Consider the following 57,671-nt stretch of genomic DNA (forward strand, 5'->3'; position numbering starts at 1 on the left):
GTGGGCGATCAGCGGCACGTGGGCGATCAGCTGCTGGCCGAACAGCTCCTGGCGCAGCGCGTGGGCGCCATCGACGTAGCGGCGGCCCAGCGCGGTGATCTGCAGGTCGCCCTCGGCGAGACCGTCGTCTTCTTCCTGGCTCTTCAGCTCGACGTTGAGGCCCAGCGAGCGCATTTCCTTGACGAGAACGTTGAAGCTCTCGGGAATGCCGGACTCGAACGCGTCATCGCCACGCACGATCGACTCGTAGACCTTGGTGCGACCCGCCACGTCGTCCGACTTCACGGTCAGCATTTCCTGCAGCGTGTAGGCGGCACCATAGGCTTCGAGCGCCCAGACCTCCATTTCGCCGAAGCGCTGGCCGCCGAACTGCGCCTTGCCGCCCAGCGGCTGCTGGGTGACCAGGCTGTACGGCCCGATCGAACGCGCGTGGATCTTGTCGTCCACCAGGTGGTGCAGCTTCAGCATGTAGATGATGCCCACCGTCACGCGCCGGTCGAACGCATCGCCGGTACGCCCGTCGTACAGGACCGACTGGCCCGACGTATCGAGACCGGCCAGCTCCAGCATCTCCGACACGTCACTTTCGCGCGCGCCGTCGAACACGGGCGTGCCCATCGGCACGCCGGTGCGCACGTTATGGACCAGCTCGGCGATCTCCTCGCCGTCGCGCGCCTCGATCTCGTCGACATAATGGTCGCCGTAGATCTCCTTGAGCCGCGTCTTGACCGCGTCGGGCATCTCGCCCGCCTTGGCGTCGGGATTGGCCTCGCGCCAGTCCTCCAGCTGCCGCGCGACCTGCATGCCCAGGTTGCGCGCCGCCCAGCCCAGGTGCGTCTCGAAGATCTGCCCGACGTTCATGCGGCTCGGCACGCCCAGCGGGTTGAGGACCAGGTCCACTGGCGTCCCGTCGGCGAGGAACGGCATGTCCTCGACCGGCAGGATGCGGCTGATGACGCCCTTGTTGCCGTGGCGGCCGGCCATCTTGTCGCCCGGCTGCAGCTTGCGCTTCACCGCGACGAACACCTTGACCATCTTGAGTACGCCCGGCGGCAGTTCGTCGCCGCGCTCCAGCTTCTCGCGACGATCCTCGAACTTGTCGCGGATGCGCTTGGCGGCCTCGTCATACTGGCCCTTCACGGCCTCCAGGTTCGCCTGCACGGCATCGTCCTGGACCGCGAACTTCCACCATTCGTGACGGTCGACGCTGTCGAGCACGTCCATGTCGATGGTGACGCCCTTCTTGACGCCCTTGGGGGCCGCGGTGGCGACCTGATCCAGCAGCATCTCGCGCAGGCGCGACCAAGTGGCACGGTTGAGGATCGTGCGCTCGTCGTCGGCGTCCTTCTTCAGGCGCTCGATCTCCTCGCGCTCGATCGCCATCGCGCGCTCGTCCTTGTCGATGCCGTGGCGGTTGAAGACGCGCACGTCGACGATCGTGCCCGCCACGCCCGGCGGCAGGCGCAGCGACGTGTCGCGAACATCCGACGCCTTCTCACCGAAGATGGCGCGCAGCAGCTTCTCTTCCGGCGTCATCGGGCTTTCGCCCTTCGGCGTGATCTTGCCGACCAGGATGTCGCCCGGCTCCACTTCGGCGCCGACGTACACGATGCCCGCCTCGTCGAGGTTGCGCAGCGCTTCCTCGCCGACGTTCGGGATGTCGCGGGTGATATCCTCCGGCCCCAGCTTCGTGTCGCGGGCCATCACTTCGAACTCGTCGATATGGATCGACGTGAACACGTCGTCCTTCACGATCCGCTCGGAGATGAGGATCGAGTCCTCGTAGTTATATCCGTTCCACGGCATGAACGCGACCAGCGCGTTGCGGCCCAGCGCCAGCTCGCCGAACTCGGTCGACGGGCCGTCGGCGATCGTGTCGCCGGCGCGCACCACGTCTCCCACCTTCACCAGCGGGCGCTGGTTGATGCAGGTCGACTGGTTCGAACGCTGGAACTTCATCAGCGTGTAGATGTCCACGCCCGATTCGGTCGCGCTGACCTCACCGGTGGCGCGGATCACGATGCGGCTGGCGTCGACCTGGTCGACGATGCCGGCGCGCCGCGCCGAGATCGCCGCGCCCGAATCGCGCGCCACCGTCTCTTCCATGCCGGTGCCGACGAACGGCGCCTCGGCGCGGACCAGCGGCACCGCCTGGCGCTGCATGTTCGAACCCATCAGCGCGCGGTTCGCGTCGTCGTTCTCCAGGAACGGGATCAGCGAGGCGGCTACCGAGACCAGCTGCTTCGGGCTGACGTCCATCAGCGTCACCGTTTCCGGCAGCGCCATCAGGAATTCGCCGGCCTGCCGCGCCGACACCAGCTCCTCGGTGAAGCGGCCCTCGGCGTCGGTTTCGGCCGATGCCTGTGCGACGGTGTGCTTCTGCTCCTCCATCGCCGACAGGTACACGACCTCGTCGGTGACGCGGCCGTCGATCACCTTGCGGTACGGCGTCTCGATGAAGCCATACTTGTTGACGCGGGCGAAGGTCGACAGCGAGTTGATCAGACCGATGTTCGGGCCTTCCGGCGTTTCGATCGGGCAGATACGGCCATAGTGCGTCGGATGCACGTCGCGGACTTCGAAGCCTGCGCGCTCACGGGTGAGACCACCCGGCCCGAGCGCCGAGACGCGACGCTTGTGCGTCACTTCGGAAAGCGGGTTGGTCTGGTCCATGAACTGCGACAGCTGCGACGAACCGAAGAACTCGCGCACCGCGGCGACCGCGGGCTTGGCGTTGATCAGGTCGTTCGGCATCACCGTCGACACGTCGACCGACGACATGCGCTCCTTCACGGCGCGCTCCATGCGGAGCAGGCCGACGCGGTACTGGTTCTCGAGCAGCTCGCCCACCGAGCGCACGCGGCGGTTGCCGAGATTGTCGATGTCGTCGACTTCGCCCTTACCGTCCTTGAGGTTCACGAGCGTCTTGACGACCTCGAGAATGTCCTCGGTGCGCAGCGTGGTCACGGTGTCGGGCGTGTCTAGGCCCAGGCGCATGTTGAGCTTCACGCGGCCCACGGCCGAAAGGTCGTAGCGCTCCGGATCGAAGAACAGGCCGGCGAACAGCGACTCTGCCGTCTCAAGCGTCGGCGGTTCGCCGGGGCGCATGACGCGATAGATGTCGGACAGCGCCTGCTGGCGCTCTTCGGCCTTGTCGACCTTGAGCGTGTTGCGGATCCACGGACCGGTGGCGATGTGATCGATGTCGAGCAGTTCGATCCGGTCGATGCCGGCCTTGTCGAGCTTCTCCAGGTTCTCGGCCGAGACTTCGTCGCCGGCTTCGATGTAGATCTCGCCGGTCGCCTCGTTGATCAGGTCATAGGCGCTGTAGCGGCCGAAGATTTCCTCGGTCGGGATCAGCAGCGTCTCGAGACCGTCCTTGGCCGCCTTGTTGGCTGCGCGAGGGGAAATCTTCTGGCCAGCCGGGAACACGACCTCGCCCGACTTGGCGTCGACGATGTCGAACATCGGCTTCGAACCGCGCCAGTTCTCCACCTGGAAGGGGATCTGCCAGCCGTTCGGACCGCGCAGGAAGGTGACGCGGTTGTAGAAATAGTTGAGGATCTCTTCCGAGGTCAGCCCCAGCGCATACAGCAGGCTGGTGACCGGCAGCTTGCGCTTGCGGTCGATACGGACGTTGACGATGTCCTTGGCGTCGAACTCGAAGTCCAGCCACGAACCGCGATACGGGATCACGCGCGCGGCGAAGAGATACTTGCCGCTGGCGTGGGTCTTGCCGCGGTCGTGATCGAACAGCACGCCCGGCGACCGGTGCATCTGGCTGACGATGACGCGCTCGGTGCCGTTGATGAAGAACGTGCCGTTCTCGGTCATGAGCGGCATGTCGCCCATGTACACGTCCTGCTCCTTGATATCGAGCACCGACCGGGCTTCCGTATCGGGATCGACCTCGAACACGATGAGGCGAAGCGTTACGCGCATCGGCGCCGCATAGGTGATGCCGCGCTGGCGGCACTCGTCCACGTCGAACTTCGGATCCTCGAGCTCGTAGGTCACGAAGTCGAGTTCGGCGGTGCCGGCAAAGTCGCGGATCGGGAACACGCTGCGGAGCGTCTTCTCGAGGCCGGACACATAGCCGATCGAGGGGTCCGACCGCAGGAACTGTTCGTAGGATTCGCGCTGAACCTCGATCAGGTTCGGCATCTGCACCACTTCGTGGATGTCGCCGAACACCTTGCGGATGCGGCGCTTCAGCGTGCCGCCCTCGATTGCCTTGGTAGCCATAGGTGTGTGTTGCCTCGTCAGCCGTAAACTCGGTGCCCCTGTCCGGGAGCCAGGACGTGCAAATCGACGCCGAAAGGCCGCGCGACCCCCGATGCTCGGGATTCGGCAGCTCTGCGGGCGTCTGACAAGCCGTTCCGATCCATTCCTACGACACGCTGCGCGACGGCGCGTCATTTCCCGATCGGAGGGCCAGAGCGGGGATATAGGGCGCAGGGGAGGGGATGTCAAAGCCGGTCGAGCGGAGTGGCGCTCGCCGAGTGAGAATGATCCGTTTCCGATGTGCTGGCGTGGTTAACGCTCGCGAAATAATTCGCGTTAATCGAGATCGGTGCTAGAAAAGCGCGGGCCCGACTCCGAAGGGGGGAGTCGGTTGGGGGCTAATATTCATGGTGCTGAATGTAACCGACGAGCTGCTGCGGGCGGATCGCAACAATCTCACAATGGTGCGGCTGCTTCTGGCGAGCGCCGTGATCTACACGCACGCGATGGAGTTGTTGGGGCACGTGGACGAGACCGCTGCGATTTTCGGTATTCCGGTCGCATGGGTAGCGGTAAACGGATTTTTCTCGTTGTCCGGATTTCTGATGGTGCGCAGCCTGGAGCGAAATTCGTCCATCGGGCAGTTTGCGCTTTCCAGATTCTTCCGGATCTGGCCCGGAATGTTCGCGATGTGCGGGATCGTGGCAGTTTGCTTCGCTGCGTTCACGACGGTTCCGATCGCAGACTATGTGTTCGGGCGCGAAACGTTGTCATATGTGTTCCGGACGCAGATTCTTTCTCCCAGCTACTTCCTGACCGGAGTCTATTGCGGTGAGCCATGGGGTGGTCTCTGCGTCATCAACGGGTCGTTATGGACGATCCGCTGGGAGGTGAGCTGCTACGTGCTCATCGCGCTGCTTTCCGCCACCGGCATGCTGTCCCGGCGGCGCTTCACCCTGTTCGTTCTTCCGGCAATCCTGCTCTATGCACTGATCTTTGCCTATCCGCCGGCCCAGTCTTGGCTGGCGGCGAAGTTCGGTAGCCACCTCTATTTCCTGGATCGCGCTGCGCGATTGTGGACCGCCTTTGCACTTGGGGCAGGCGCCTATCTCTATCGGGACCGCATTCCGCTGTCCTGGGCGGGCGCTGCCCTTGCCTTCACGGTCGCCTATGTCACGCGGGGCTTGTTCTTCGAGGATTTCGTTCGGGCGGTAGCCGTCTGCTACTGGGTGCTGTGCCTTGGCTTCCTGACCGCCAAGACCTTTCCGAATCTGCACAGAATTCCGGACTATTCCTACGGCATCTACATCTACAGCATGCCGGTCACGGATGTCTTCCGCATCCTCACGCCGCAGATCGAGCCGCACCTGCTCGCGATCGTCGCGCTGGTTGCAGTCCTGCCGTTCGCGGCATTCTCCTGGCACTGCATCGAGAAGCCGGCGCAGGCGCTGCGAAAATCGCTGCACGGGCTGCGGCTGCCGCAACGGCAGTTCGGCTGAGCCGCGCGCGATAAAAGTCAGCCATGGTCTCGACGCTGCAACAAATTTGTTCCCGCTGTGCAGTGAAGGTTTAACAATCTCCGCCCAACCGCCCTCCCGAACCAGGGAGGGAAACCATGAAGAAGAAATCGGGTCTCATTGTCGCGTTCCTCGCAACCGTATCGGCGACGGCGGTGCATGCGCAGGACACGGCGCAGGACGCCGCGCAGGAAGGCGCGCTGGGCGGCGACATCATCGTCACCTCGCAGAAGTTCGAGCAGAAGCTGCGCGACGTGCCGATCACCATCACCGCGGTGACGCAGGAGCAGATGAAGCGCATCGGGGTCGACGATCTCGACGAGCTGTCAAACTATGTGCCGGGGCTCAACATCCAGGAGCAGAGCGCCAACAACCCGGGCATCGTGATCCGCGGCATCACCTCGGACAGCGGCTCGGCGCAGCAGGCGGCGCGCGTCACGCTCTACTATAACGGCGTCGACATCTCACGATCCCGCGGCGCGTACCAGGCGATCTACGACGTCGACCGGATCGAAGTCGTGAAGGGACCGCAGGCGACCCTGTTCGGCACCGCCTCGACGATCGGTGCGGTCAGCATCCTTTCCGCGCGGCCGAAGCCGGGCGTGTCGGGTGAACTCACCGCCGGCTACGGCAACTACAACGCCTATCTGGTGGGCGGACACCTCAACGTCGGCAACGACGTGATCGCCGCGCGCGTAGCGGGCGAGTGGAAGAAGCGCGACGGCTATGTCGAGAACCTGTCGCCAACGCAGGACGACCTCTATGCGCAGAACCAACTCGGCCTGCGCGCCTCGCTGCGCTACACGCCGACCCCGGCGCTAACCGTCGACCTGATCGGCACCTATGATCGCCAGCGCAACAGCGGCACGCCGTTCATCTCGAAGCGCTTCGCCACCGTGCAGGGGCCCGGCAATCCGTTCGGCGCGGCCAATCTTTCCGGCTCGCCTTTTTCCAAGCAGGTGCTGGGCAAGGACAAGCTGGGCCTGACCCGCGACGTCTATGACGTCAACCTCACCGCGCGCTACGATCTGGGTGACGGCTGGAGCTTCACCACGGTCAACGGCTATCGTTCGTTCGACTCGCTGGAAGTGTTCGACGCGGACGGGTCGGCCGCGTGGTGGCTGGAGTTCGCCGAAGGCGCCTATGGCTCGCAGATCAGCCATGAATCGCGCTTCGCCTATGTCGGCGACCATGTCCGCACCAGCTTCGGCTGGAACGTGTTCCACGAGAACAACCGCCAGGAAGTGCCCTTCTCGACCGAAGAGGGCATCTATCTCCAGTGCGCCGCCGCCGTGGTGCCGGGCCTCGCCTGCATCTCGCCCACCGGGGTGGTGACGGCCGCGCAGGCGACCTCGATCCTCACCAAGGGCGCGGCGACGCAAATTCCGTACAGCTCGATCTTCACCAACAAGGGCATCAACGACCAATATTCGATGTTCGGCGAAGTGACCTGGATGCCCGTCGATGCGCTGGAAGTGACCGCCGGCATCCGCGCGCTGATCGAGCAGCGCAAGTCCGGCTATGTCTCGGTCGCGCCGAACTCGGTGCTCTCCAAGGCGCCGCTGATCCCGGGCCAGGTCACCACCAAGGGCACGCTGTGGAGCCAGGACAGCTTCCAAGCCTTCCTGCCGCGCTTCAACGTGCTGTATCGCCTGAACGACGCAGTCAATCTCTACGCCACCATCTCGAAGGGCCGCCGTTCGCCGGTCGTCAACCAGACCGCCACTTCGACGGGCATCATTCCCGAGGAGACGGTGTGGAACTATGAAGGCGGCGTGAAGCTGTCGAGCGGCATGTTCGCCGGTTCGCTGGGTGTCTATTACCAGAAGTACCGCAACTTCCAGATCAGCCGCACGGTGACCGACGCCAACGATCCCTCGGGCCGCCCCGTGGGCAGCAGCGTCACCGAAAGCGCCGGCACCGCGGGCAATCTCGGCTTCGAGGCCGAGGGTCAGCTGCGCCCGACCAACTGGCTGACCGTGTTCGCCAATGGCGGCTATATCGACGGCGGCATCGACAAGACCAAGGCGAACGGCATCTATGCCGGCAACCGCTTCCGCCTCCAGCCGCGCCTCCAGTGGGCGGCGGGCTTCACGGTCGACGCGCCGCTGGGCAACGGCATGCGCGTTTTCGCGACCCCGAGCGTGACCTATCGCAGCAAGATCTACTTCGAGATCCCGAACAAGGAAGCGATCTCGCAGGAGAAGGTGACGCTGATCAACGTGAAGGCGGGCATGAGCTTCGCCGAGGGCCGCTACGAGATCGCGGGCTTCGTCCGCAACGCCGCGAACGAGAAGTATCTGCTCGACGCCGGCAATACCGGCGGCGGGTTCAACGATCCGACCTATATCCCGGGCGAGCCGCGCTTCTACGGGCTGCAGCTGACCGGTCGCTTCTGATCGTTCCGCTTTGGTAGCGACAGGGAAGGGGGCTTGCTGCCAGTGGGAAGCAAGCCCTTTCTTTTCAATGCGTTGCTGCGGTGTTTCAGGCCCGCGCGAGGGCAAGAACCGTGCCTGAACGACCAGTGAATGGCTCGCCTCGTCCGGTACGCGTCACGCTTGGTCGCACACATGGGGGCCGAATCCTCGGTTCCGTCCGTTGAACCCGCGTCATGAAACAGTGTCCCACCCCGCTCCGCCCCCGCGCCGCACTGTTGATCAGTGCCGCGTTCCTTGCCACCCCCGCCTTCGCCCAGGAGGCCGCCCCCCAGCAGACGGTGACGCCGCCGCCTGCGGTCGAAGCGCCTGCCCCGCAGGCTGCCGCCTCGGCACCGGAAGTCCGCATGGCGCCGGCAGCGCCTGTCGTGCAGGCGGTGCCGTCGGTCGAGCAGCAGATGGCGGGCAGCGCCAACCAGGCGCCGTCGACCACCGATGCCGCGCCCGCCCGGACCGCCCGCACCGAGCGGCGCGCCCCGCGCCCTGAAGCGCGTGCCGCCGCCGAGCCGCGCCAGGCAGCGCCCGCCGCGCAGCCCGCTGCGACGCCGGCCGAGCAAGCTGCAGCGCCGGCCCCCGCACCGGTAACCCAGCCGCAGCCTGCCGAATCGACTGCGCAGCCCGCAGCGCCCGCTGCCGAGGTGACGCAGACCACCGAAACCACCACCGAGACGACGCGATCGACCTCGCTGGTTCCCTGGATCCTTGGTGGCCTCGCCGTGATCCTGGCTGCTGCCGCGGCGATCTTCCTGCTCCGCCGTCGCCGCACGGACGAGGACCTGCTGGTACGCGAGACGGCGACGACCGCCGATCCGGTCGCACACCGGCCGATTCCGCAGCCGATGGCGCCGCGCAGTGACATCGGTCTTGCCGCCGCCGCTGCCGCGCCGGTGATGGCCCCGGTCGCCGATCGCCGCCCGATCGCCGAGCCGGTTGCCGAAGCGCATGTCGAGGCCAAGCTGGCCGAGGCGGATGAGGCGGTGCTCGAACATGTCGTCGATGCGCCCGCGCCGGTTGCCAATCGCCCGTGGCTCGAGCTGGGCCTCCGCCCGGTGCGTGCCGGCACCAGCGAAGACGAGGCGCTGGTCGATATCGAGCTGACGGTCGGTAATGCTGGGGACACGCCGGCCCGCGACGTGCGTATCTCCACCTTCCTGCTGGCCGACGCCGAGACCAGCGAGATGGAGCAGCTGCTCACCAGCCACGGCCCGGCCGCGGACGTGCCGCCGGTGACGATCGATGCCGGTGATGGTACCCGCGTCGATGCCCATCTGGCGGTGCCGAAGGGCGAACTGGGTCGCACCTTCAACCCGGTCGTCGTTGCCGAGGCGCGCTATCGTCTGCCCGACGGTCGCGAAGGCCGCACCAGCGCCGCGTTCCGTATCGGTCGTGCCGCGCCGGCCGCGGAGGGTGTGGGCCCGATCGGCGCCACCCGCCCGCATCTGGTCGAGGACCTCGAGGCCGAACTGCTCGGCACGCCCGCCCACGCCTGAACGGCCGAACTTCCACCGGCCCGCGCTCTCCGAAAAGGGAGCGCGGGCCTTTTCCATGCGCCTGCTTCCCATGCTGCAAATGTAACACTATCACCCCTGGCATCGGTTCTCTGGGGAGACATTATGCAGCTTCGTACCTTCCTCCTGGCCGCGCTCGCGACGAGCGCGCTGATCCCGGCAGCGCACGCGCAACAGGCGCAGCCGTTCAACGACATCCCCGCCAAGTTCGTGCTGCCGGAGGGCGCCAAGGACTATGTTCGCCGCGAAGTGATGGTGCCGATGCGCGACGGCACCAAGCTGTTCACCACCATCGTGATCCCCAAGGGGGCCAGGAACGCGCCGATCCTGCTCACCCGCACTCCCTATGACGCGTATAACCGTGTCCGCCGCACCGACAGCAACAAGATGCTCTCCGTGCTTGCGCAGGGCGACGAGGTGTTCACCCAGGCGGGCTATATTCGCGTGTTCCAGGACATTCGCGGCAAGAACCGGTCCGAAGGCGATTTCGTCGTGACCCGGCCGCCGGTTGGGCCGCTCAACCCGACCAAGGTCGACGACACCACCGACGCCTGGGACACGATCGACTGGTTGGTGAAGAACCTGCCGGAATCGAACGGCAAGGTCGGCATGCTCGGCTCTTCCTACGAAGGCTGGACGGTGGTGATGGCGCTGCTCCATCCGCACCCGGCGCTGAAGGTCGCGGCGCCCGAGAGCCCGATGATCGACGGCTGGATGGGCGACGACTGGTTCCACCACGGCGCCTTCCGCCTGCCCAATATCGGCTGGATCTCGGGCATCACCGGCTACAAGGCAGGCGGCCCGACCCCGCCCAATGGCGGCTGGGACGATTACGACACCTTCCGCAAGGTAGGCTCGGCGGGCGACTGGGCGAAACAGTACGGCTATGACCAGCTGCCCTTCTGGCAGAAGCTGAGCCAGCACGTTTCCTACGACGCCTTCTGGCAGGGCCAGGCGCTCGACAAGATCCTCGCCGCCAATCCGTCCAACGTACCGACCTTGTGGGAGCAGGGGCTGTGGGATCACGAAGACATGTACGGCGCGATCCACGCCTGGGAGGAACTGCAGAAGACTCCCCAGGCGACCAACAACTTCCTGCTGATGGGCCCGTGGCGGCATTCGGGCTTCAACTACAACGGCTCGAAGCTAGGCGAGCTGAACTTCGAGGGCGACACCGCGCTGCAGGCGCGGCGCGACATCCTGCTGCCCTTCTTCAACGCGCATCTGAAGGACGGCGCCCCGGCTTATACCCCGCCGGTTGCCAGCATCTACAATACCGGCGAGAACCATTGGGACTTCCTGAACAAGTGGCCGCTCGGGGCGCAGCTCACGCCGCTCTATCTCGGCGCGGGCGAGGCTGCCGGCTTCGACAAGCCGGGGGCAGGGGAGGACAGCTATGTCTCCGATCCCGCCAAGCCGGTGCCGTACCTGCCGCGGCCGATCAATTTCAATGACGGGCGCTGGAGCACCTACCTCGTCACCGACCAGCGCTTCGTCGACGGCCGTCAGGACGTGCTGACCTATGCAACGCCGGTGCTGAAGGAGCCGGTGCGCCTGTCGGGCACGCCGCTGGCGGACATCTTCGCCAAGACGACGGGCACGGACGGGGACTTCGTCGTCAAGGTGATCGACGTCTATCCGGACGAGATCGCCACTACCAAGGAAATGGGCGGCTTCCAGCTGCCGATCGCGATGGACATCTTCCGCGGCCGCTACCGGACCTCGTTCGAACATCCTTCGGCAATCCCGGCGGGCAAGGTGCAGGAATACAAGTTCCGGCTGCCGGTGGTGAACCACACCTTCCTGCCCGGCCACCGCATCATGGTGCAGATCCAGTCGACCCTGTTCCCGGTCTATGATCGCAACCCGCAGAAATATGTCGAGAACATCTTCTTCGCCAAGCCGGGGGATTACCAGAAGGCTACGGTGACGATCCTGTATGGCGGCAAGCAGTCGAGTTCGGTACTGCTCCCGGTGGTGCCGGTCGGCCAGAGCGCCGCCAAGGCGCGGTAAGCCACGGGCCCGTTTTCGCATTTGCGAAGACGGGCCTTTGCCTTGGTCAAGGCCGATCTACGGGCAACTACTTATGCTTACGTAGAAATCCGGAAGCGTCCTCTTCGTATCTGCATCATTTTATTAAGTTTATTGAGGTTGATTTGGCCCCGAAACAACAGCCACGCCATCGCTGCGTTTCAGGAGCAGGGCCATGAACGTCGCGGCTATCCGGGGCTATCTTCGCGAGACGATCGAATTCTTCGTCTACTTCGTGTTCATGACAGGGATCGGCGCGGCGATGTACGTGCTCGTCACCTATGCGCCGCAGGCCAACTCCGGCTGGTACATCAACACCTGCATCGGCATGGCGCTGTTCAGCGGCATCTATGCCGTGCGGATGTACCGCCGTTACCGCCGCGCGATGCGGCGCCTGGCGATGCTGCCCGATGACCTGATCGTCGAGCTGGCCCAGATGACCGAGGAGGAGCGAAGAGCGCTGCGCTGGTCCGAACGGATCGCCGCGGAGCGGCTCGAAGCGCGGGGCGGCGATGCGGAGCGGGTCCGGTTGCTCGAGCGGCTCGAAGTGCTGGAACGCGCCTATCGTGAGCGCTGTGCCGCGCTGGGGATCGATCCCGACGAAGAGGGCGGGGCGTTCACGATCGACCCCAACATGACAGTCGATGCGATCCGCAGTCGGATTGCGGACCGCATGCTCAAGAAGGAAATGGCCGAAGAGGAGAGCGCGCGTCCGCCGATCTTCCGGAACTAAGGGGCGGTCGTTTCACCTTCGGTTAGGATTCGTTAACGCGCTTGCTTCATGATGCAGTGCCAAAGAACGGCGACGACGCGTGGGGCGCGTGCGGGGGGCCGTCGATGGGGATTGCGTTCATGAAGTCCGATTCCGTGCGTCAATATCTGATGATGTCGTTGGAGTTCGGTGCCTATTGCGTGCTGATGACGCTGCTCAGCTATCTGATGGTATTGCTGGTCTTGCGCGCGCCGCAGCCGAACAGCGGCATCTATATCGGTGTGGCCCTGCTCGCGGCGCTGCTGACCGGCCTCCACGCCGGCAAGATGTTCCGCATGTATCGCGTCGCCATGCTGCGGTTTCAGAACCGCACGCCCAAGGGCAAGAAGAAGCCGTTGCCCGTCCGCCACTGGTCCGATCGCATCGCCGCCGAAGAGGCGGTGGGGCGGCACGATGCCCGGCGCAAGCAGGCGACCGGCGAGGAAGCCTCGCCCGAACTGGAAGCCATCCGCCTGCGAATTGCCGAGCGGATGGCGCGCGAAGATCGCGAGCGCGACGAGCTGGCGCGGGAGGACCGTGAGCGTCTCGAACGTGAGCGGATCGAGCGGATGGAGCGCGCGCGTTCCGAGCGGATCCGCAACGAGACGCGCGCCTCCCGGAACAAGAACTGATCCGCCGCGAACACCGCGCGGCCCGGCGCCGGCGGCGAACGGGTCGTCGCACGGCGCCGGCGCGGCTTGTTCGGGTGCAGCCGGCGTTCAGCTTTTGCGGGCCAATCCCGATGCGTGACCGGGGCTAGGCATCGCGCAGCATTTGGAATGATAATTGTCGGGGCGTTCGGGGCTCCCGCGTGGTCGCAGGACGTGCCGGCCGCCGATCCTGGCCCGCAGGCGATTCCCGGCGTGCTGCCGGAGCGGTTTCGCCTTCCCGGCACGCCGGTGCCCAGCCCTACGCCCACGCCCACGCCCACGCCCACGCCCACGCCCACGCCGACGCCTGCGCCCGCGCCGACGCAGGCGCCGACATCGGGCGGGCTGGTGAAGCCGGTGATCGTCCCGCTCCCCGGCGTCCGGCCCCGTCCGACGCCCGCCGCGGCGCCGAGCCCGGTGCGAACGCCTGTGCCCGTGCCGCAGCCCACCGCGCCTGCGCCCGTGCCGACGCCGCTGGCACGGACGTCGGCGTCGCCGGCGGCTACGCCGCCGCGGCAGGTGCCGACGGCGCCGCGCGATGCTCCTCCCGGCTGGCCGTGGTTCGTTCTGGCGGCGACCGGCGTTGCAGCGCTGGCGGGCGCGGGGTGGGGGTGGCGCCGACGGCGTGCCGCGGCAGCGCCCGAACCGGCGATGCCGGTGCCGGAGCGCGCGATTGCGGCGTCTGCGCGGCCGGTTGCGCGCCCGGCGCCGCAGACTCCCGTCGTCGCCGAGCCTTTCGCGGTCGAGATCGTCTCCGCCAACATGGTCTTCCTGGCGGACGCGGTGGCGTTCGACCTCGAAATCGATGTGGTCAACGCACAGGCCCGGGCGGTCGAGGGGCTGCGGCCCGCGCTCGCGCTGATTAGCGCCAGCCCCGATCAGGATCGCTGGCGCGCAGCGTTCCATGCCGCTGCGCCCGCGCAGAACCAGGTAGCCCCGGTGGACCTCGCGCCGGGCGGCCGATTGCGGTTGCCCGCACGGCTTACGCTCCGGCGGGAGCAGCTGCACGTGGTGGGGCACGGTGGCAGGAACATGTTCGTCAGTATGCTGCTCTGCGACCTCCGCTGGCGGGCCGGACTGAGTCTACATCACTTTGGTGCCGATTTTCTGCTGGGGACTGCCGGGCGGGGTGCCCGGCCAGGGCCAATATGGCTCGATCGGCCAGCGCCAGCTGCTATTGCGGCAATCCGCTATCTGCCGGCGTGATTCTGAAATCGAAAGGTTCAAAGAAAAGAGGCGGCCCGTTGCCGGACCGCCTCCTTCCAATATCCAAGCCTTGAAACAGGCTGGGAAGCGCTTACTTGACCTCGACGGTCGCGCCAGCTTCTTCCAGCTGCTTCTTGATCTTCTCGGCTTCGTCCTTCGACACGCCTTCCTTGACCGGCTTCGGAGCGCCTTCGACCAGCGCCTTTGCTTCGGTGAGGCCGAGGTTGGTGATGGCGCGGACTTCCTTGATGACGTTGATCTTCTTGCCACCGTCGCCGGTGAGGATCACGTCGAACTCGGTCTGCTCTTCGGCAGCCGGGGCAGCGGCGCCACCAGCGGCCGGGCCGGCAACGGCGACGGCAGCGGCGGCCGAAACGCCCCACTTCTCTTCGAGCAGCTTCGAGAGCTCAGCGGCCTCGAGCACGGTCAGGGCGGAAAGCTGGTCGACGATCGCGTTAAGGTCAGCCATGATAAACTCCAATCAGTTCAATAGTTTCGGGATAATATAAAGGTCGCTCGAAGCCGAAGCTCAGGCAGCCTGCTTTTCGCTGTACGCCGCAAGCACGCGGGCGATCTGCGCCGCCGGTGCCTGGGTGATCGTGGCGAGCTTGGTCGCGGGTGCTGCGATGAGCCCCACGAGCTTGCCGCGCAGCTCGTCCAGCGACGGCAGCGAGGCGAGTGCCTGCACGCCAGCCGGATCCAGCAGCACATTGCCCATCGCGCCGCCGACGATTTCGAGCTTGTCGTTCGTCTTGGCGAAGTCCGAGACCACCTTGGCCGCAGCCACGGGATCGACGGAGGTGGACAGTGCCGTCGGACCCGTCAGCAGGTCCGCGAGCACCGCATAATCGGTGCCCTGGGTGGCAATCTTGGCGAGCTTGTTCTTCGAGACCTTATAGGTCGCGCCGGCTGCACGCATCTTGTTGCGCAGGTCCGTCGACTGCTTGACGGTCATGCCGAGATTGCGGGTGACAACCACCACGCCAACCTCGTTGAAGGTGCGGTTCAGCTCGGCAACGGCGTCGGCCTTCTGGGAACGATCCATGCCGGTCTCCTCATACATGAGGCTGCCCGTTCCCCGCACGAGGCGGGCAAGGGTGCAACCCCGGTTCACGACCCGCGCACGAAACGCGGGCCAGGCTCAAATTGTCCGAGGGGAAGGATCGTCACGAGGCCGGGGCGCGTGTCCCTGGGGCGTGACCCGGAACGCTTGGACCCACCCGCGCATCTGCGCCAAGAGAGCCGGCCAAGCCGCCGGTAAATTCTGTCCCCGTCTAGGCGAGTTTTTCAAGACCGGCAGATTCCGGTCCCTCGCTGTCTCGGACGGATTCCTTCCGAAGAAGGAGCGCGCCCAATAGCGGATTCGGGCGCGGAGTCAAGGGTAGGGTCGGGGACAAGCCATGCCGAGCCGCTGCCACCTGCGCTCCCCTCCCGCTTGCGGGAGGGGCTGGGGGAGGGGAGGACCGATCGCCGGGGGCGAACGGAGCGGCAAGAGGCGGCAAGTCAGCCCCTCCCCCGACCCCTCCCGCAAGCGGAAGGGGAGCGCAAGTGGGGAGCCCTTGCAGAACAAAACAGGAACACCCATTTCCCCCAACGTCCGTCACACCCAGGGGGGAGGGCATGCCCATGCGCGGCACCAAGGCCGATCGTACCCGCGAGAACCAGCGCTTCCTGAAGGCGCTGCGCCGCACCGCCAACGTGACCCTCGCCGCCGAGGCCGCGGGGCAGACGCGCAAGACCTTCCAGAAGCGCCGCGCGCGCAACCCCGATTTCGCGAGCCAGTGGGACGCAGCCCTAGCCTATGCCCAGGCGCAGCTCGCCACGGGTGCGCCGTCGCCCACCCCCGAGGGCGAGGCCGCGCGCACCGGCGGCGGCGAGTATAGCGTGCGCGCCTCGCGCGGCCGCATGGTGCAGGTGCGCCGCGCCCCCAAGGGGGTGCTGACCACCGAGGGTGAGCGCCGCTTCCTCGCCCATCTCGCCGCCACCGCCAATGTGCGGCTGTCGGCCGAGGCGACTGGCATCGGCTGGAACGCCATCTACGCCCGGCGCCGGCGCTCGGCGGCCTTCGCCCGCGCGATGGAGGCGGCGCTGGCCGAGGGCTATGAACGGCTCGAACTCGCGCTGCTCGACAATGCGCTGCGCTCGCTGGACCCCACCGGCGAGGATTTGGGCGCGTGGTGCGAGACCGTCGACGAGACCGACCCGCTCACCCTCATGACCCCGCGCGAGGCGCTGCTGCTGCTCGGCTATCGCCGCCCGGAGATCGTCGAGGGGCGGCCCCACACCGGCTTTGGCGTGCAGCGCGTCTCCCGCGAGGAGGCGCTGGCGCGGCTGTCGCGCGAGCTGGACCGGGTGGAGCGGCGGTTGCGGCGGGATGGGGGGTAGGGGCGGCGCGCAGGGCCCGGCGCGTCGCGTCTCCGGCAGTGCCGCAGGGTCCCCCTTGCGAGGGGTGCGGCACTGCCGTTTATTCGTGTGATATTAGGTGACTGAAGTGTTACACGTCGAAGTCTGCAGACGACAAGATCGCCGCCGGGCTGGAAGACGCCATCGCTTATGTCGGGTCGGGGGTTATGCATAAGAATGCTAGGTTTAGTCAGAGGCCAAAGGCGGAACGTTTCGGGCGCACTATCGCCGAGCAGCGGGCCATCTGGGCGAACGCGAAGATGGACTGCCTCTTGAAGAAGGTTGGGAGGCGAGCGTCAACATTGGCTCATGGCAGGCCGATCCAAAGGTTCAAGCACAAAGCTATGTTGTTAGTGATCCGGTAACGCAGATTGCCCCATCGCCAATTATTCGCCATGCTCGACGCGAGGCGCTCATCGTAAATACAGTTGTCTTGTCAAATTTGGGGTGAAGCAATGTATTTTTCCGGACTCCGGAAGCTTTTAGGAAGTGTCGAGGAAACTCGGTTCTATGATGTGGCTATCCTATATCTCAGTGTGCAGAGGTATAGGGAGCTCTCCATCGTTGATGGCACCGGAGATGGCGGTAGAGATGTTGTTTGCTCCCGAAAGGATCTCAGGATTCAGCTTAGCGTAAGAAAGGACTGGGAGAATAAAATAAATGAGGAGGCTGCAAATGCTGCAAGCCTTGGTCAGTCTCATCTCTTATATGTTACAAATCGAACAATCATGCCTCGAGCCGAAGAGGCGTTTCGTGCTTCGAAGTACAAATTTTCTGGCCAAGTTGAGGTGACGATTCACGATCTCAATCGAATTGCTACTGCACTTGCTCGCCCTGGTCGGATAAAGCGCGCTTACGAGATGTTAGGCGCTAGCGTGTCGCCCTCGAGTCATGCCACCGTTGCTGAAGTAGCGGTGAGCTCCTTATTGCTTTTTGGACAAGAGGCATCGGAGCTCCGAGAGGAGATAATTGATGCTAATGTGCGTGCATGGCTCCTTAAAAACCCAGGTTCTTCGGAAGATGTTCTTGTAGACGAGGTGTCTAGAGTTCTTCCTGGTGCCAGTCCCGTTAAGGCGGTGATGTCTGCTGTTAGCAGGCTTAGAACGACAGCTCAGATTGTGGGTAATAAGGAAAAAATAAATCTAAGCAGCGATGAGTTTGCTAAAATGCAGAGCGCTGAGGACGAGTTTCTTTTAGCTCGGCAAGTTGACGTTTTAGCGATTCAAGGCGTGACTGGATTGAGCTACGAGGATTCTTCCCATTTATTGGACCTGGCAACGGAAATTTTGCTAGAGGGGAGTGATTTATCTGGCGAGGAATCTAATGCAGAAATGGTCCGGTCATACCTAGCTGAGAAAAACCTGTCTCGCAATAAAAGCAAAATATACAAAGTGCTGTCGGAATGTTCTATTGCTAAACAATTTCAGTATGCTGGTACCATGCGGGAAATATTCAGCACCAATACCTTTGACATATATAGAGCGCTTGGTAACAGAACTAACTTAACTATGGTTCTGGACACAAGTGTGGCTTTGCCAATGTTGTTTGGCCTGGAATTTAAAGCTGTAACGTCTCGATATTCTGTCGGTGCTTCCACGCTGCTGGAGGTTTGTAGATCTCACGAGATTCCGATGATGGTACCGAGGCCGTATGTCAACGAGATGGCTTCGCATGGGATCCGTGCATTGGAATTTTTAGAGAGCTACGATGCCTTGCCTGAGGATCTTAGGCCATTCCTCCGCGGCTCAGGAAATGCGTTTCTTAGCCATTTCTCTCATATCGAGGGGGCAATGGCGCGATCTGGTGTGAAGCTCACGCTGTCAGAATTTCTACGTGCCTTTGGCCTTACTAAGGATGTTTCCCTTCGTAGAGTAGAAAACAGGATGTTGTCGTTGCTAGAGAGTCATTCGATAAATACGGGAATGAATTCATATTACGATGCTGACGTTAGGCTGCAGATCGCGGACAAAAAATCTCCGCATGAAGCTAAGCATATTCTGGATCACGACGCTGCTGTCTGTACAAATTTGATAAATGATAGTGAGCGTGGTTATATACTGGCTACGTGGGATAAAGTTCTTATTGAGGTGGTGCAAGGGCTGGCTCGAGTTTATGCAGACAGCCCTGCCCGAGTCACGGATTTTCTGTCCGCTGTCGAGGGTATAGATTACGAGTATGATCGTAGCACCGAGTTGCTAACGACTCTTTTGCACGTAGATGAGCAATACGTTCAGAAGGTGGCGAAGAAAATTGAGGAGATACGTGCGCCATCTCAGGAGCATAAGCTGCGCGTATTTATAGATGATCTGCGGTCGAGTGACAGCGGATCGATGCTGCCTGATGTAGATGATTTAACTTTCTTCTTGGATTCTAATGGCCCGCAGGAAAATACAAAAACTTTGGAAGATTAGCTAATCCTGACGCCGATTGGTGGATCGATCGCTTCGCTCAACGCGCGCCCGCGGTCAGATCCACCTCGGCGTGTCCCCACAGCAACACAATTTCAATCTTTAACCGAATTGCGCAATCGCCCCCTTGCCAAGCCCGCCCCATGCGTCAGTTTTGTTGCAAACAGAACCGAGAGGGTGCGCCACGGAAACGGCTTGGATCGAGGGGAACCACATGCACGTATCGTACCGACGAACCGCCTGCAGTCTCGCCGCACTCGCGCTCGCCATGGGGATGGCAGCGGCGCCCGCCTATGCCCAGGACGGCGCCGCCGGCGCTTCCGCCGCGGCGCCGCAGGACGACATCGTCGTCACCGGCTCGCGCATCCGGCGCAGCCTGCTCGATCAGGACAAGCCCGTCGTCACCGTCGGCCAGGAGGAGATTGCGCGCACCGGCCTCACCGCCATCGCCGACGTGCTCCAGCGGCTGCCCAGCGCCGCGGGCGGGCTCAACACCAAGGTCAACAATGCCGGCAATGTCGGCGGGCCGCCGGACGGGACCGGGGTCAGCTCGGGCTCGGCCGAGGTCGACCTGCGCTATCTCGCCGCCAAGCGCACGCTGATCCTCGTCGACGGCCTGCGCTTCGTCAACGGCTCGGCGGCGGGCGGCATCCCCGCCTCGGTCGACCTCAACACGCTGCCGGTCAATCTGATCGAGCGGGTCGAGGTGCTGCAGTCGGGCGCGTCGCCGCTCTATGGCTCGGACGCGGTCGCCGGCGTGATCAACATCATCACCAAGCAGCAGCAGGAAGGGTTGCGCGCCTCGGCCCAGTACGGCCTCTATCGCCAGGGGGACGGCGATACCCAGCAATATGAGGCGAGCTACGGCATCCAGTCGCGCGATACCGGCACCTCGCTGGTGTTCGGCGCGAGCTATGTGAAGCAGGGCGGCGTCTCGACCGGCGACCGCGCCATCTCGCGCTTCCCCAATCCGGGGCAGACCGCGTGCACCGATCCGATCGGCGGGTGCAGCGGCACGCCGCCCAATGGCCGCTTCGCGGTGCTGGGGCAGACGCTGGCGCTGCGCGCGCCGGTCTCCGGGCGGCCGAGCTATCCGGCGGACTTCAAGCCGTTCACCTCGGCGGACCGCTATAATTTCGCGCCGCTCAACTATCTGCTGACCCCGTCGGAGCGCTATGGCGGCTTCGTCAACTTCAAGCAGGCGCTGACCGACAGCATCAACATGCGGGTCAAGCTGCTGTACAACCACCGCTATTCGCGCACCCAGGCGGCCTATCTGCCGCTCAACATCGGGCCGGATGCGGGCAACGGCAACCTGCTCGACACGATCTCGGTGGACGTGACCAACCCGTACAACCCGTTCGGGGTGACCTTGTCCTCGGGGGCGGACGGGAGCGCTGCCAACTATTCGTTCATCGCGCGGCGCATGGTCGAGGCCGGGCAGCGCGTGTTCACCCAGAATGTCGACACCATGTCGGGCACGCTGACCTTCGACGGGTCGTTCGATGTCGGCGGGCGCAAATGGTATTGGGACGTCAACGGCACCTTCGGGATCAACGATGCCAAGCAGCTGTTCACCGGCAACCTCAACGCGGCGCGGCTGGCGCAGGCGCTGGGGCCGGTGAGCGCGTGCACGGGGACGTGCGTGCCGTTCAACATCTTCGGCGGGCTCGGCTCGATCACCCCGGCGATGGTCAACTATGTCGCGTTCGACGAGCGCGACCGCAGCACCCAGAAGATGTGGGACACCACCGCCAACCTCTCGGGCACGCTGTTCGACCTGCCGGCGGGGCCGGTGGGGGTCGCGATCGGCTATGAGCATCGCGACCAATATGCCAGCTACGATCCCGATCCGGTGATCACCGCCGGGCTCGGCGCGGACGTGCCGACCAGCCCCGCGCGCGGCGGCTTCAACGTCGACGAGATCTATGGCGAGCTGCGCGTGCCGATCCTGGCGAACACGCCGTTCTTCAACAAGCTCGAGCTCGACGGCGCGGTGCGGCACTCGAACTATTCGTCGTTCGGCAGCAACACCACCTTCACCGCCTCGGGGCTGTGGAAGCCGGTGGCCGACCTGCTGCTGCGCGGCGGCTATGCCGAGAGCCTGCGCGCGCCCAGCATCGGCGAGCTCTATGCGGGGCTGTCGCGCTTCGACGCGACGATCGACGATCCGTGCACGAGTGCTGCGGGCGGCGCGTTCACCAGCGACGCGACGGTGCGGGCCAACTGCATCGCCAACGGCGTGCCGGCCAATGGCAGCTACAACGAGCCGACCGGCGGTCAGCTCGGCGTCTTCTCGCAGGGCAACACCGCGCTCAAGCCCGAGACCGCCAAGACCTGGACCGCGGGCGGCGTCTACAGCCCCGACTGGGCCAAGGCCTGGTCGAGCGCGTTCAGCCTCGAGGTCAATTACTACAACATCAAGCTCGACAACGCGATCGACTCGGTGCCGGCGACCCTCACCCTGCGCCGCTGCGCGTTCAACGCCGATCCGGTCAGCTGCGCAGCGATCCGCCGGACCAGCAGCGGCACCATCGCCGGGATCAGCGGGCGGCTGCTCAACCTCAACGGCATCCGCACCGACGGGCTGGACGGCACGCTGACCTTCCGCACCCACAAGATCGGCGAGGGCACGATCGGCCTCAACGCCAACGCCGCCTATCTGCTCCGCTACGACGTGGTGCCGCCCGCCGACCTCGGCGCGCCGGCGCTGCGCTATGCCGGCACCGAGCGCGGCAGCCCCGACCAGGCCTATCCGCGCTTCAAGGGCAATGCGACGCTCGACTGGTCGAGCCCGGGCTACGGCATCGCGTTCACCGCGCGCTACATCAGCGGGGTCGACGAGCGTGACGACGTGCACCGGCTGGGCGCGGTGTTCTATGGCGACCTGCAGGCCTATTTCTCGCCGGCCTGGATGAACCATCGCACCCGGCTGACGGTGGGCGTGAACAACCTGTTCGACCGTTCGCCGCCCGCCTGCTTCACCTGCCAGAGCGCCAATTTCGACCCGACGACCTACGACCTGCCGGGCCAGTTCGGCTATCTGCGCCTGTCCTTCGGCTTCTGAGGAGGGGAGGAGGGGCCGGGCGCGATCCCGGCCCCTTTTTCCGCAAGACCGGCGTCAGAACAGCCGGGTCAGCGCGTAGAACAGCGCGCCCACCGCCGCCGAGGCGGGGATGGTGATTACCCAGGCGATCACGACGTTGCTCGCCACGCCCCAGCGCACTGCAGAGGCGCGCCGAGCCGTGCCCGCGCCGATGATCGCGCCGGTGATGGTGTGGGTGGTCGAGACCGGGATGCCCAGCCACGACGCGCCGAACAGGATGATCGAGCCGCCCATCGACGCGCTGAACCCCTGGTGCTGCGACAGCTTGGTGATCCGCGAGCCCATCGTCTCGATGATCTTCCAGCCGCCGCTCAGCGTGCCCAGCGCGATCGCGACATAGCAGCTGATCGCCACCCAGTGCGGCACCTCGAATTTGCCGTGCAGATAGCCGGTCGAATAGAGCAGCACGGTGATGATGCCCATCGTCTTCTGCGCGTCGTTGAGCCCGTGGCTCAGCGAATAGGCGCCCGAGGAGATCAGGTGCAGCACCCGGAAGCTGCGCTCCGCCCGGTTCGTCGAGGCGCGGCGGAACAGCCAGCTGGTCAGCAGCATGATCGCCATCGCCAGGATCATGCCGAGCGTCGGCGAAAGCACGATGGCAAGCAGCGTCTTGTTGAGACCGGTCCACTGGATGCCCTCGAACCCGGCATGCGCCACGCCCGCGCCCACCATGCCGCCGACCAGCGCGTGGCTGGACGAGGAGGGGATGCCCTTGAGCCAGGTGACCACGTTCCAGAACATCGCGCCGACCAGCGCGCCGAACACTACGCCCGGCGTCACCAGATCCTGGTCGATCAGCCCCTTGCCGATGGTCTCCGCCACCTTGTGCATGCTGGGGAAGGCGATGGTGACGAAATAGGCCGCGAAGTTGAAGAACGCGGCGAAGGCGACCGCATGGACCGGCTTCAAGAGGCGCGTCGCGACCACCGTCGCGATCGCGTTCGCCGCATCGTGCAGGCCGTTGAGGAAATCGAACGCCAGCGCGACGAGGATCAGCCCGATGAGCAGCGGCAGGGCAAGTTCGTGCATGATGGATCAGGCGTGATCTATGACGAGGCCGTCGATCTCGTTCGCGACATCCTCGAACGCGTCGACGATCCGCTCGAGATGCTTGTACAGCTCGCGCATCACCGCGAACTGCAGCGGGTCCTGCGGGCCCAGTTCCTTGTAGGCGCGCTTGAGGCCGGCGGCGTGAATGTCGTCGGCATGGCTTTCCATGCGGACCAGCCGCTCGGTCAGCTCGTGCAGCCGGGCGCCGTTCTTCGCCACGTCGCGCAGCAGCGGCATCGCCTCCAGAGTGAGACGGGCGGCATCGATGACGATGCCGGCCATGTCCTTCATCTCGGGCTCGAAATGGCGGATCTCGTAGAGGTCGATCGCGCGCACCGTCGCCTGCATCTCGTCGATCGCATCGTCCATCGAACCGATCAGCGCGGTGATCGCGCCGCGATCGAACGGCGTGAGGAAGGTGACGCGCACCGTCTGGAGCACCTGGCGGGTGATCTCGTCGGCGTCATGCTCGCGCTCGATCACTTCGCGGATATGGTCGGGCCCGCCATTCTGCAGCACCCGCGCGAGCGCATCGGCGCCGGCGACCACCGTGGCGGCATGCGCCTCGAACATCTCGAAGAAATTGCCCGATTTGGGCAACAGGCGTTGGAACCACGCGAACATGCGATTGACCTTTGATGTTTGGATGACGGTGCCGAGCACCCCCATGCGCCGGGTGGCGGCGCGAAATTCCTCGGGCCCGAAGGAGCGGATCAGGTCGCGCAGGTCGGGCTCGTCGACGGCATTGGCGGCATCGGCGAGATCGAACCAGCGGCGCTGGCGCTCGTCCTGTTCCTTCCAGCTATCGAGCTCGCGGGTGACCGAAAAGGGGAAGACCTCGACATCGGCCATCAGCGAGGCGCCGTTGCCGCGCTTCTTGCGGTAGCGATAGGAGCCGAGCGGGGTGGGGCAGATCACGCCCTGCACGCCCGCTTCCTCCTCGGCCTCCAGGACCGCGGCGGCATGTGCGCTGATCCCGGCACCGGGATTGCCCTTGGGAATCACCCAGCGCCCGGTCCCCCGCGAGGTGACCAGCAGCACCTGGGTGGACGCGTCGGTGCCTGAACCAAGGGTGCGATAGGGCAGGGCGGCGATCTGGCGAATGGCGAGCGGCTCCGTGGGTGAAGGACGCGCGCGGTGTTACAAGCTTGGCCGGGGATGGCAAGCGGGGAGGGAGATGGGAAGCGCGCGCATCGGCCGCCGCGCGCGTTTGTGCGCGCAGCGGCCGAGCAGGAGGATGCCGGGGCGCCCGCGGGTCAGGGGGCCGGAGTGATCTTCCACAGATTGCCGCTGGGACCGTCGCCGAGCACCCAGACTTCGCCGGTCGGGGCCTGGGCGAGCGCGCGTACGCGGGCGGCAAAGTCGATCCGGGTTGCTTCGGTTGCGCGGGCACCGGTGAGATTGACCAGGACGAGCCCGCGAGACTGCAGCCCGCCGATGACGGCATATCCCTTCCATGCCGACAACAGGTTGCCCGAATAGATGACCATGCCGGCCGGCGCGATGACGGGAACCCACCAGACCTGGGCCGGTTCAAAGCCATCGCCTGCGGCCGGCTTCGGGATCGGCGAGCCGTCGTAATTGTCCCCGTACGACACGTTCGGCCAGCCGTAATTCTTGCCGGGCAGGATGATGTTCAGCTCGTCGCCGCCCTTCGGACCCATCTCGTGCTCCCACAAGGTGCCCGCGGAATCGAAGGAGAGGCCGTACGGATTGCGATGTCCGAGCGTCCAGATCTCCGGCTTCGCGCCTGCGGTGCCGACGAACGGGTTCGTCGCCGGCGCGGTGCCGTCCGGATTGAGTCGGATGATCTTGCCCAGGGTATTGCTCAGGTCCTGGACCGGAGTGAATTCCTGCCGGTCACCGACCGCGACGAACAGATAGGCGCCGTCGGGCGAGAAGGTCAGGTAGCCGCCGGGCTCGCCCGAGCCGGGATCGCTCACCACCTTGGTGCCGCGCCAGATCGTCGTTCCGCCCACCAGATGCGTGCCGGTGCCGTCGGTGGTCAGCTTGGCCTTGAACAGCGAGAGACCGACGGGATCGATCGCGGTATTGGCCGCGGCGCGGCCAAATCGGGCGGCGGCGGGATCACGCTCCAGATAGGTGATGTAGACCTGCTTGTTGGTCGCGAATTGCGGATCGAGCGCGACGCAGAGAATCCCGACGTTGGAGGCCGGCAAGCCGTCGATGGCGGTCTTCACCCCGGCCTGGGTCACCAGCCACATGGCGCCGGGCGAGGTAGGGTTGAGGAGCGTCGCCCCGCTAGCGTCCTTGTTGAGCGGGCGCTCGGTCACCAGCATCTCGCCGGTGGGAAGGAAGGTCAGCCCCCAGGGCGCGTCGAACGTCGTGACCGCGGTCTTGGTGATCGACGTCAGAGACTGCATCGGCGGCGGCGTCGGGGTCGGCGTCGGTGTCGGCGTCGGCGCGACGGGTGGCGCAACCACATTGCCGCTGCCGCCCCCTCCGCCACCGCAGCTGGCGAGCGCCATCGCCAGAACGAACGAAGTCCCTGCGCGCAGGCGCGCGGTCAATATGCTCACGTGGAAATGCCCCCAAGATTCGGTGATCTAACAAAAGTTAGATATAACAAATGTTAGGTTGAAGCTGTTTTCGCAAGTACGAATTCATCCGGATACGCGGGAGCAGGTTCGGGGGGAGCTGCCCGTCCTCACTCGCGGGCGGGGGAATAGCGAAAGGGCGCCGCGCCGCTTCGACACGCTGTGCCAAGGCGGCACGCAGGAAAAAAAACGGCCGGGATCGCCCCGGCCGTTTCTTCGGGCGTTCGCCCGGTCAGCTTGTGTGCGGCATGTCGCGGCATCGGCGCGCTCCGGCGGGGCAACCGCGCTTGCGCGGTCAGGGCGGAGCGCCGGGCGGCACGTCAGTCGGTGCGTTCGGCCAGCACCATGCGTTTGTCGAACCATTCGAACGCCATCTGGCGGCCCATCGGCAGCACCAGCCCGAACCATTTGCCGCTGGCGTCGCTCGGCACCGCCCAATGGCCTTCGTCGCAGCCGAGATGCCGGGCTTTGCCGGCATCGCCGATGATGCCCCAGGCCTTCAGCGCCGCGGCCAGCGTCGCCCGCGCGGCGGCGGGCCGCGGGGTTGCGGCGGGGCTCAGATAGGGGCCGGTGCAGACGTCGCTATGGTCGAACTGGCCGTTGTCCGGCCCGTCCCAGCGGATCGCGCCCGAGGCGTCGCTGTTCCCGGTGACGGTGAGGCGCGAACCGACCATGCCCATCTCGTCCTCGAGCGGATCCTGGTTGCCGGGATTGTACACCTTGATCACCCGCCATTTGCCGACGATCTGGCACGGGCTTTCCGGTGCGCCGGGGTCGCAATCCGCCATGGCGGCCGCCGGGGACGAAGCGACCGGGGGCGTCGCCGGCGCGGGGCTCGCCGCCACCGGCCGGGCGTCGTTTGCCGCGGCGACGGGGGCGGCCGGCTGGCGCTCCCCGGCGCCGTCGCCATTCGCCGCGCCGCAGGCCGCGAGCAACAGCAGGGGAGCGAAGACGAGACGCATGCGAAGTCCTTATTGGCTGGCGTTTACCAGCACATAGCTAAACGACGACTGGCGGCCAAGGCCGGCCAGCAGCGCATTGAAGTCGCTCGGCCGCAGCGTCTGGCAGCCGGCCGATCCGGTCGAGCTGTTGCCGCCCTGGTGGATCAGCATCGAGCGCCCGGCGCCACGACGGTCGAGCGTGTCGGCGCCGGTGAAGCGGCCGTCATGGTTGCTGTCGCGCAGCGCCGTCTGGGTTTCGGTCGCTCGGAAGAAGCGGTTGCCGGCGAAGGTGCCCGATTGCAGTTCGTAGCGGTAATTGCCCTCGACCAGCCGGCCCAGTTCCTTGCGGCCGTCGCCATTGACGTCGGCGCCGTAGCCGCGTGCCGCGTAGACGCCGGCCGGCTCGGTGTTGCCCTGGAAGACCTGCGCGCGGTAGCTGCCATCGGCCTGGCGCGAGACCAAGGCGATCGTGTCGTTATATTCGCCGCGGCCGCCATTGGCCTGCAGCGACGAGTCATGCCGCACCGCCACCAGCACCTTGCGCCCCGCCGCGAGGTCGGCGCGGGCCTGCGCATCGCCCGAGCGGTTGATGACGGCGGCGAAGTCCGCGCCCGTGCGCGGTTCGCCGGCCGCCTTGCCCGCGATCGGTGCGGTGCCGCCGGTGGTCGCGGACGCCGGGCGATCGAACAGGGCGAGCGCCTCGCGCCGCTCGTTGGGATAGCGTTCCTGGGTGATCGAGCGCAGCTGGCTGGCCTCGGCGGGGCTGTAGTTGCCGCTCGCCGCGAGCCCCTGCAGATAGGTCGTGCGCTCGGCATAGATGTTGGAGACCAGCGCGCGGTCATAGTCGGGCGAGGCGCGGCCGACCTCCTGATCGGTGCGGCGAACCGCGGCCTCGAGCAGCTGCGGCGCACGGGCATGCTGCACCGCGCTCGACCAGGCGGCCTGCTGGACGGCGACGTGGCGGGTGCTGAGGTCGAGCCCGGTCGCGTCGCGGACCTTGTTGACGGCGGGGTCGTAATGGGTGCGCTCGATGAACGCGTGCTGTGCGTCGCGGAAGCCCTGCGGATCGCGTGCGGCGATCGCCTTCCACTGGTCGTTGAAGCTCTTGGTGCCGATGTTCGACCCCAGCTCCGCCGACCAGCGCGCGCCTTCGTGGCGCAGGAACGACTGGAGCGTGCCGGCCTTGGACGATAGCTGGTAGACGCCGTACGACACGCCGCCGGGGTCGCCGCTGCCGTTGGAGACGGTGCCCGGTCCGCGGCCGCCGCTTTCATAGCGTTCGGAGACGCTGCCGAGGCGGACCGGTCCGCCGGTGCCGGCCTGCGTGTCGCCGGCGTTTGCGGCCGGGGCGGATCGCGGCGGGTGGGCGACCGGTGCCGCCCCGCTGCCGCCGAGGCGCAGCACCTGGCCCGGCTGGATGCGGTTGGGATTGTCGATCGCGTTGATCCGGGCCAGCGTCGCGACATCGGTGCCGCTCTGCGCCGCGATGCCCGACAGCGTCTCGCCCCGCTGCACCGTGTGCGTCGCGGCGGCGGCGGTGGCGCCGCCCGGCAGGCGAAGGGTCTGGCCGGTGGCGATGCGATCCGGGTTGCTGATCCCGTTGATCCGCGCGAGCGTCTGCCAGTCGGTGCCGAGCGCCGTCGCGATGCTGGACAGCGTGTCGCCGTGCCGGACCGTGTAGCTCGGCGGCGGCGCCAGCCGGTCGAGCGGCGAGCCGCCTGCCATCAGACGATCGAGGGGATGGGCTCCCGTCTCCGGCGTCGACGGCGGTGCGCTGCGCGCACCTTCATTGCCGGTGCGCGTGGCTGCGGTGGCTTGCAACATGCTCGGACCTACTCTTCCAGTCTGCGGAAGACGTGCTGATACGACGCCTTGTCCGGGCGCCCCATCAACGAATCGATTAGGCCCGGCGCCCGCGCATGCACGACCGGTCCTGCGACGTGTCGAGATAGCGGCGCCAAATCGCGGTTCTCGCGGCGGAATCGTCCTAGAATAGCTCTGTTCGTCGGGGCGGCGCGGGGGGATTTCGTGATTGTAGGTATCGATCTTGGCACCACCAACAGCGCGATCGCGCGCTGGGGGGACGGCGGGCCGGAGCTGATTCCGAACAGCCTGGGCGAGTTTCTCACCCCCTCGGCGGTGAGCCTGACCGATGATGGCGAGGTGCTCGTCGGCCGGGCGGCGCGCGATCGCCAGCCGGTCTATCCGGATCGCACCGCCACCGCATTCAAGCGGCTGATCGGCACGCAGAAGCCGATCCAGCTCGGCGGCACGTCGTTCACCGCGGAGGAAGTCTCGGCGCTGGTGCTCAAGAGCCTCAAGGCCGATGCCGAGCGGCACTGCGGCGAGGCGGTGACCAGCGCGGTGATCACCGTGCCCGCCTATTTCAGCGACCGCCAGCGCAAGGCGACGCGCCGCGCGGGCGAGCTGGCCGGGCTCAAGGTCGAGCGGCTGGTCAACGAGCCCACTGCCGCCGCGCTCGCCTATGGCATCGCCGACCGCGAGGACCGCGATCCCTTCCTCGTCTTCGATCTGGGCGGCGGCACCTTCGACGTCTCGATCGTCGAGATCTTCGACGGGGTGATCGAGGTCCGCGCCTCGGCCGGCGACAACCGGCTGGGCGGCGAGGATTTCAACGAGGTGATCGTCGGCATCGCCAAGGAGCGGCTGCGGCTGCCGCTCGGGCCGGCGCATCCCAAGCTGCGCGAACAGGCGCGCGCCGCCGCCGAGCGCACCCGCCGCGCGCTGAGCGACGCCGAGGCCGCCACTTTCGACATCGTCTGGCAGGACGAGCTGCTGTCGACCACCATCACCGCCGAGCAGTTCGAGGCGGCCGCCGCACCGCTGCTCGACCGGCTGCGCGAGCCGGTGCTGCGGGCGATGCGCGACAGCAAGCTGCGCGCCGACACGCTGAGCGAGATCGTGCTGGTCGGCGGCGCCACGCGGATGCCGATCGTCCGCAAGGCGGTGACGCGAATGTTTGCGCGCTTCCCCAACGCCACCGTCCATCCCGACCATGCCATCGCGCTGGGCGCCGCGGTGCAGGCGGGCCTGCGCGAACGCAAGGCGGATCTGGACGAAATCCGGCTGACCGACGTCTGCCCGTTCAGTCTGGGCGTCGAGACCATGACGCGCGATGCGAATGGCGGGCTCCACGGCGGGCGGTTTGCGCCGATCCTCGAGCGCAACACCGTGCTGCCCGCCAGTCGCGTGCACCGCTTCCAGACCGTTCATGCCCAGCAGCGCTTCGTGAAGTTCTGCATCTACCAGGGCGAAGCGCGGATGGTGGCGGGCAACATCAAGCTGGGCGATGTCGAGATCCCGGTGCCGCCGCGCGGCGCCGGCGAAGTCGAAGTGGACTGCCGCTTCACCTATGATGTGAGCGGGTTGCTCGAGGTCGACGTGGTCGTACCGGAGACCGGCGAGACCCGGCAGCTCGTCATCGCCGATGAGGGAATGGATGCGGGCGAGGCGGAGGCGCGCCGCAGCGCGCTCGCGGCGCTGAAGATCCACCCGCGCGACCAGGCGGTGAACCAGGCGCTGATCGCCCGCGCGGAGCGCTGCTACGAAGCCTTTCTGGGCGACCAGCGCGCCGCGATCGGGCAATTGCTCGCCCATTTCGAAAGCGTGCTCGCGACGCAGGATCCCCATGCGATCGCCGAGGCGACGGCGATGATCACTGCACGGCTGGATGCGCTGGAAGGAGAGCGCTACCTGTGAGCAGTCCCTGGGAGACGCTGGGTATCGAGCCGACCGGCGACGTGAAGGCGGTCCGCAGGGCCTATGCACAGCGGCTGAAGGCGATCGATCCGGACAGCGACGTCGCGGGCTTCACCGCGCTTCGTCAGGCGCGCGACTGGGCGATGCGACTGGCCGAGTTGCACGCTGAGGTCGCGGATCCGTCCACCCCCATGGTCGTACTGGCATCCGACGAGATCGTGTACATGCCGCCGGGCCCGGAGGCAGCGGCCGAGCAGGCCGAGGTTGAGGCTGTGGACGCAAGCGCGGCCACCCCGCCGCCCGAGGACATGCCGCCCGCCGCCGCCCCGCCGCCGTCGCTGGAGCCGTCCGAAGAGGCCGTACGCATGGCGCAGGCCGATGCTGCTGCGGCGCCGCCTGCACCGCCGCTCGACCTGCGGCGGGAAGCCAATTTCGGCGCGCTGCAGGCGCTGTACGCGATGGTGTACGATCGCACGCGCCGCATTTCACAGGCCGAGATGAGCGCGCTGGTCGAACGCGTCCTCGCCGATCCGGCGATGCAGAATCTCGACCATGCCGATCATGTCGAACGCTTCTTCATCGACACCATCGTCCGGGGCACGCCGCGCAGCGACCCGATGGTCGATCCCGCGATTGCCTATTTCGGATGGGGCGCGCCCGATACCGAACTGCAACGCTCGGAAGCGCTGACCTGGATCCTCCAGCGCGCGAAGGACCGCTATTTCGAGATCGAGCTTCGCACTCAGAACCAGCCGCTATATCGCTTCCTGCGGCGGCTGCGGCTGCCGCCGCCGACGGGGCTGGGCGGCTGGATCGACGGCTGGGTCGCCGGGGCGCAGGTCGAATATGTGCTCGGCTATCTGCAGACCTATCACCCGACGGTCGTCACGGGGCTGAACGCGGCTGCCGTCGACTGGTGGCGCGACCGCATCCAGCACCAGAGCGAGGCCGCATTCCCGATCGGCTATCTCTACAATGTTCGGCGCAAGGCCGTATTTGCCAAACCGGTCGAGCAGGCCGGCCGGGCAACCATGGCGGGAATCGGCCCGATCCTCCTCCTGTTTTTCTTCCTGGGCGCGATCGTTCTTGGCGTCACCGACGACGGGACCTCCTCCCGCCATCGCCGCTACGCCTCGGTCGACCGTGCCGGCGACACGCGGGCCAGGTACAACCCCCTGTTGGTCTTGTTCGATCGTGATCTGGATCTTTTGCTCGACCGGTTCACCAACGGCGCGCTGACCCGTGCCGAACTGCAAAGGATCAACCCGCGGCTTTATGACCGGCTGTTGGGCGAATGGCAGGCGGCGCAGGCGACGCGCGGCAGCGACTCGCACCTGTCATTCGAGGTGCTGGCAGAAAGGGTAGGCGGCATCTTCTCCAAGCTGATGGCCCGGGTGTTGCGTGACGGGGACGACAAGCTGCTGCTCGACTACGCGGCCTATTACGAGGCGCGCCTCCGCTGGGCCGAGCGCGCCTCGCCCGAGGAATGCGTCACCTTCCTGGAGGGCGGGCCCAGCGGGGCGGGGCCGAACGAGCTGCACGATAGGCGCTACGACCTGCTTGCCCGCGCGATCCGCACCGGCACCCCGCCGGCCAATGACGTCAAGGATACCGGCCGCTACACCATTCCGCCGACCCTGCTGGAGGAAGCGATGACGCGCGCCCGGCTCGACCGCGCGGCGTTCGAGGCGGCGCTGAATCGCGAGGGGCCGCAGGTTGCGATCTGCAATGCGCGGATCGCCCTGATCGACACCGCGCTGGCCCGGCGGGACAAGGTGGGGATAAAGCTGCTGCGCGGCATGTTCGGGGGGTGAGGGCACCCGAACATGTGAACCCCGGCTAAGCAAGAGGTTGGCTGCTCCTGGCGCGTGCAGGGCCTGGTGCGGTCAGCGCAACGCCCCTTGCCTCAACGCCGCTGCCTCATTTCGCAGGCGTTTGCTCGAACGATACCGAGACCATGCGCGTGTCGAATATCGGCCCGTATTTGATCCCTTGTGTTGGCGTCGGCGCCTGTAGCATCACCTGCGCACACGCCACCTTGTCGATCGCGGCGACGCCGCTGGTCACCTCTACCCGGCACGCATCCGGTGAGCCTGATTTTGCAAAATGTACCCGCGTCAGCGCGGGTCTGGCATAGCCGGCCGGCAGCTTCGCCACGTCAACGATGAGGTCAATTCGCGGAATTTCCCCCGGTGTCGAACCGTCCGACGCCGCCCATCCGAACTTGTTGGAATAGGTCGCGCGGATTGGCGTTCCCGAAGGATCACGTGCCGGGCTGAACCGGGCGCGCTTCAGCAGAATGGCGCAACTATGCTGATCGAGCAGCAGGTACCCGGATGTCGCGGTGATATGGCAGCCATCCGGCGTACCCGTCGTGTCCACGGTCAGGATGAAGTCTACCCGGCCGGCCTTGCCCTTGTCGACTGCGCTGGAGGGGTAATCCGCATCGGTTACCCAGCTGGAGGGTGCCGTCTTCGGCTTCAGCGGTGTGGCAAGTGGCCCCTTCGGCACTTCGCCGGCCTGCCCCAACGCCAGTGCCACCAACATGATCCACGCCATCCGCCACTCCCCCTTGTGCGCTTCCAGTGTGGCGCGGGATCCGCTGCCAAATCAAGCGTTGCGGCGCGGAGCCTATCGATCGCTCCCCGCTTCCGCCGCAGCTCGCACCCCGTCGCGGACGTGGCGAGTCGAACGATGCCCCGGGGGTCGAACGATTCGCCTGCGGTGGCAGTGCATAAGCCAGGCTTCCGGCGAGAAACCAGGGCGGACCATGGAACATGGCGAACCGGGACGAGCGCAGGTTCGTAGGGGCTTGGGGCAACGGCGCCGCCGACACGAAAAGGGCCGGGATCGCTCCCGGCCCTTCCTGCCAGTCCCGACGGGCTCGCGATGCGATTACCGCTTGCCGAGGGCGACGCCGGTGAGCGTGGTACCATTGCCAACGAGCTGGGGCAGGAGATTGAACGCGCCGCCCACTTCCTGTGCGGTAGGGCCGAAGTAACGCCCGGTGAAGGTCCCGCCGCCGCCGGAGACAAAGCCGGAAAGCTTGCCGTCGAACTCCCGTATCGACAGGCTGAACGATCCGAAATTCACGCTCGCGCCCGTGGCCAGATCCTTGCCGACCGGGCTTAGTGTCAGCGTGCCGCTTGCGGAGGCGAAGTTCATCTGGAGGCTCGACGTTCCGGACAAGGCATACAGGCTGCCTTGTCCGGCGCTGGAAACGCCCGTGCCATACAACACGCCGTTGAAGGTCGCGCTGCCGGTGAGCGGAATCTGGCTTAGCGGCGTTTCATATCCGAACGGAACATAGGCAACGCGTCGCGTCGTAACGCCGCCGGGTGCCGAGGGAACGGTGTTGTCGGTCCAGTAGAAGCTGAGATAGGACAGCGCGAGCTCGCTGTTGCTGCCTCCCGGGCGATAGAATTTGATGTCTACCGGATCACCAAGGGCCGTCTTCGTGCGGTAGGCGGTGAACTGCGGATCGGCCTGCGCGGCGAGTTTCTCTGCGGCGCCGACGCCGAACTGATCGAATATCACCTCAGACGTTCCGCCGATGGACAGTCTCTGCACCTTCGTCGCATAGCGGTCCGCCGCCGCCGCATAGTCGAGGCCGGCATCCACGCCGCTCTGGGTGGTCAGGCGCAGATTGCCATTCGCGTCCTTGATCGGGCCGGACGCGTTGCTCTCGTAGATCACCACGGCAGCGGTCCGCCCGGTGAAACTGGCATCCTTGTTCAGCTCGGTGAGCTTTTGCGGGCTCGCGGCAGCGTCGCCGCGACGCCCGAGCAGCGACCCGGCAATCGCTTCCCCGATCCTGCTGGTGCCCCAGAAAGACAGCCCGATTTCGTCGCTGGCGGGACCGTAGAAGCGCCCGCTGAAGCCGCCGGTGGTCGGCTCTAAAACCCGCACCGTCATCGAACCGGACAGGCTGTTGGTCGACGCCGCGATCGCGCCGCTGCCAGACCACCGTCCGACGGGTCGGACGGCGTTCTCTTTGAGATAGCCGATCGTGTTGAAGGTGCCGGCGGTATCGATCCGGCCGCTGGCGAAATCGGCCGTCAGCGTCCCGGTACCGTTCAGGGTGTTGGGCTCGAGCACGTTCGGACCGCTGTACAGGCCGATGGCGTCGACGGCATAGGTCGCCGTGCCGGTGCGGGGGAGGGCGGCGAGCGGCGTCGTGACACCATAGGTGAACGAATCGAGGCTGCCGTCCACGCTGTTGCCGTTGGCCACCGCCCGGAGCCACACGCCGGCGCCGACATACCGATAAGCGCCCGCGCCCGAAGTGCCGTTCAGCGTCAGCGTCAGCGTGTCGACGGTGTTGCCGTTGGTGAGCGTGTACAGGGCGGCATTCGTACCGACCTGCCTGGCGCTGGCGCCGAACGTCTGGCTGCGCGCGCCGCTCGTAAGCGTATAGCTGCCGCTCGTCGCGTCGTAGCGGATCTGGAGATCGCCGCCGTTCGCCGTTCCTCCGGTTGCGCCCGTATCGGTGAAGGTCGCCGCCCCGCGCGCCGAATCCGCGGCGAAGCTTTCGCTGATCAGCGCTCCGGTAAGGGACGCATTCGTGGGCGTCGGCGCAGGTGTCGGCGTCGGCGCGGGTGTCGGTGCGGGTGTCGGCGCAGGGGTCGGCGCAGGTGTGGGCGCAGGGGTCGGCGCGGGAGCGACGGGAGGCGTGATGGCCGGACCCGCACCGCCGCCGCCGCCGGAGCAAGCAGCCAAAACCAGGCACGGCGGCACCGTTGCCAGCAACCGTAACTTCATGTGAGATGTCCCCGTTGATCGCGCCTTTTCTTTGTCGGGGCCGCTGATCGGGGTCAATGTTTCACCGGTGCAACATCGGCGCGAATTTGGGACATGATGCGGCGCCGGCCCTTTGTGGGGCCGCCACGAAAAGGGCCGGGATCGCTCCCGGCCCTTTCGCTTTTCGCCGATCGCGTGCTCGATCAGAACTCGGCGCGCACCCCGAACAGGATGGTGCGGCCCCAATAGTTGATCTCGCCGAAGCGGTTCGACGCGTCGTTATAGGTGTAGAGCTTGGCGCCCGAGATATTGATCGCCTCCACGCTCAGCTGCACGTTGGGCAGCAGCTTGTAGCCGATGCTGCCGTCCAGCGTGCCGAACGGCGCGGTATAGGTCGGCGCCTGGGTGGTGCTGCCGGTGCCCGACAGGTACCGGCCGCGCCACACATAGGACAGGCGGGTAGACAGCGGGCCCTTCTCGTAGAAGCCGACCACGTTGAAGCTGTTCTTCGACAGGCCGATCAGCTGGTCGACGATCGGGCGCGCGCCGGCGGTGTAGTTCGCCTTGACCGAGGTGTGGGTGTAGCTCGCCTGCATGCCGAGGCCGTCGAACGGCGCGGGCAGGAAGGTGAACACCTGGTTGTAGCCGGCCTCGACGCCGTAGACCTTGGCGTTGCCGCCATTGACCTGGGTCGACAGCAGCACCGTGCCGCGGCCGGGGATCTCGGTGTTGATGTTCTGCGCGGTGATATAGTCGTCCATCGCCTTGTAGAACACCGCGCCGGTCAGCGCCCCGCGCGGGTTGAAATACCATTCCAGCGCGCCGTCGAACTGGGTGGCGAGGAAGGGGAGGAGCTGCGGGTTGCCGCCGCTCGCGGTCGGCGCGTCGGTCGACAGGGTGATGCGCGGCGCGCTGTCGGTCACGTTGGGGCGGGTGAGCACCCGGCTCGCGGCGAAGCGGGCGACCAGCGTCTTGGTCAGATCGGCCTTGAGGTTGAAGCTCGGCAGCCAGTCGTTGAAGGTCTTGGGGAAGGCGGCCGGGGTGATCACGTTGCCGGCGCGCAGGAAGCCCGTCGCGTTCTGGTCGGTATGGACATAGCGGATGCCGACATTGCCGAGGATGTCCACGCCGCCCAGCATCGTGCCGTAATCGAGCCGGGCATAGGCCGAGGCGGTCTTCTCGGTGGTCTTGAACGAGGCGGCCTGGTCGCTCGGCGTCAGCGGGGCGTTGGCGACGGCGCTGGTGAAGAAGGCATTGTAATAGGCCGAGGTGACCGGGGCGAGCCAGGTGCGCGGCGTGTTGCCGTCGACGTTCTTGAGGAAGTCGTCATAGGGCAGCGGCTGCGAGGCGCCGGCGCCGAGCGAGCTCAGCGGGGTGCCCGCGGGCGGGTTTACGGTGAAATCGCGGCGCCAATAGTCGCGCTTGCGCCAGTGGTACTCGGCGCCCACCGCAACCTTGCGGAGGAAGCCGCCCACGTCATAGGCGGCGTCTGCCCGCGCGAACTTGTCCCAGTCCTTGCTGTTCTTCGGCGCGATGTTGAAGGTGTAGAGCTGGTAGTTGGCGGGATTGTTGACATCCACCGGCGTGGTGATCGTCGGCATCACCTTGTAGCCGGCCGAGGCGTCATAGGTGAACGGCGCGAAGAACATCGCGCGGCTGCGCACCGTGCCCTCGGCGTTGCTCGGATGGAAGCTGTGCGCCGACGACCAGTTGAGGTTCGCGGTCACGTGGAAGCGATCATGGTTCCAGCTCTGCTTGAGGCCGATGGTCAGCAGGTCGTGGCGGTTGAGGCTGTACTCACGGCTGGCCATGAAGCGAACGTCGTTGATCGTCGCGCCGACCACCGTGTTGCCCTGGAGCTTGACCGTGGTCGGATCGATCTTCGGCGTGTGCCCGGCGACGCTGGTGTCGTCGGGATAGATGTCGAGGCCGAACTCGTCATAGGCGACGTCGAGCCGGGTCGCGAGCACGTCGAGCGTCGTCTCCAGCTCCGGCGTCGGGCGCCACTGGGCGGAGACCAGGCCCGAGATGCGCTTGCGGTCCTCGGTCTCGATCGTCGGGCGGGTGCGGGTGGGGGTGTAGAGGCCCGACTGGAGGCCGCCCTGGGCGGGCTTGGTAAACTTGTCGAGGTTCCAACCGAAGTTCATGAAGCGGTCGTTGCGGACCTCCTTGCCCCAGTATTGCGCGCCGACCAGGATGCCGAAGGTGTCGCCGAAGGTGTGGCTGCCGATCAGCGTGGCGTTCGGCTTCACCTTCTTGGTCTGCGAGGTGTAGGTGCCGCGCAGATTGGCGGTGACCTTGTTGCCGACGTCGAACGGGCGGAAGGTGCGCACGTCGATATTGCCGCCCAGCGCGCCCTCGGTCATGTCCGAGGTGGGGGTCTTCACCACGTCGATGTTGGCGACGAACTCGGCGGGCAGCATCTCGAAGCGGAACTGGCGGCCATTGGCGCCGCCATTCTCGATCAGGTCGTTGAGCGCGACCGGGCGACCGTTGAGCAGCGTGCTCTGGAACTGCGGCCCGAGGCCGCGCACCGAGACGTACAGGCCCTCGCCGCGCGGCCGGGTGATCGCGACGCCGGTGACGAGCTGGAGCGCTTCCGCGACGTTCTGGGTGGGGAACTTGCCGATGTCGGTCGAGCTGATCGAATCCAGGCCATATTCGGCGCGGCGCTTCGCCTCGGTCGCGGCGGCGAGGCTGCGCGCATAGCTGCCGTTGACGACGATCTCTTCATTGCCGGACGTGTCGTCCTGCGGCGGGGTCGTCTGCGCGTAAGCGGGGGCGAGCGTCGCCAGCGTGAGGGCGAGCGCCGAGGTCGCGCGAAGCAGCGCGGAGGTCGGTTGCATGACTGGATTCTCCCTGGACCCTTATTGGTCTTGTGGGAGCGCGCTTACCGACGCGCGCGAACGCGACCGTTGCGGTTCCATTGCAACGCCGTGAAATTGGCGGGGGTGTTCGTTACAGACGCGTGACGGCCGCGCCTGAAAGGTCCGCCCCGATCAGCGCTTCAGGCCATAGTCCTCGAAGCGCCGGGCGATATCGGGTTCGATCGCGCGGGCGGCGGCGGCATCCGCCTCCGCCCGGGCCTGGTCGCCCTTGCGCGCCCAGGCGAGCGCGCGGCCGAACAGCGACGACGCCATTGCCGGGTTCTTCGCCAGCGCCCGGCCATAGTCCGCGATCGCGTCGTCGATCCGGCCGAGCCGCAGCAGCACGAGCGCGCGACTGTCCAGAAAGGCGCCGTTGCCGGGTGCCTTGGCGAGCGCCGCATCGCAATCCGCCAGCGCCGATGCGAGCCCGACCCCGGCGGTGGCCTTTGCCCAGCACATGTTGTTGAGCTGCGCGGCCTCCGTCGCCAGTTGCCGCGCGCGCTGGAAATCGGCCTCGCCACGCGCGGCGTCGCCCATGCGCAGATAGGCGATGCCGCGCGCCGTCAGCAGCCCGGCATCGTTCGGATCCTTGGCGGCGGCGGCGGTGTAGGTCGCGATGGCGCCCGCGAGATCGCCCGCTTCGGCCTGCAGCAGCGCCTTCTCGGCGAGGGCGGGGACCAGGTCGGGCTCGAGCCGGAGCGCGGCGTCGATATCGGCGCGGCGCCCGGCCAGATCGGCCTTTGGCCGGCGCTCGCTGCGGTTGATATACACATAGGCTTCGGGCTTGAGCGCGAGCGCGCGATCGAAGGCCTGCATCGCCGCGTCATTCTGCTGGAACGCGGCATAGATGTTCGCCGCCGCGACCTGGGCATAGCTGTCGTCGGGGCTCGCCGCACTCAGCGTGGCTGCCTCGGCCAGCGCCCGATCGCGGTCGCCGCGGATGCGGTAGATGTTGGCGCGGAGCAGATACAGCTCCGCCCAGCGCGGCTGTTGCGCAAGCGCGGCCGCGGCATCGGCCAGCGCCGCATCGTCATGGCCCGCCGCGTGCTGCGCCTTGGCGCGATGCCCGAGTGCGAAGCCGCTGGCCGGGTCGATCGCCAGCGCCTCGGTGAAGGCGGCGATGGCGTCCTCCGGCTTGCCCTGCTGCTCGGCGAGGATGCCCAGCCCGCGATACAGCACCGGATTGCGGGGATTGATCTTGCGGACGGCATCGAAATCCGCCGTCGCCGCGGCGAAGTCGCGTTTTTGGGCATGCGCGAGGCCGCGATCGGCGAGCGCCCATTCGTCATCGGGTTCCAGTGCATGGGCCTTGTCGAAATCGGCGATGGCCGCGTCGAGCTTGCCCATGTCCAGATAGGCGTTGCCGCGCGCCACATAGCGTGTGGCGGCCTCGGGATCCTTGGCGATCGAGCGGCTGAGATCGGCGATCGCGCGATCGCGGAGGCCTAGGCGCGCATAGGCCTGCGCCCGGTTGTACAGCGCATAGCTGTTGTCCGGCTCGCGTTCGAGCGCCCGCGTATAGGCAGCGGCGGCATCGGCCGTGCGCTGCTCGGCGTCGGCGAGCATCCCGTAGACGAGGGCATTCTGGACGAAGGTGGGGTCCACCGCGTCGGCCTTTGCGAGGTCCGCCTTCGCCCCGGCCAGGTCGCCGGCCTGGATCCGGGTCATCGCCCGATTGGACCAGGCATAGACATTGTTCGGATCGAGCGCGACGGCCCGGTCATAGTCGGCAAGTGCTGCCTCGCGCATCCCGCGATCGACAAAGGCCCGTGCGCGGGTGACGAACCCGGCCGAGGTGGTCGGCACATCGGCTTCCACGCTCGTGACGTCCGCCCCGGAATATTTGTAGCTCGACGGCATCCGCACCGAGGCGGCCCGATCGGCGAGCATGCGCAGGGCAGCCTGTTCGGCAGGCGCATCCTTTGCGGGAAACTCGGGCTTCACGCTGCGCTCGGTCTTCTCGATCGAAAAGACGCCGTCGACGATGCTGGCGTGGCGACGATAGGCGATGCCGCCGGCCGTCTGGTCCACCTCCATGCCAGTGCCCAGCTTGAACTCGCCCCGCCCGCGGGGCAGCACGATCGTCTCGCGCGTGCGCAGATAATAGGGGTAGGCCACGGCGAAGGGGGCATCGCGGTCGGGACCGGCTTCCCGGCTGAAATCGGCGCGATAGCCGACATTGGTGCCATCGGTCTGGTAGTTGCCGTTCGCCCAGTCGAGCTTCGCGTCCCCCGCCATCGAGAGCTGCAACTCGCCGGTGGGGGCGTCGAAGCGCATCGTCGCGGATTTCACCTCGATGAAATCATATTGCGCCTTCCAATATTCCTTGAGCGCACGCTCGCGCGCCTCGCCGGCCAGCGTCGCCAGGGCCTTCTGGATGCCGATGGCGTCGTCACCGCGCAGGATCGTCTCGATGGTGACCGGGGCGGGGGCCGAAATGCCCTTGCTCGCATCGATCCGTATCGCGACATCGCTGGTCGGGACGGTGAGCGGTTCCGGCACCATGGCGACGAGCGCGGCGCCCCTGGCGACCAGCGGCAGGCCCCAGCCATAATAGGGCGTCGTCAGCCGATCGAGGCTGGTATCGCCGGTGCGGGTGCCGTCCAGCCAATAGGTCTTGCCGTCGATGGTGGCGCGGACGAGCACATGGTTGAACATCGCCACCATGGGGAGCCGCGCATCGAGGCCGTCGCCGGCGGCCGTGTTCACGGCAACGGGTTCGGCCGCAACTCCCAGCGCGTGCAGCAGGGCGAGCAGCAGCGCGGTCTTGCCCTTGCAATCGCCGAAGCGGCGCGCCCAGGTGGTTTCCGCATCGGCGGGCACATAGCCGCCGGTGCCCATGGCGAGCGCCACATAGCGGATGCGATCCTGCACCAGCGCCAGCGCGGCGGTGGCGCGGGCCTTGGGATCGGCAGACAGGCTCCGGATGCGATCCAGCTCGGTGCGCAGCGGCCCCTGCGCGGGAATCGTCGCCGCCTTTTCGTACAGCGGCGCCATCAGCGCGCCCAGATCCGCCCAGGAGGCGAAGTCGGTCACCTCCACCAGCCGCCCGAGGCGATAGCGCGCAGGCGCCCCCTTGGGCGGCAGCACCGGCTGGACATCGTTCAGCGAGAGTTCGACGCTGGTGGTGGTGCCCGAGGTCACCGGCTTCAGCACCGGAAGCGCCGCCGTCTGGCGGATGCGCGCCTTCACGCTGGACGGCCACTGCATGCGCAGATGCGCGCGGCCGATCGCCATGCCGTTCCAGTCGGCGGCGAACTGCTCGACATGCCCCTTCAGGGTGGGGTCGCTGGACGCAACCGACAGGGCGATCTCGACGGTGTCGCCGACCTGCAGGCCCTCGGGCTGGATATTGGCGGTGCGCACGCCGTCCAGCGTTGCGCTCTCCAGATTCTGCTCGCGGCGCAGCACGGTGAAGGTCTGGCCGGACTTGAGCACGTCGATGGTCTGGTCGCCGCGACGGATCAGCAGCTTGTGTACGGTGAGCGTATCGATCTCCGGCCGCCACGGCAGCGAGATGTTGCCGGCGCCGAGCCCCTGCGCGGTCTGGATGCGGAAGACGGTTTCCGAATAGACGGTCGTGCGTCCGGGCTCGAGCGCCACCTGCTGGTCGACCAACAGGAGGCGGACGGGGGTCTCGTCGGTCGCGGGGGGCGCGGCTGCCGGCGCGACCGGCTTCACCCAGGCGGGCGCGGGCGCGATGATCGGTGCGTCGGACGCAGCGTGCGCAACCGTGGAGAACGCGCTCGTAGAGACCAGCGCAACCAGTACCTTGTTCATGAACCCCCAAGCCTTCCCCTGCTTGGGGTCACTATAGCCGGCGGAAACCGGATTTCCATGCCGGACGCAGACCCGCGGTGGCGCAGGGGAGCGGGCAAACAAAAAGGGCCGGGGATCGCTCCCCGGCCCTTTCCGTTTGCTTGTGTCCCGAAGGATCAGGCCGCGGCGACTTCCGCCGTGTCGACCTTCACGCCCGGGCCCATCGACGAGGACAGGGCGACCTTCTGGAGGTACTTGCCCTTGGCGCCCGCCGGCTTGGCCTTGACGACCGCGTCGACCAGCGCGTCGAAGTTGCGGCGCAGGTCTTCGTTCGAGAAGCTCACCTTGCCGATGCCGGAGTGGATGATGCCGGCCTTTTCGACGCGGTATTCCACCTGACCGCCCTTGGCGGCCTTCACCGCTTCGGCGACGTTCATGGTCACGGTGCCGAGCTTCGGGTTCGGCATCAGGCCCTTCGGACCCAGCACCTTACCGAGGCGGCCGACCAGGCCCATCATGTCCGGGGTGGCGATGCAGCGATCGAAATCGATCTTGCCGCCCTGGATGGCTTCCATCAGGTCTTCGGCGCCGACGACGTCTGCGCCGGCAGCCAGGGCTTCCTCAGCCTTGGCGCCGCGGGCGAACACGCCCACGCGGACGGTCTTGCCGGTGCCGGCCGGGAGCGTGACGACGCCGCGGACCATCTGGTCGGCGTGGCGCGGATCGACGCCGAGGTTCAGCGCGACTTCGATCGACTCGTCGAACTTGGCGGTCGCATACTGCTTCACCAGCGCGATCGCTTCATCGACGCCGTGCAGCTTGGTCGCGTCGACGGTCCAGGTCTTCTGCTTCTTGGTCAGCTTGGCCATGGGATCAGCCCTCCACCACTTCGAGGCCCATCGCGCGGGCCGAACCTTCGATGATCTTCGTCGCGGCTTCGATGTCGTTCGCGTTCAGGTCCTTCATCTTGACCTGGGCGATTTCCGACAGCTGCGAACGCTTGATCTTGCCCGCGACCGCCTTGCCCGGCTCCTTCGAGCCCGACTTCAGGTTGACGGCCTTCTTCAGCAGATAGGTCGCCGGCGGCGTCTTGGTCTCGAACGAGAAGGAACGGTCCGCATAGACGGTGATGACGGTGGGGAGGGGCGTGCCCTTCTCGACGTCACCGGTCGCGGCGTTGAACGCCTTGCAGAATTCCATGATGTTCACGCCGCGCTGACCCAGGGCAGGGCCGATCGGCGGCGAGGGGTTTGCGGCGCCGGCAGCCACCTGCAGCTTGATATAGCCGGTAATCTTCTTAGCCATGTCACTCTCTTTCAAGTCGAGCGGTACAAGCGACGACCTAAGGCCGCCTCCCGCATGGTTCCCGAGCCGTGTGCTTGGAAGCGCGCGGCCTTAGCCGAATGCGGCGCGCGGGGCAAGGGGCCAGGCGCAGATGCCTGCAACCCCTTGCCGGGACCTAGCCTATCTCAGCAGCGGCCGACGTTGAGGTCGTTGATGACCCAGTTATAGGCCTGCAGCAGCGTTTCGGCATCCTGCACCGCCTTGGGCTTGATCATCTGGAACGACGAACCATTGCGATCCTTGGCATAGGTGCCGTCGTCGGTGCGCTGGAGGATGTCGCGCCCCGCCGCCAGATACGAATTGGCATGCGTCATGAAGCTGGCGCAGGCCGTCTTGTCCTTCTCGCGGACCTTGGCGTCGAACTGCACGGCCATGGTGTTGAACTGGTCGAGCGACGCCGCGAAGGCTGCCTTCTGATCGCCCAAGCCCTTGCCGTCGAGCACGCCGCCGGCATGGTCCATGCTCTCCTTGAGGTAATAGACCGTGCCCTTGCGATAATGGTCGAGCGTGCCCTTCTGGGTCGCCTCGAACGCGGCCTTGACGCGGGCGCGGTCGGCGTCGTCGATGGCCTTGGCATAGGCGGCCTGGGCCGTGGCGACCTCTCCCAGCGCGGCGAGCAGCGCGGGCTGCACCTCGCGGCCATGCGCGCCCTTGTCGCTCACATAGCGCTTGGCATCGACATAGTTTTCCATGTCGCGGTAGAGCGGCGCGATCTTGGCGAGCGCCGCGCTATAGGTGCGCGCGGGCCCGTCGATCGCCGGCATGGCGGGGCTCAGCGCGAGCGCCTTGTCGAGCTGCTCCTTGATCCGGTCGATGCCGGGGTCGGAGGGGAAGAACAGGTCGTCCAGGTTCTTGCCGCTGTCGAGCTTGGGCTTGATGTCGCGCTGATAGGTCGCCCCGATCTCCGCGAAGGAGGTGCGCGCCGTGTTGGCGGCTTCGACATAGGCATTGTATTTCTGCATCTCGCTCTGGTCGGCGGCCGACGTCGGCGCGCTGGCGTTGTCGCCGCCCTTGGTCCCGCACGCGGAGAGCGCGAGCACGCAGGCCGGGAGCGCCGTGGCGCAGAGCAATTTCCTGAACACGAAATACACCTCACTCTGGTTACTGACAGGATGGGGCTCCAAGTCCTTGGGAGAAAAGACCGTTGCACCACCGCGCGCGCCCTGTGCCCGGCCCGGCCGCGGCGTTCAAGGGCGGGCGGTGGCGGGCGCCCCGGGAGGAGGGGGGTAGACTATCGAGGTGCGGGGGAGGTTCCGGGGGCGTGTGACGCCTGGGCTGCAGCGCGCATCAGCTTCCGAACAAGCTATTGTCTTCCGGGTCGTACCAGAGAAGACGCGGGCAATGGATGTCGTACCAGAAGTCCGTCAACCGCGTGTCGTGATGGTCGGTAAGGTCCTTCGGCAGGCGCTGATCTATATGTTCTATGATATAGTCATGTGGCGCCGCCCAGACGTCGGTATTCAACACCCGCCTCTCTCCGTACGGTGCCGCTGCCGGCTCTTGAAAATAGATTTTGCCGCTATCTAGCAGAACGCGGATAAGGTGAAGGAATACCTCCCGATTCTCATTGAAGGAGATCTCATAATTCTGCGGCCACAAGCCATGAATCCACCTTCCGACCCCCCCCTTCGCGATCTTCTATCTGCTGAAGATCCTCCTGAATGAGCATATCTAGCTGCGCGGGTGTCATTTAGATTTTCCGCTTTTAGCAGGCCGCCTTTTGGCGGTGAGGTGTATGCGATCCACTCGCTGATTAAATGCTCAAGGCGTTAAGCTTGTGTTTGCGCAGAATAATCAAAACTTGCCGCCACTGTTCCATCTTCGTTTATTTTAACCGTGCATTCCGCCCAATCGCCTCCGGTATGGGCCTTCATCAGTGCATGTAGCTCGGGAATGATACGGTGCACAGGGGGCGCTAAATCCTCCCTCAAAAGGGCCGAAACTGGCGCGCCATTTATCACGTACCCAAAAGTTTCCTCAACGCTGAAGCTACCATCGTCGGATCCATGTCGATATGTAAACTGACATTTGGCCGAGGAGGCATGATCAGGACAGCTGTCCTTCATGATATGATACAGTTGATCAATCAGTTCTCTTTGGCGTTCCAGCGGGTTGTGCATCGAATAGATCCTATCGCTCTGGAAAGATCCGGAGATTATCATTTTAGACGCTGGCTGTCGCCACGACCGTGTCTGGTTGCCAGCAGCTTCCCCAAGCCCTGAAACTCACGGCCGCAATTCCGCCGTATGCCCGGCCTCGGCCCCGCCGATATCGCCCTCGGCCACCCACTCCCGCCACAGCAGCACCAGCGCCGCCATCACCGCCGGGCCGACGAACAGGCCGAGCAGCCCGATCGTTTCCACGCCGCCCAAAATGCCGATCAGCACCCAGACGAAGGGCAGGCGCGTCGTGCCGCCGATCAGGCTCGGGCGCAGGAAATGGTCGATCACGAAGTTGAGCGCATAGCCGATCGCGCCGACGATGATCGCGGCCATCACCGCGCCCTTGGCGAGCAGCAGCAGCAGCGCCAGCACCAGCACCGCCGCGAGCCCGAACGGGATGATCGAGGCGAAGCCCGAGAACAGCCCGAGCAGGATCGGGTGCGGCACCCCGCCGATCACGAACAGGATCGACATCAGGATGCCCTGGGCCAGCCCCAGCAGCACCATGCCGTCCACCGCGCCGCGCACCGCCGCGAAGATCTGGCGGCCGAGCCGGTCGCCCGCATCGCCGAACGCGCGGGTCGCGCCGCGCTCGAGCTGGCGGACGATATTGTCGCGGTCGCGCAGCAGGAAGAACAGCACGACCAGGGTGAAGCCGAACACCACCACGCGGCGGATCACCGTGTGGGTGAGCGCGCCCGAATGGCTGCGCCACAACGAGTTATCGAGCTTGCCGAACTCGGCCGCGGCGGCCTCCGGGGTGGCGAGATGGAGGCTCCACCAGGCGGTGACCTGCTCGCGACCCCAGGGCAGGCGCGCGACCCAGTCGGGCAGCGGCACGCCGTGGAGGCGGGCATCGGCGATCCAGGCGGCGACCGACTGCGCCTCGACCAGCGCCTGGCTGATCGCGATCGACAGCGGGATCAGCACGATCAGCAGCACGCCCAGCGTGAGCAGCGCGGCGACCAGCGTCGGGCGGGGCAGGCGGGCGCTCAGCCACACCCGCACCGGCTCGACCCCGATCGCCAGCACGCCCGCCCACAGCACCGCCGGCACGAATGCCATGCCGATCCACAGTGCGGCAGCGGCGATGACGGCGGCGAGCACGATGCGCGCTCGGGTCTGGGCTTTGGTCGTGTGCTGCATCGGGTTCCCCTGGGTGGTCGGCGGGGACAGTGGCGAGGTGCTGCGGCGCTGGCAAGCGGCGGGCCGTGTTCGGCGCCGATGAACCAATCAAGTCCTTCAGGGGTTTAGCAAATCTCCACGCCGCCGGGAGGGATCGGCGCGCGGGGAGCGTCATTTTTGGAGAGGAATGGGCATGAAACGCATCATCATGGCCGTCGCGGCGCTTGGCCTCGCGACGACGGGCGCGGCTGCGCAGAGCAGCGGCCAGGCCGGCTCGCACAACCCGGTGGTGAAGGACGGCACGGCACATCACGTCGCCGCGCCGGCCAAGGGCCACAGCTCCTTCACCGAAAGCCAGGCCAAGGGCCGGCTCGCCAAGGCGGGCTATACCGACATCACCGGCCTCAAGGGCACCGAGAACGGGGCCTGGCAGGGCATGGCGACCAAGAACGGCAAGAAGGTGACTGTGACGCTCGACTACAAGGGCAACATCACCGCGCGCTAACCCCATGAATTCTGCAGGAGAAATGCGATGAGCCGGACCATTACCCGTCTGTTCGACGATTATTCGGATGCCAAGGCCGCGGTGAACGAGCTGGAGCGGCTGGGCGTGCCGCACGGCGACCTCAGCATCGTCGCCAACAACACGCACGGCGACCATGACGTGAGCGACGTCAACGCGCATGGCGACGTCAGCCGCGGCGCCTCGACCGGCGCGGCGCTGGGCGGCGTGGGCGGCCTGCTCGCGGGCCTCGGCCTGCTGGCGATTCCCGGCCTCGGCCCGATCGTGGCGGCCGGCTGGCTCGCCTCGACCGCGGCGGGCGCGGCGATCGGCGGCGTCGGTGGTGCGGCCACCGGCAGCATCGTCGGTGCGCTCAAGAACGCCGGCGAGAGCGAGGAGGACGCCAACGTCTATTCCGAAGGCGTCCGCCGCGGCGGCACGCTGGTGAGCGCGCGCGTGGAGGACTCGCTGGCGCCGGAAGCCGAGGCGGTGCTCAACCGTCGCGGCGTGACGGCAGCGACGCGCGGTGCGGCCTATCGCCAGTCGGGCTGGACGGCGTTCGACGACAAGGCGCCGGCCTATACCCGCGACGAGATCGAGCGTGAGCGCAGCGCCTATCGCGAGCCGACGGTGCTCTGATCCGGGCAACGCCGTACGCATGAGAAAGCCGGGGTTCGCGCCCCGGCTTTTTTCTTGTCTGCCCTTGCCGTCGGTAGGGAGCGCTAGGCCGGGATCAGCTTTCCGCCGCCATCGCCGGATCGGCCGGAACGGCGTGACCGGCGGCGCGAAGCTGCGCGGCATAATGGTCCGCCATGGCGAGATGGGCGCTGCGGGCGCTGCTCTCCGCCGCCCGTGCTGCGGCACGACGAGATTGGGCGAGGCGCTTCAGCAGATAGTCGGGGTCGGGTTCGTTCACGGGGCAACTCCGGGAGGGGCGGCATCGCGGGCGAGGTGCCCGCGATGCCGGATCGCTTACTTCTTGTGGTTCTGCCCCGACGCGTCCGAGACAGCGGTGCCGGCCGAGCGGACGTCCTTGCCGACGCCGTTAACCGTGTTGCAGGCGCCGAGCGTCAGCAGGCTGAGGGCGGCGACGAGGGGAAGGGTCTTGCGGATCATGCGAAATTCCTTGTTCTGATTGCGGGTGGTTCAGTCGCGGCGACCGATCAGCGCGGCGCCGGCGAGCAGCGCCACCGAGCCGGCCGCGGCCAAAGCGAGCAGCGGGTGATCGCGCACCGCGCTGCGGACCTGGTCGAGCGTCTCGCCGAAGCGGCGCTCAAGGCCGCCCTCGACCTTGCGGGCAGCGCCGCGTGCCTCGGTCTCGCGATCGCCCGCGATCTTGCCGAGGCCTTCCTCGGCGCCGCCGACGACTTCCTTCACGGCACCTGCGATACGATGGGTATCCATGCTTCTTCTCCTTGACGACTGGACTTCAGATTTCGGTTTCGGTGGTGCGGCGGGCGGCGACGACGCCGCCCCCGATCGCGGCACCCGCGCCCAGCAGCATTACCAGGAACAGGGCGAAGGCACTGCCGGCGGCGACGCTGGCGCCCGCGCTGCCCGCATTCTTCGCGGTCTGGAGGGCATCGTTCTTGGTCGCGACGAACTGGCGGCGCGCCTTCTCCACGCGGGCCATGGCTTCCTGCTCGCTCACGCTGTCCTGCACCGCGATGATCTGGGCGATCCGCTGCTCGGCGGCCTGACCCTCGGCGCCGCCCTTCGCCATGGCCGGCAGCTCGGCGATCACTGCCTTGCGCGCTTGTTCGGGCGTCATGTCCTTGGGATTGTCCGGCGTGCTGTCGAGCAGCGCGGAGACTTGTGCGTCCACGGCCGACTCATCGACACCCGCCGCCTTGGCGAGCGTGGGGGTCACTGCGCCGGCACCCGCGACGGTGGTCGAGGCCACAGTCCCGACGGTGCGGAAGGCGCTGCCGACCAGCCCGCCGATCGCCGAGGTGAGCAGGTAGAAGGTGAGCAGCAGCGTCAGCGCCCAGATGGCGAGACCGTGCGCGGCACCGTCGAACTTGCGGCGCAGCTTGGCGACGCGGGCGGCGCCGTAGGAGCCCGCGCCGAGCGCGATCATGCTGCTGATCGTCCACCAGGCGAGCGCGCCGATGCCGAGCCCGCCGGCGCTCGGGCCGCTATTCTGAGCGGGATCGATCGTCGAGAAGCCGATCGCCGCGCCCAGCAGCGCGAGCATCAGCTCGACGGCCAGCGCGATCACCGCGCCCGCGAGGATCGCGGACCAGCTGACACGGGGGACCGGGCGAACGGCCAGGCGGGTATCGTAGATTGCGGTTGCCATCGCGGCATCTCCTGCACTTGGGGGGAAGGCGGTGGTCACTTGCCCGCCACCGTCTTCTTCACCGTGTCCGCAGCCTTGCCGGCGCCGGCCTCGGCCTTGCCCGCCAGCTTTTCGGCAGCGCCTTCGGCTTCCACGCGGCGATCGCCGGTGATCTTGCCGATCGCCTCCTTGATCGAGCCCTTCAGCGCATGGGCTTCGCCCTTGATACGAGTCTCGTTCACTTGGTTGGTCCTCCTGATCGAGGCGCGGGGAAGGCCCCGCGTCCATGACGAAGAAATGGCAGGGCAAGCGGGGTAAAAAGAGATGCGGAAGTACCAATTCATGTGGTGCTTCCGGACCAGATCACGTCATTTTATCGGGCGCTGGAGGGGATAGCCGCGCTCGCGCGCCCACAGGATCGCCTGGGCGCGGCGGTTGACGCCGATCTTGGCGTAGACCCGCGCGACGTGGTTGCGCAGCGTGTTGCGCGAGACGCCCATCTCGCGGGCGATGGTGGCATCGTCGCCGCCCTCGCACAGCAGGCTGAGCACTTCCTTCTCGCGGCGGGTGAGCTCGCTGGTCTCGACCGGCCGTGCCGACCCGTGCGGGTTGCGCAGATTGGCGAGCTTCTCGACCACCGAGCGGCTGAACCAGTTGGTATCCTGCATCACTGCCTCGATCGCGCCGATCAGCTCGAGCTCGTTGTGGCGGCGGGCATGGATGTCCTGCACTACCCACAGGATGCAGGTGTCGCGGCGCAGGGGAATGGCGGCGGCGGAGATCAGGCAATCGGTGATCGCACCCTCCTTGGTGCGGACGCGCGCATCGACGCTGCGGAAGTCGCGACGCTCGTCCAGCTCGGCGCAGGCCTTTTTGAGGAAGCCGCTGTCCTCGAACAGGCGCAGCGCCGCCATGCGTTGCCCCATCGCCTCGTCGCTCGACCAGCCGCTCAGCTGGTGGAAGGCATCGTTGGTGTCGCACAGCGCAAGGTCGTCGCGCGTGGTGATCGCCATCGCAACCGGCGCGAGGCGGAAGGTGGTGACGAAGCGCTCCTCGCTGTGGCGCAGCTCGTTCTCGGCCTGGCGGCGCGGCTCCAGGTCGGCGAAGGAGAAGAGCATGCAGGCCTCCTCGTCCAGCTCGACCGGCTGGCCCGCGACGATCACCAGCTTGCGCCCGCCATCGGGCAGCTCCAGGTCCGCCTGCATCTGCGGCACGGTCCGTCCCTCGCGGATGCGCTCCTTGGCGGTGTCGAGGTCGGCTGCGTCCTTGAGCACATCGATGTCGTAGAGCGAGCGGCCCAGCACCTCGTCGCGGGCATAGCCGGTCAGGTCCAGGAACCCCTGGTTGACCTTCACATAGCGCTGGTCGGACAGGCGCAGGATCACCGCGGGGGCCGGGTTGACGTTGAAGGTGCGCTCGAAGCGCTGCTCGGCCTCGAAGCGCTGCGACACGTCCTGGAGAACGAGAACGAGCAGGTCGGGCCGGCCCTCGGCATCGCCGATCACCAGGCTGCGCACCTCGTGGATCCAGCGCGCGTCCTCGTCGCCGGCGGGGACGACCTCCACCACCACCTCGTCGAAGCTCTCGCCCGCCAGCACCCGATCGAGCGGATAGTCGCCGCGGTCGAGCCGGTGGTTGTTGCGATAGCGCAGCTGGAATCGCTGGCGATAGGCGTCGACGTCGGCGCCCAGCTCGGGGACGGTCTCCACCCCATGCATCCGAAGGGCCGCATCATTGGCCCAGCGGATCTTCTGGTCGGTATCGACCAGGATCACGCCTTCGCGCAGCCCGGAGATGATGTGACGGAGTTGAGGAAGGTCGATGGAGGGATGGTCGATGCTCATGAACCCGCGCGCGGCAATTTGGTATACGAACGCTGAACGTGCAGATCCGCGCCGGGATGCAGCTTTGAAGGCTTAGGGGTTTTTACGGAGGCTTGGTGGCGCAGGCATCGCCGTGCGCAACAAAAAAGCCGGGGTTCGCACCCCGGCCTCTTCGTGTTGGCAGTGCACGGGCCGATCGGCCCGGCGGATCACTTGACCCGTTCGACGTCCTCGAAGCCCAGCTCCAGCGGGGTCGCGCGGCCGAAGATCGAGATCGAGACCTTCACCCGGTTCTTGTCGTAGTCGAGCTCCTCGACCACGCCCGAGAAGGTGGCGAAGTTGCCGCTGATCACCTTGACCGTGTCGCCAATGTCGAAATCGACCTTCAGCTTGGCCTTGGGCGCCGCGGTGGCCGCTTCTTCCTTGGTGTTGAGGATGCGGGCGGCTTCGGCCTCGCTGATCGGCTGGGGCTTGCCCGAGCTGCCGAGGAAGCCGGTCACCTTGGGCGTGTTCTTCACCAGGTGATAGACGTCGTCGTTCATCTCGAGCTTGGCGAGCACGTAGCCGGGGAAGAACTTCCGCTCGGACTGGATCTTCTTGCCGCGGCGCACTTCGGTGACCGTCTCGGTCGGCACTTCGACGGACTCGACGAGGCGATCGAGGCCCAGGCGGGTGGCGTCGGCCAGGATCTGGTCGCGGACCTTGCCCTCGAAACCGGAATAGGCGTGAATGATGTACCAGCGCGACATGGGTGTTGGTCTTTCTCTTACTGCGCGAGGCGGAGGAGGGCGTTGACGATCAGGTCGAACAGCGAGTCGATGCCGAGGAAGAAGCTGCCGAGCAGCGTCGTCATGATCATCACCATCACGCCGGTCATGATCGTCTCGCGGCGGGTCGGCCAGGCGATCTTGCGGGTCTCGGTCTGGACCTGCTTCACGAATTCGACGGGGCTGGTCTTCGCCACTGGGGCTATCCTCGTGTGAAAAATGGCGCTTCGGGCATGGGTCCGCTGCCCGGTCCTTCCCAGGAACCGGTGCAATCCACCCACGCTTTTGGCTAGGGGGCTGTATCTAGAGGATCGGCGCTAGTTGTGCAAGCGGGGGTTGGCCCTTCCCGATCCTCCCCTGGAAGGGGAGGGGGACTGCCGCCGAAGGCGGTGGTGGAGGGGTGTCCCGGTTGATGGGGCGTACGCGCTATCAGCGTTGACACCCCTCCGTCGCGCTGCGCGCGCCACCTCCCCTTACAGGGGAGGATCGTGATATTTACCGCTGCTTCATGCCCCGCACGCGGTGCCAGATGTAGAACGCGACCAGCCCGACCAGTACGACGCCGATCAGCGCGTCGGCGCTGTGGAAGGCGGCCTTCATCCGCGGATCGCTGTCCCACTTTTCGCCCAGCGTCATGCCCACCCAGGCAAGGCCGAAGCACCAGGGCCAGCTGCCGATAAAGGTATAGACGTGGAACGGCACCAGCTTCATCCGCGCGACGCCGGCCGGGAAGGCGATGAACGAGCGGATCACCGGCAGCAGCCGGCCGATCAGCACCGCGATGCTGCCATAGCGCGCGAAGAAGCGGTCCGCCGCGTCGATCTCGCCCGGGCCGATCAGCACATATTTGCCCCAGCGCAGCGCCAGCGGCCGGCCGCCGCGCTTGCCGACCTCATAGGCGACGATCGAGCCGAGGTTGCAGCCGATCGCGCCAGCAGTGGCCGCCAGGTAGAGATCGAACCGGCCGGTCGAGACCAGATAGCCGGCGAACGGCATGATGATCTCCGACGGCAGCGGGATGCACGCGGATTCGATCGCCATCAGCACGGCGATGCCGAGATAGCCGCCGCTCGAGATGACCCAGATGGTGAAGGTGGCAAGGATGCCCAGAATCTTTTCGACCATGCGCGCTTGGTTGGGGCAGGCGGGCGCGTTTGGGAAGCCGCTTTTTTTGCGCGGTGCAGCGAAAGCCGTGCGGGGTTGGCGGCGAGGAACGGCTCTGATAACCCGGAGTAAATCGACCGAGCGGAGAGGGTATCGGGAATGACGATCGAAACGTCGCGGCGAGGATTTCTCGCCGGCACGGGCAGCGGCGCGGTCGCGATCGGCGGACTGGGCGTGCCGCTTCCGGCCACAGCGGAGACCGCCCCGGCGCTCGCCGCGACGGCGAAGCTCCAGCCGTTCGACATGGCGGACGTAACGCTGGGCGAGGGGCCCTTCCTTCACGCCCAGCGCGCGACCGAGGCCTATCTGCTCCGGCTCGAGCCCGATCGGCTGCTCCACCAGTTCCGGGTCAATGCCGGCCTTAGCCCCAAGGCCCCCGCCTATGGCGGCTGGGAATCCGATCCGCTCTGGGCCGACATCCATTGCCAGGGGCATACGCTCGGCCATTATCTCTCGGCCTGCGCGCTCGCCTTCCGCTCGACCGCCAAGCCCGAATACAAGAAGCGCATCGACTATATCGCGACCGAACTCGGCGGCTGCCAGGACGCGGCGAAGAGCGGCCTCGTCACCGCCTTCCCCGATGGCGCGGCAGTGGTCGCGGCGCATCTGCGCGGCGAGAAGATCAGCGGCGTGCCCTGGTATACGCTGCACAAGGTCTATGCGGGCCTGCGCGACGGCGCGCTGCTCGCCGACAGCGCCCCCGCCCGCACGACGCTGCTGCGGCTGGCCGATTGGGGCGTGGTGGCGTGCCGGCCGCTGACTGACGCGCAGTTCGAGGCGATGCTCGAAACCGAGCATGGCGGGATGAACGAGGTCTATGCCGATCTCTACGCGATGACCGGCAAGGCCGACTATCGCACGCTGTCCGAGCGCTTCTCGCACAAGGCGCTGCTGACCCCGCTCGCCAAGGCGCAGGACCATCTCGACGGGCTCCACGCCAATACCCAGGTGCCGAAGGTGGTCGGCTTCCACCGCGTCTACGAGACGACCGGCGACGCCAGCTATCGCGACGCCGCGGCCTTCTTCTGGAAGACGGTGGCGGAAACCCGCTCCTTCGCCACCGGCGGGCACGGCGACAACGAGCATTTCTTCGCAATGGCGGACTTCGAGAGCCACGTCTTCTCGGCCAAGGGATCGGAGACCTGCTGCCAGCACAACATGCTCAAGCTCACCCGCAGCCTGTTCCTCCACGAACCGCGCCCCGAATATGCCGACTATTACGAGCGGACGCTGTTCAACGGCATCCTCGCCTCGCAGGACCCGGACAGCGGCATGGCGACCTATTTCCAGGGCGCGCGGCCGGGCTACATGAAGCTGTACCACACCCCCGAGCACAGCTTCTGGTGCTGCACCGGCACCGGCATGGAAAACCATGTGAAGTACCGGGATTCGATCTACTTCCACGACGACCGCGTGCTCTATGTGAACCTGTTCCTGCCCTCGACGGTGCGCTGGCGGGAGAAGGGCGCCGAGCTGGTGCAGGAGACCCGCTTCCCCGAGGAGCCGCGCACCACGCTGCGCTGGAAGCTGGCCCGGCCGACCGATCTCACGCTCAACCTGCGCCACCCGCGCTGGAGCCGCACCGCCATTGTGCGGGTGAACGGCCAGGTCGCGGCGCGCTCGGTGGCGCCCGGCAGCCGGGTCGAAGTTGCGCGGAGCTGGCGTGACGGCGACACGGTGGAACTCCAGCTGGTGATGGAGCCCGGCTTCGAGCGCGCCCCCGCCGCGCCCGACGTGGTTGCGTTCACCTATGGTCCGCTGGTGCTGGCGGGCGCGCTGGGCCGCCAGGGGCTCGCCCCGGGCGCGGACATCGTCGTCAACGAGCGGGAATATGGCCGGTACAATGACGGGCCGGTGCAGGTGCCGGTGCTCGCGGGCGATCCGGCCACGCTGGCGGCGGCGATCCGGCCGGGTGCCAAGCCGCTGGAGTTCACCCTCGCCGCAGCCGACGGCGCGCCGGTGCGGCTGATCCCCTATCACCGCATCGCGCATGAGCGCTACGCCACCTACTGGAAGCTCGCGCCCGCACGGGCCTGACGCGGCGACGCGCGCGCCGGGCAGCCTCGGGCCGCCCGGCGCGGCGCGCGCTCAGGCGGTCGCCATCGCGCCGGGCCGGATGCGGCTGCGACGCCGCAACGCGGTACCGGCAAGGCCGAAGCCGGTGATCAGCAGCGCCCATTGCCCGGGCTCCGGCACCGCGGTGATCCCCAGATAATATGTCACCGTCGTATCCGGGTCTCCGTAAAAGTTGAAATCGGCACCGACCCCATTGTAATAGCCGTATTCGACGATGTCGCCGAAGACGTGCGTATAGGGTTGGTTTACCGTCCACTGCACGGAACCGGACCTTGTCGGTGTGTAATATTCGCGGGTATCGTCGTAATAGCCGTCGTTGCCGCCGAGATACTCTCCCGTCGCAATATCGAAATAGTTGTAATGAAGTTCGGTGTGGATCGTCACATCGAACGCGACGGGCGCGCTGAACGCGAAACTCAGCTGATATTTCCCCGGCCCGAACGGGATGGGTACGGAGACATAGTCGAAGCCGGGGACGGTTCCGACATAAGTGGTTGCGAAGGCCGGCGTCGCGAACACCAGCAGCAGCAGTGCCAAGAGCTTTCTTGCCATGGTTCCCCCTGGGGAAATGCAGGTTGGTCGGGCACGCTCGTGCCGCGTTCGATCAGTTGGACCCGGATGGCGAGCTTGGGGATTGCGCCTGTATGCACATCGTCGATTCGCTGTTTACCAAAAGTGCGGCGAATCGATGCAGTTGTCGCTAACTTTGGTGAATCTCGGGACGCTGCGCGATCAAGCGTTCCGCCCGATCCGACTGCCGCCTGCACCGGCGGGGGCAGGTCACCAACAAAAATTTGTCCGGCTCTGCCGCCCCCTGCGTCTTCCTAGCTGAACGTCGACACGGAGCGTGGCCCGCGCCGCGATCCTCTCGCCCGATTTGAAGAATCTCCAGGTCGCGGGCGGTCCCTCGCGGCCACTGGACGCATGTAACGCGCAGCCGCTCTGGGACCTGCATGGAGATCGTATGACAAAGGGACGTACAACCGCCACCACCCGTCCTCTTCTGCCCAGGGCGGCGCTGACCGCACTCGTGCTGCTGCCGTTCCAGGCGGCGCACGCGCAGGGCTGGCCGGCCCCCGTCGCGCCGCTGCCCGAACGGGCCACCGCGCTCGACAAGCGCTTCCAGCCCGCGCTCGATTTCGACACCGACGTCTGCTTCAACGTGCCCGCGGTGAACGCCTCGGGCGCGATCAGCGCCAAGGCCTCGACCTACGCGACCAAGCCGCCTGCCTCCTGCCGTAACCCCGATTATCTGCGCACCAGCAATGCCTATGTGCGCACCCGCTGCAACAACGGCTATTGCGCGCGGGTCTATGCCTATTTCTGGCAGGCGGACTTCTCGCACGCGTACGATTGGGAGACGATCATCGTCTGGACCACCGATGCCGGCGCCAATAGCAATGTCGTTGGCGTCACCCGCGGCGCGCATGGCAAATGGGAGACGCGCGCCACCAGGGACGGCCAGCTCCGCTTCCAGAGCGATGCGACCGGCAACCAGCATGTGAAGATGGTCTATCACTACGAGACGCTGGGCTTCTCGCACCTGTTCCGCTTCTCGAAGACCGATGGCGGGGACGAGCCGCCCGAGAACGGCACCGGCAGCTGGGTGGTGCAGCCGCTGGTCGGCTGGAACGGCTATCCTTCGCTCGCGGTGCGCAACGCGGTGGCGAACTACGACTTCGGCAGCGGCAATTTCGAGATCGGCGATGCGCGCTTTGCCGGGTCGCTGAAGGCGGCGCTCAACACCGGCATCACGCCGGGCTTCAACCCCGACGTCGATGCCGGGGCGGACTCGCCCGGCTGCCCGGCCGGTTCGACGATCTGCTGATCGCCACGGTCCCCGCGTCGGCTTCGGACGGCGCGGGGAATTCCGACATGGGAGTGCAGGACATGAAGAAATTGCCGCTGCTGGTCGCAGGCGCCGCGCTGGGGGCGCTGCTCGCGGGCTCTGCGCTGTTCGGCAGTGCGGGGTCGTCGCCGCCACCGACGGCGCAGGGCGTTGTCATGATCGCCGTACGGCCGGCCCCGGTCTCACCGGCGGCGGCAGCGGCACCGGTCGCGACGGGTGCTGCACCCGCGCAGGTCGAGGCGCGGGTCCGCCGCGCCTATTCGCTGCTGCGCGACGTGGCCTTCCGTTGCGACGCGCGCGGATGCGCCGTCACCGCGACGATCCCGCCGCCCACCGACGAGGCGTTCCTCGCCACCCGGCAGGAGCTGCTGCTCGGCGGGCTGGCGCGCGAAGCGGCGGCGACGGGCTATGCCGCCACCGGCCCGGTGCAGATGGAGGAGATTTCGGAGAACCTGTTCCACATCCGCCTCGCGGTCACCCCGGCGCCGCCGCGCGGCTGAGCCCTGCGGCCGCCCCGTCTGTGCCGGAGGAGGACAGCCGCCGCGGCGCATCCCGCCGCGCCGATTGACGCGTGCGGCCCCCGGTGAATAGCTGGGCCGTACAGATCAACCTGGGGGGCATGAATGATAATCGGCAGGCGCGCATTGCTTCGCGCGGGGGGCAGTGCGTCCTCCGCCTTCGCACTAGCATTGGCGGGCTGCAGC

General features: G+C 66.5%; 45 protein-coding genes. 17 read left to right on the plus strand and 28 right to left on the minus strand.

Translation table 11 applies throughout. The features are described from left to right. Positions 1 to 4,245: DNA-directed RNA polymerase subunit beta (gene rpoB / locus QZ670_RS00350; RefSeq protein WP_294250248.1), on the minus strand; the 4,245-nt coding region annotated here is incomplete at its 3' end. A gap of 386 nt (positions 4,246 to 4,631) precedes the next feature. On the opposite strand from rpoB, the gene QZ670_RS00355 reads away from it, so the two are divergent. From QZ670_RS00355 to QZ670_RS00385, 7 genes are all read left to right on the plus strand, one after another. Continuing rightward, positions 4,632 to 5,723 carry an acyltransferase gene (locus tag QZ670_RS00355; RefSeq protein ID WP_294250251.1) on the plus strand — a complete coding sequence of 364 codons (1,092 nt, stop codon included), beginning with the start codon at positions 4,632 to 4,634 and terminating at the stop codon, positions 5,721 to 5,723. Positions 5,724 to 5,839: 116 nt separating this feature from the next. Continuing rightward, positions 5,840 to 8,140 carry a TonB-dependent receptor gene (locus QZ670_RS00360; protein WP_294250254.1) on the plus strand — a complete coding sequence of 767 codons (2,301 nt, stop codon included), beginning with the start codon at positions 5,840 to 5,842 and terminating at the stop codon, positions 8,138 to 8,140. Between the two features lie 212 nt (positions 8,141 to 8,352). Next, positions 8,353 to 9,666 carry a hypothetical protein gene (locus QZ670_RS00365; RefSeq protein ID WP_294250311.1) on the plus strand — a complete coding sequence of 438 codons (1,314 nt, stop codon included), beginning with the start codon at positions 8,353 to 8,355 and terminating at the stop codon, positions 9,664 to 9,666. 123 nt (positions 9,667 to 9,789) lie between these two features. Continuing rightward, positions 9,790 to 11,697: a CocE/NonD family hydrolase gene (locus QZ670_RS00370; protein ID WP_294250312.1), complete on the plus strand. Its 1,908-nt coding sequence runs from the start codon at positions 9,790 to 9,792 to the stop codon at positions 11,695 to 11,697. Positions 11,698 to 11,890: 193 nt separating this feature from the next. Beyond that, complete coding sequence (locus QZ670_RS00375; protein ID WP_294250315.1) at positions 11,891 to 12,448, plus strand: hypothetical protein; 558 nt, start codon at positions 11,891 to 11,893, stop codon at positions 12,446 to 12,448. A 119-nt stretch (positions 12,449 to 12,567) separates the two neighbouring features. Beyond that, positions 12,568 to 13,098, plus strand: a complete 531-nt coding sequence (locus QZ670_RS00380; RefSeq protein WP_294250318.1) for a hypothetical protein — start codon at positions 12,568 to 12,570, stop codon at positions 13,096 to 13,098. Positions 13,099 to 13,245: 147 nt separating this feature from the next. Further along, entirely contained in the window at positions 13,246 to 14,322 is a 1,077-nt protein-coding gene (locus tag QZ670_RS00385) for a hypothetical protein (protein ID WP_294250321.1), read from the plus strand. A 91-nt stretch (positions 14,323 to 14,413) separates the two neighbouring features. Here the strand turns inward: QZ670_RS00385 and rplL are convergent, their stop codons facing one another. Then, the gene (gene rplL / locus QZ670_RS00390; RefSeq protein ID WP_121078416.1) at positions 14,414 to 14,791 is read right to left on the minus strand and encodes a 50S ribosomal protein L7/L12; all 378 of its coding nucleotides are present in this window, start codon (positions 14,789 to 14,791) and stop codon (positions 14,414 to 14,416) included. A gap of 60 nt (positions 14,792 to 14,851) precedes the next feature. Next, entirely contained in the window at positions 14,852 to 15,367 is a 516-nt protein-coding gene (gene rplJ, locus QZ670_RS00395; protein WP_121079556.1) for a 50S ribosomal protein L10, read from the minus strand. 575 nt (positions 15,368 to 15,942) lie between these two features. Here rplJ and QZ670_RS00400 point away from each other — a divergent pair. From QZ670_RS00400 to QZ670_RS00410, 3 genes are all read left to right on the plus strand, one after another. Continuing rightward, positions 15,943 to 16,707 carry a hypothetical protein gene (locus QZ670_RS00400; RefSeq protein ID WP_294250342.1) on the plus strand — a complete coding sequence of 255 codons (765 nt, stop codon included), beginning with the start codon at positions 15,943 to 15,945 and terminating at the stop codon, positions 16,705 to 16,707. A gap of 533 nt (positions 16,708 to 17,240) precedes the next feature. After that, positions 17,241 to 19,136 (plus strand): hypothetical protein, encoded by a 1,896-nt coding sequence (locus QZ670_RS00405; RefSeq protein WP_294250345.1) that lies wholly within the window; start codon positions 17,241 to 17,243, stop codon positions 19,134 to 19,136. A 211-nt stretch (positions 19,137 to 19,347) separates the two neighbouring features. Continuing rightward, complete coding sequence (locus QZ670_RS00410; protein WP_294250350.1) at positions 19,348 to 22,200, plus strand: TonB-dependent receptor; 2,853 nt, start codon at positions 19,348 to 19,350, stop codon at positions 22,198 to 22,200. Between the two features lie 54 nt (positions 22,201 to 22,254). Here the strand turns inward: QZ670_RS00410 and QZ670_RS00415 are convergent, their stop codons facing one another. The 5 genes from QZ670_RS00415 to QZ670_RS00435 form a co-directional block, all read right to left on the minus strand. Beyond that, a complete protein-coding gene (locus QZ670_RS00415; RefSeq protein WP_294250353.1) occupies positions 22,255 to 23,268 on the minus strand; it encodes an inorganic phosphate transporter in 1,014 nt (337 codons plus the stop codon). Positions 23,269 to 23,274: 6 nt separating this feature from the next. Continuing rightward, complete coding sequence (locus tag QZ670_RS00420; RefSeq protein WP_294250569.1) at positions 23,275 to 24,375, minus strand: DUF47 family protein; 1,101 nt, start codon at positions 24,373 to 24,375, stop codon at positions 23,275 to 23,277. Positions 24,376 to 24,545: 170 nt separating this feature from the next. After that, positions 24,546 to 25,829 carry a PQQ-dependent sugar dehydrogenase gene (locus tag QZ670_RS00425; protein ID WP_294250356.1) on the minus strand — a complete coding sequence of 428 codons (1,284 nt, stop codon included), beginning with the start codon at positions 25,827 to 25,829 and terminating at the stop codon, positions 24,546 to 24,548. Positions 25,830 to 26,167: 338 nt separating this feature from the next. Beyond that, the gene (locus QZ670_RS00430) at positions 26,168 to 26,809 is read right to left on the minus strand and encodes a hypothetical protein (RefSeq protein WP_294250359.1); all 642 of its coding nucleotides are present in this window, start codon (positions 26,807 to 26,809) and stop codon (positions 26,168 to 26,170) included. A gap of 9 nt (positions 26,810 to 26,818) precedes the next feature. Beyond that, a complete protein-coding gene (locus QZ670_RS00435) occupies positions 26,819 to 28,612 on the minus strand; it encodes a LysM domain-containing protein (protein WP_294250364.1) in 1,794 nt (597 codons plus the stop codon). A 204-nt stretch (positions 28,613 to 28,816) separates the two neighbouring features. Here QZ670_RS00435 and QZ670_RS00440 point away from each other — a divergent pair, with 204 nt between their 5' ends. Both QZ670_RS00440 and QZ670_RS00445 read left to right on the plus strand, forming a co-directional pair. Beyond that, positions 28,817 to 30,508 carry a molecular chaperone HscC gene (locus QZ670_RS00440; protein WP_294250367.1) on the plus strand — a complete coding sequence of 564 codons (1,692 nt, stop codon included), beginning with the start codon at positions 28,817 to 28,819 and terminating at the stop codon, positions 30,506 to 30,508. Further along, the gene (locus tag QZ670_RS00445; RefSeq protein ID WP_294250370.1) at positions 30,505 to 32,322 is read left to right on the plus strand and encodes a hypothetical protein; all 1,818 of its coding nucleotides are present in this window, start codon (positions 30,505 to 30,507) and stop codon (positions 32,320 to 32,322) included. The genes QZ670_RS00440 and QZ670_RS00445 overlap by 4 nt, the downstream gene beginning before the upstream one ends. Before the next feature lie 106 nt (positions 32,323 to 32,428). On the opposite strand, the gene QZ670_RS00450 is transcribed toward QZ670_RS00445, so the two are convergent. The 10 genes from QZ670_RS00450 to QZ670_RS00495 form a co-directional block, all read right to left on the minus strand. Then, on the minus strand, positions 32,429 to 33,067 hold the full coding sequence (locus QZ670_RS00450) for an energy transducer TonB (protein WP_294250372.1): 639 nt from the start codon (positions 33,065 to 33,067) through the stop codon (positions 32,429 to 32,431). A 336-nt stretch (positions 33,068 to 33,403) separates the two neighbouring features. Beyond that, the gene (locus tag QZ670_RS00455) at positions 33,404 to 35,269 is read right to left on the minus strand and encodes a hypothetical protein (protein ID WP_294250375.1); all 1,866 of its coding nucleotides are present in this window, start codon (positions 35,267 to 35,269) and stop codon (positions 33,404 to 33,406) included. Between the two features lie 182 nt (positions 35,270 to 35,451). Further along, positions 35,452 to 38,094, minus strand: a complete 2,643-nt coding sequence (locus QZ670_RS00460; protein ID WP_294250378.1) for a TonB-dependent receptor — start codon at positions 38,092 to 38,094, stop codon at positions 35,452 to 35,454. 153 nt (positions 38,095 to 38,247) lie between these two features. Beyond that, entirely contained in the window at positions 38,248 to 41,895 is a 3,648-nt protein-coding gene (locus QZ670_RS00465) for a tetratricopeptide repeat protein (RefSeq protein WP_294250381.1), read from the minus strand. A gap of 155 nt (positions 41,896 to 42,050) precedes the next feature. Beyond that, positions 42,051 to 42,743: a 50S ribosomal protein L1 gene (gene rplA / locus QZ670_RS00470; protein ID WP_294250384.1), complete on the minus strand. Its 693-nt coding sequence runs from the start codon at positions 42,741 to 42,743 to the stop codon at positions 42,051 to 42,053. A 4-nt stretch (positions 42,744 to 42,747) separates the two neighbouring features. Next, positions 42,748 to 43,179, minus strand: coding sequence for a 50S ribosomal protein L11 (rplK, locus tag QZ670_RS00475; protein ID WP_294250387.1), 432 nt, complete (start codon positions 43,177 to 43,179; stop codon positions 42,748 to 42,750). 164 nt (positions 43,180 to 43,343) lie between these two features. Beyond that, positions 43,344 to 44,300, minus strand: a complete 957-nt coding sequence (locus QZ670_RS00480) for a YiiG family protein (RefSeq protein WP_294250390.1) — start codon at positions 44,298 to 44,300, stop codon at positions 43,344 to 43,346. Between the two features lie 205 nt (positions 44,301 to 44,505). After that, positions 44,506 to 44,685, minus strand: coding sequence for a hypothetical protein (locus tag QZ670_RS00485; RefSeq protein ID WP_294250394.1), 180 nt, complete (start codon positions 44,683 to 44,685; stop codon positions 44,506 to 44,508). 302 nt (positions 44,686 to 44,987) lie between these two features. Then, on the minus strand, positions 44,988 to 45,338 hold the full coding sequence (locus QZ670_RS00490; protein ID WP_294250397.1) for a hypothetical protein: 351 nt from the start codon (positions 45,336 to 45,338) through the stop codon (positions 44,988 to 44,990). Positions 45,339 to 45,443: 105 nt separating this feature from the next. Next, entirely contained in the window at positions 45,444 to 46,526 is a 1,083-nt protein-coding gene (locus QZ670_RS00495; protein WP_294250400.1) for an AI-2E family transporter, read from the minus strand. Between the two features lie 172 nt (positions 46,527 to 46,698). Here QZ670_RS00495 and QZ670_RS00500 point away from each other — a divergent pair, with 172 nt between their 5' ends. Further along, the gene (locus QZ670_RS00500) at positions 46,699 to 47,010 is read left to right on the plus strand and encodes a hypothetical protein (RefSeq protein ID WP_294250402.1); all 312 of its coding nucleotides are present in this window, start codon (positions 46,699 to 46,701) and stop codon (positions 47,008 to 47,010) included. Between the two features lie 27 nt (positions 47,011 to 47,037). Then, complete coding sequence (locus QZ670_RS00505; protein WP_294250405.1) at positions 47,038 to 47,646, plus strand: general stress protein; 609 nt, start codon at positions 47,038 to 47,040, stop codon at positions 47,644 to 47,646. A gap of 94 nt (positions 47,647 to 47,740) precedes the next feature. On the opposite strand, the gene QZ670_RS00510 is transcribed toward QZ670_RS00505, so the two are convergent. The 9 genes from QZ670_RS00510 to QZ670_RS00550 all read right to left on the minus strand — a co-directional run bounded on the left by QZ670_RS00510 (position 47,741) and on the right by QZ670_RS00550 (position 53,003). Continuing rightward, positions 47,741 to 47,923 carry a hypothetical protein gene (locus QZ670_RS00510; protein ID WP_294250407.1) on the minus strand — a complete coding sequence of 61 codons (183 nt, stop codon included), beginning with the start codon at positions 47,921 to 47,923 and terminating at the stop codon, positions 47,741 to 47,743. A gap of 56 nt (positions 47,924 to 47,979) precedes the next feature. After that, positions 47,980 to 48,123 (minus strand): entericidin A/B family lipoprotein, encoded by a 144-nt coding sequence (locus QZ670_RS00515; RefSeq protein WP_294250410.1) that lies wholly within the window; start codon positions 48,121 to 48,123, stop codon positions 47,980 to 47,982. 30 nt (positions 48,124 to 48,153) lie between these two features. Beyond that, on the minus strand, positions 48,154 to 48,411 hold the full coding sequence (locus tag QZ670_RS00520) for a CsbD family protein (RefSeq protein ID WP_294250413.1): 258 nt from the start codon (positions 48,409 to 48,411) through the stop codon (positions 48,154 to 48,156). Positions 48,412 to 48,436: 25 nt separating this feature from the next. Beyond that, positions 48,437 to 49,309, minus strand: coding sequence for a hypothetical protein (locus tag QZ670_RS00525; protein ID WP_294250419.1), 873 nt, complete (start codon positions 49,307 to 49,309; stop codon positions 48,437 to 48,439). A 35-nt stretch (positions 49,310 to 49,344) separates the two neighbouring features. Then, positions 49,345 to 49,530, minus strand: coding sequence for a CsbD family protein (locus tag QZ670_RS00530; RefSeq protein WP_294250423.1), 186 nt, complete (start codon positions 49,528 to 49,530; stop codon positions 49,345 to 49,347). Positions 49,531 to 49,656: 126 nt separating this feature from the next. Beyond that, positions 49,657 to 51,132 (minus strand): PAS domain S-box protein, encoded by a 1,476-nt coding sequence (locus QZ670_RS00535; protein ID WP_294250425.1) that lies wholly within the window; start codon positions 51,130 to 51,132, stop codon positions 49,657 to 49,659. Between the two features lie 188 nt (positions 51,133 to 51,320). Then, positions 51,321 to 51,860 carry a transcription termination/antitermination protein NusG gene (nusG, locus tag QZ670_RS00540; protein ID WP_121078389.1) on the minus strand — a complete coding sequence of 180 codons (540 nt, stop codon included), beginning with the start codon at positions 51,858 to 51,860 and terminating at the stop codon, positions 51,321 to 51,323. 17 nt (positions 51,861 to 51,877) lie between these two features. Then, positions 51,878 to 52,075 (minus strand): preprotein translocase subunit SecE, encoded by a 198-nt coding sequence (secE, locus tag QZ670_RS00545; RefSeq protein WP_064313909.1) that lies wholly within the window; start codon positions 52,073 to 52,075, stop codon positions 51,878 to 51,880. A gap of 298 nt (positions 52,076 to 52,373) precedes the next feature. Beyond that, on the minus strand, positions 52,374 to 53,003 hold the full coding sequence (locus QZ670_RS00550) for a DedA family protein (protein WP_294250441.1): 630 nt from the start codon (positions 53,001 to 53,003) through the stop codon (positions 52,374 to 52,376). Between the two features lie 138 nt (positions 53,004 to 53,141). On the opposite strand from QZ670_RS00550, the gene QZ670_RS00555 reads away from it, so the two are divergent. Beyond that, positions 53,142 to 55,079 (plus strand): glycoside hydrolase family 127 protein, encoded by a 1,938-nt coding sequence (locus QZ670_RS00555; RefSeq protein ID WP_294250444.1) that lies wholly within the window; start codon positions 53,142 to 53,144, stop codon positions 55,077 to 55,079. A gap of 51 nt (positions 55,080 to 55,130) precedes the next feature. Here the strand turns inward: QZ670_RS00555 and QZ670_RS00560 are convergent, their stop codons facing one another. Then, positions 55,131 to 55,670 (minus strand): PEPxxWA-CTERM sorting domain-containing protein, encoded by a 540-nt coding sequence (locus tag QZ670_RS00560; protein ID WP_294250447.1) that lies wholly within the window; start codon positions 55,668 to 55,670, stop codon positions 55,131 to 55,133. 412 nt (positions 55,671 to 56,082) lie between these two features. Here QZ670_RS00560 and QZ670_RS00565 point away from each other — a divergent pair, with 412 nt between their 5' ends. Together QZ670_RS00565 and QZ670_RS00570 are read left to right on the plus strand one after the other, a co-directional pair. Then, positions 56,083 to 56,946, plus strand: a complete 864-nt coding sequence (locus QZ670_RS00565) for an NPP1 family protein (RefSeq protein ID WP_294250451.1) — start codon at positions 56,083 to 56,085, stop codon at positions 56,944 to 56,946. A gap of 62 nt (positions 56,947 to 57,008) precedes the next feature. After that, the gene (locus QZ670_RS00570) at positions 57,009 to 57,467 is read left to right on the plus strand and encodes a hypothetical protein (RefSeq protein ID WP_294250453.1); all 459 of its coding nucleotides are present in this window, start codon (positions 57,009 to 57,011) and stop codon (positions 57,465 to 57,467) included. Positions 57,468 to 57,671 lie beyond the last annotated feature (204 nt).

It is taken from the genome of uncultured Sphingomonas sp. (assembly GCF_913774285.1).
Lineage (GTDB): Bacteria > Pseudomonadota > Alphaproteobacteria > Sphingomonadales > Sphingomonadaceae > Sphingomonas.

Coding starts and splice junctions, on each gene's coding strand:
- QZ670_RS00515 (WP_294250410.1), bottom strand. CDS start 48,123: ATGATCCGCAAGACCCTTCCCCTCGTCGCCGCCCTCAGCCTGCTGACG.
- QZ670_RS00415 (WP_294250353.1), bottom strand. CDS start 23,268: ATGCACGAACTTGCCCTGCCGCTGCTCATCGGGCTGATCCTCGTCGCG.
- QZ670_RS00430 (WP_294250359.1), bottom strand. CDS start 26,809: ATGCGTCTCGTCTTCGCTCCCCTGCTGTTGCTCGCGGCCTGCGGCGCG.
- QZ670_RS00360 (WP_294250254.1), top strand. CDS start 5,840: ATGAAGAAGAAATCGGGTCTCATTGTCGCGTTCCTCGCAACCGTATCG.
- QZ670_RS00375 (WP_294250315.1), top strand. CDS start 11,891: ATGAACGTCGCGGCTATCCGGGGCTATCTTCGCGAGACGATCGAATTC.
- QZ670_RS00555 (WP_294250444.1), top strand. CDS start 53,142: ATGACGATCGAAACGTCGCGGCGAGGATTTCTCGCCGGCACGGGCAGC.
- QZ670_RS00490 (WP_294250397.1), bottom strand. CDS start 45,338: ATGCACAACCCGCTGGAACGCCAAAGAGAACTGATTGATCAACTGTAT.
- QZ670_RS00505 (WP_294250405.1), top strand. CDS start 47,038: ATGAGCCGGACCATTACCCGTCTGTTCGACGATTATTCGGATGCCAAG.
- QZ670_RS00495 (WP_294250400.1), bottom strand. CDS start 46,526: ATGCAGCACACGACCAAAGCCCAGACCCGAGCGCGCATCGTGCTCGCC.
- QZ670_RS00565 (WP_294250451.1), top strand. CDS start 56,083: ATGACAAAGGGACGTACAACCGCCACCACCCGTCCTCTTCTGCCCAGG.
- QZ670_RS00435 (WP_294250364.1), bottom strand. CDS start 28,612: ATGTTGCAAGCCACCGCAGCCACGCGCACCGGCAATGAAGGTGCGCGC.
- QZ670_RS00355 (WP_294250251.1), top strand. CDS start 4,632: ATGGTGCTGAATGTAACCGACGAGCTGCTGCGGGCGGATCGCAACAAT.
- QZ670_RS00465 (WP_294250381.1), bottom strand. CDS start 41,895: ATGAACAAGGTACTGGTTGCGCTGGTCTCTACGAGCGCGTTCTCCACG.
- QZ670_RS00380 (WP_294250318.1), top strand. CDS start 12,568: ATGAAGTCCGATTCCGTGCGTCAATATCTGATGATGTCGTTGGAGTTC.
- QZ670_RS00410 (WP_294250350.1), top strand. CDS start 19,348: ATGCACGTATCGTACCGACGAACCGCCTGCAGTCTCGCCGCACTCGCG.
- QZ670_RS00460 (WP_294250378.1), bottom strand. CDS start 38,094: ATGCAACCGACCTCCGCGCTGCTTCGCGCGACCTCGGCGCTCGCCCTC.
- QZ670_RS00450 (WP_294250372.1), bottom strand. CDS start 33,067: ATGGCGTGGATCATGTTGGTGGCACTGGCGTTGGGGCAGGCCGGCGAA.
- QZ670_RS00500 (WP_294250402.1), top strand. CDS start 46,699: ATGAAACGCATCATCATGGCCGTCGCGGCGCTTGGCCTCGCGACGACG.
- rplA (WP_294250384.1), bottom strand. CDS start 42,743: ATGGCCAAGCTGACCAAGAAGCAGAAGACCTGGACCGTCGACGCGACC.
- QZ670_RS00550 (WP_294250441.1), bottom strand. CDS start 53,003: ATGGTCGAAAAGATTCTGGGCATCCTTGCCACCTTCACCATCTGGGTC.
- rplJ (WP_121079556.1), bottom strand. CDS start 15,367: ATGGATCGTTCCCAGAAGGCCGACGCCGTTGCCGAGCTGAACCGCACC.
- QZ670_RS00560 (WP_294250447.1), bottom strand. CDS start 55,670: ATGGCAAGAAAGCTCTTGGCACTGCTGCTGCTGGTGTTCGCGACGCCG.
- QZ670_RS00365 (WP_294250311.1), top strand. CDS start 8,353: ATGAAACAGTGTCCCACCCCGCTCCGCCCCCGCGCCGCACTGTTGATC.
- QZ670_RS00535 (WP_294250425.1), bottom strand. CDS start 51,132: ATGAGCATCGACCATCCCTCCATCGACCTTCCTCAACTCCGTCACATC.
- QZ670_RS00370 (WP_294250312.1), top strand. CDS start 9,790: ATGCAGCTTCGTACCTTCCTCCTGGCCGCGCTCGCGACGAGCGCGCTG.
- QZ670_RS00385 (WP_294250321.1), top strand. CDS start 13,246: ATGATAATTGTCGGGGCGTTCGGGGCTCCCGCGTGGTCGCAGGACGTG.
- QZ670_RS00525 (WP_294250419.1), bottom strand. CDS start 49,309: ATGGCAACCGCAATCTACGATACCCGCCTGGCCGTTCGCCCGGTCCCC.
- QZ670_RS00520 (WP_294250413.1), bottom strand. CDS start 48,411: ATGGATACCCATCGTATCGCAGGTGCCGTGAAGGAAGTCGTCGGCGGC.
- rplK (WP_294250387.1), bottom strand. CDS start 43,179: ATGGCTAAGAAGATTACCGGCTATATCAAGCTGCAGGTGGCTGCCGGC.
- rplL (WP_121078416.1), bottom strand. CDS start 14,791: ATGGCTGACCTTAACGCGATCGTCGACCAGCTTTCCGCCCTGACCGTG.
- QZ670_RS00455 (WP_294250375.1), bottom strand. CDS start 35,269: ATGAAGTTACGGTTGCTGGCAACGGTGCCGCCGTGCCTGGTTTTGGCT.
- QZ670_RS00570 (WP_294250453.1), top strand. CDS start 57,009: ATGAAGAAATTGCCGCTGCTGGTCGCAGGCGCCGCGCTGGGGGCGCTG.
- QZ670_RS00400 (WP_294250342.1), top strand. CDS start 15,943: ATGCCCATGCGCGGCACCAAGGCCGATCGTACCCGCGAGAACCAGCGC.
- nusG (WP_121078389.1), bottom strand. CDS start 51,860: ATGTCGCGCTGGTACATCATTCACGCCTATTCCGGTTTCGAGGGCAAG.